Source organism: Pseudomonas sp. 1D4, assembly GCF_001728925.1.
GTDB classification, from domain to species: domain Bacteria; phylum Pseudomonadota; class Gammaproteobacteria; order Pseudomonadales; family Pseudomonadaceae; genus Metapseudomonas; species Metapseudomonas otitidis.
The window spans coordinates 1-56804 of sequence record NZ_LXJQ01000037.1; the positions used below are offsets into that span (position 1 = coordinate 1).

50 protein-coding genes and 4 pseudogenes (1 of these 54 running past the window's edge) are annotated in these 56804 nt (G+C 65.9%); 36 read left to right on the forward strand and 18 right to left on the reverse strand.

What is annotated here, in order from left to right; all coding sequences use genetic code 11:
• Positions 1-558, forward strand: a 558-nt coding sequence (locus A7D27_RS28520; protein ID WP_218188491.1) for a YceK/YidQ family lipoprotein, incomplete at its 5' end; no start/stop codon positions are given.
• A 97-nt stretch (positions 559-655) separates the two neighbouring features.
• Here the strand turns inward: A7D27_RS28520 and A7D27_RS27330 are convergent.
• From A7D27_RS27330 to A7D27_RS18095, 5 genes and pseudogenes are all read right to left on the reverse strand, one after another.
• A pseudogene (locus A7D27_RS27330) lies at positions 656-847 on the reverse strand (hypothetical protein); the annotation flags it as partial.
• A gap of 290 nt (positions 848-1137) precedes the next feature.
• On the reverse strand, positions 1138-2487 hold the full coding sequence (locus A7D27_RS18080) for an aminotransferase class III-fold pyridoxal phosphate-dependent enzyme (protein WP_069561215.1): 1350 nt from the start codon (positions 2485-2487) through the stop codon (positions 1138-1140).
• A gap of 11 nt (positions 2488-2498) precedes the next feature.
• Positions 2499-3920 carry an aldehyde dehydrogenase family protein gene (locus A7D27_RS18085; RefSeq protein WP_069561216.1) on the reverse strand — a complete coding sequence of 474 codons (1422 nt, stop codon included), beginning with the start codon at positions 3918-3920 and terminating at the stop codon, positions 2499-2501.
• 68 nt (positions 3921-3988) lie between these two features.
• Positions 3989-5443 (reverse strand): APC family permease, encoded by a 1455-nt coding sequence (locus A7D27_RS18090; protein ID WP_069561217.1) that lies wholly within the window; start codon positions 5441-5443, stop codon positions 3989-3991.
• 211 nt (positions 5444-5654) lie between these two features.
• A complete protein-coding gene (locus tag A7D27_RS18095; RefSeq protein ID WP_069561218.1) occupies positions 5655-6458 on the reverse strand; it encodes a helix-turn-helix domain-containing protein in 804 nt (267 codons plus the stop codon).
• Positions 6459-6542: 84 nt separating this feature from the next.
• Between A7D27_RS18095 and panB the strand changes: the two genes are divergently transcribed.
• Positions 6543-7373, forward strand: coding sequence for a 3-methyl-2-oxobutanoate hydroxymethyltransferase (gene panB / locus A7D27_RS18100; protein ID WP_069561219.1), 831 nt, complete (start codon positions 6543-6545; stop codon positions 7371-7373).
• 17 nt (positions 7374-7390) lie between these two features.
• Here the strand turns inward: panB and A7D27_RS18105 are convergent, their stop codons facing one another.
• From A7D27_RS18105 to A7D27_RS18115, 3 genes are all read right to left on the reverse strand, one after another.
• On the reverse strand, positions 7391-8401 hold the full coding sequence (locus A7D27_RS18105; RefSeq protein ID WP_069565645.1) for a two-component system response regulator: 1011 nt from the start codon (positions 8399-8401) through the stop codon (positions 7391-7393).
• Positions 8398-12099: a PAS domain S-box protein gene (locus tag A7D27_RS18110; RefSeq protein WP_069565646.1), complete on the reverse strand. Its 3702-nt coding sequence runs from the start codon at positions 12097-12099 to the stop codon at positions 8398-8400. The genes A7D27_RS18105 and A7D27_RS18110 overlap by 4 nt, the downstream gene beginning before the upstream one ends.
• A gap of 143 nt (positions 12100-12242) precedes the next feature.
• Positions 12243-12968, reverse strand: a complete 726-nt coding sequence (locus A7D27_RS18115; protein ID WP_069561222.1) for a dienelactone hydrolase family protein — start codon at positions 12966-12968, stop codon at positions 12243-12245.
• Positions 12969-13227: 259 nt separating this feature from the next.
• Between A7D27_RS18115 and A7D27_RS18120 the strand changes: the two genes are divergently transcribed.
• Both A7D27_RS18120 and A7D27_RS18125 read left to right on the forward strand, forming a co-directional pair.
• A complete protein-coding gene (locus tag A7D27_RS18120; RefSeq protein WP_069561223.1) occupies positions 13228-13830 on the forward strand; it encodes a hypothetical protein in 603 nt (200 codons plus the stop codon).
• On the forward strand, positions 13827-14414 hold the full coding sequence (locus A7D27_RS18125) for a hypothetical protein (RefSeq protein WP_069561224.1): 588 nt from the start codon (positions 13827-13829) through the stop codon (positions 14412-14414). Before A7D27_RS18120 ends, A7D27_RS18125 begins: the two co-directional genes overlap by 4 nt.
• Positions 14415-14482: 68 nt before the next feature.
• Here the strand turns inward: A7D27_RS18125 and htpG are convergent, their stop codons facing one another.
• The 4 genes from htpG to A7D27_RS18145 all read right to left on the reverse strand — a co-directional run bounded on the left by htpG (position 14483) and on the right by A7D27_RS18145 (position 18739).
• Positions 14483-16387 carry a molecular chaperone HtpG gene (htpG, locus tag A7D27_RS18130; RefSeq protein ID WP_069561285.1) on the reverse strand — a complete coding sequence of 635 codons (1905 nt, stop codon included), beginning with the start codon at positions 16385-16387 and terminating at the stop codon, positions 14483-14485.
• Between the two features lie 157 nt (positions 16388-16544).
• On the reverse strand, positions 16545-17786 hold the full coding sequence (locus A7D27_RS18135) for an MFS transporter (protein WP_069565647.1): 1242 nt from the start codon (positions 17784-17786) through the stop codon (positions 16545-16547).
• 48 nt (positions 17787-17834) lie between these two features.
• Positions 17835-18278: a PaaI family thioesterase gene (locus tag A7D27_RS18140; RefSeq protein WP_069561226.1), complete on the reverse strand. Its 444-nt coding sequence runs from the start codon at positions 18276-18278 to the stop codon at positions 17835-17837.
• Positions 18275-18739, reverse strand: a complete 465-nt coding sequence (locus A7D27_RS18145; RefSeq protein WP_069561227.1) for a PaaI family thioesterase — start codon at positions 18737-18739, stop codon at positions 18275-18277. The genes A7D27_RS18140 and A7D27_RS18145 overlap by 4 nt, the downstream gene beginning before the upstream one ends.
• 118 nt (positions 18740-18857) lie before the next feature.
• On the opposite strand from A7D27_RS18145, the gene A7D27_RS18150 reads away from it, so the two are divergent.
• Positions 18858-19076, forward strand: coding sequence for a hypothetical protein (locus A7D27_RS18150; RefSeq protein WP_069565648.1), 219 nt, complete (start codon positions 18858-18860; stop codon positions 19074-19076).
• Positions 19077-19165: 89 nt separating this feature from the next.
• On the opposite strand, the gene A7D27_RS18155 is transcribed toward A7D27_RS18150, so the two are convergent.
• From A7D27_RS18155 to A7D27_RS28790, 3 genes are all read right to left on the reverse strand, one after another.
• Entirely contained in the window at positions 19166-19555 is a 390-nt protein-coding gene (locus tag A7D27_RS18155) for an MAPEG family protein (protein WP_069565649.1), read from the reverse strand.
• A complete protein-coding gene (locus A7D27_RS18160) occupies positions 19552-20280 on the reverse strand; it encodes a DUF599 domain-containing protein (protein ID WP_069561230.1) in 729 nt (242 codons plus the stop codon). Before A7D27_RS18160 ends, A7D27_RS18155 begins: the two co-directional genes overlap by 4 nt.
• Positions 20281-20593: 313 nt before the next feature.
• A complete protein-coding gene (locus A7D27_RS28790; protein WP_240919494.1) occupies positions 20594-20872 on the reverse strand; it encodes a hypothetical protein in 279 nt (92 codons plus the stop codon).
• Positions 20873-20884: 12 nt separating this feature from the next.
• On the opposite strand from A7D27_RS28790, the gene A7D27_RS18165 reads away from it, so the two are divergent.
• The 6 genes from A7D27_RS18165 to A7D27_RS18190 all read left to right on the forward strand — a co-directional run bounded on the left by A7D27_RS18165 (position 20885) and on the right by A7D27_RS18190 (position 27042).
• Entirely contained in the window at positions 20885-21976 is a 1092-nt protein-coding gene (locus A7D27_RS18165) for an amino acid deaminase (protein ID WP_256557184.1), read from the forward strand.
• Between the two features lie 75 nt (positions 21977-22051).
• Positions 22052-23404: a gluconate:H+ symporter gene (locus tag A7D27_RS18170; RefSeq protein WP_069565651.1), complete on the forward strand. Its 1353-nt coding sequence runs from the start codon at positions 22052-22054 to the stop codon at positions 23402-23404.
• Positions 23404-24261, forward strand: a complete 858-nt coding sequence (locus tag A7D27_RS18175) for a MurR/RpiR family transcriptional regulator (protein WP_069561233.1) — start codon at positions 23404-23406, stop codon at positions 24259-24261. The genes A7D27_RS18170 and A7D27_RS18175 overlap by 1 nt, the downstream gene beginning before the upstream one ends.
• A 3-nt stretch (positions 24262-24264) precedes the next feature.
• Positions 24265-25719, forward strand: coding sequence for an amidohydrolase family protein (locus A7D27_RS18180; protein ID WP_069565652.1), 1455 nt, complete (start codon positions 24265-24267; stop codon positions 25717-25719).
• 11 nt (positions 25720-25730) lie between these two features.
• A complete protein-coding gene (locus A7D27_RS18185) occupies positions 25731-26123 on the forward strand; it encodes a RidA family protein (protein ID WP_139131141.1) in 393 nt (130 codons plus the stop codon).
• 4 nt (positions 26124-26127) lie between these two features.
• A complete protein-coding gene (locus A7D27_RS18190) occupies positions 26128-27042 on the forward strand; it encodes a sugar kinase (RefSeq protein WP_069565653.1) in 915 nt (304 codons plus the stop codon).
• 57 nt (positions 27043-27099) lie between these two features.
• Here the strand turns inward: A7D27_RS18190 and A7D27_RS18195 are convergent, their stop codons facing one another.
• Both A7D27_RS18195 and A7D27_RS18200 read right to left on the reverse strand, forming a co-directional pair.
• Positions 27100-29244 (reverse strand): 3-hydroxyacyl-CoA dehydrogenase NAD-binding domain-containing protein, encoded by a 2145-nt coding sequence (locus A7D27_RS18195; RefSeq protein ID WP_069565654.1) that lies wholly within the window; start codon positions 29242-29244, stop codon positions 27100-27102.
• Between the two features lie 15 nt (positions 29245-29259).
• The gene (locus A7D27_RS18200; protein ID WP_069565655.1) at positions 29260-30465 is read right to left on the reverse strand and encodes an acetyl-CoA C-acetyltransferase; all 1206 of its coding nucleotides are present in this window, start codon (positions 30463-30465) and stop codon (positions 29260-29262) included.
• A 662-nt stretch (positions 30466-31127) separates the two neighbouring features.
• On the opposite strand from A7D27_RS18200, the gene A7D27_RS18205 reads away from it, so the two are divergent.
• The 25 genes and pseudogenes from A7D27_RS18205 (at position 31128) to A7D27_RS18300 (ending at position 56305) form a co-directional block, all read left to right on the forward strand.
• Positions 31128-31487, forward strand: coding sequence for a rhodanese-like domain-containing protein (locus tag A7D27_RS18205; RefSeq protein WP_069565656.1), 360 nt, complete (start codon positions 31128-31130; stop codon positions 31485-31487).
• The gene (locus A7D27_RS18210) at positions 31487-32281 is read left to right on the forward strand and encodes a cytochrome c (RefSeq protein WP_069561239.1); all 795 of its coding nucleotides are present in this window, start codon (positions 31487-31489) and stop codon (positions 32279-32281) included. The genes A7D27_RS18205 and A7D27_RS18210 overlap by 1 nt, the downstream gene beginning before the upstream one ends.
• Before the next feature lie 90 nt (positions 32282-32371).
• Entirely contained in the window at positions 32372-32815 is a 444-nt protein-coding gene (locus tag A7D27_RS18215) for a hypothetical protein (protein ID WP_069565657.1), read from the forward strand.
• Between the two features lie 24 nt (positions 32816-32839).
• Complete coding sequence (locus A7D27_RS18220; protein ID WP_069565658.1) at positions 32840-35662, forward strand: DUF4132 domain-containing protein; 2823 nt, start codon at positions 32840-32842, stop codon at positions 35660-35662.
• The gene (locus tag A7D27_RS18225; protein ID WP_069565659.1) at positions 35659-35925 is read left to right on the forward strand and encodes a hypothetical protein; all 267 of its coding nucleotides are present in this window, start codon (positions 35659-35661) and stop codon (positions 35923-35925) included. The genes A7D27_RS18220 and A7D27_RS18225 overlap by 4 nt, the downstream gene beginning before the upstream one ends.
• Positions 35926-36232: 307 nt before the next feature.
• The gene (locus tag A7D27_RS18230; RefSeq protein WP_069565660.1) at positions 36233-37141 is read left to right on the forward strand and encodes a glutamate/aspartate ABC transporter substrate-binding protein; all 909 of its coding nucleotides are present in this window, start codon (positions 36233-36235) and stop codon (positions 37139-37141) included.
• Between the two features lie 162 nt (positions 37142-37303).
• Positions 37304-38050, forward strand: coding sequence for an amino acid ABC transporter permease (locus tag A7D27_RS18235; protein ID WP_069565661.1), 747 nt, complete (start codon positions 37304-37306; stop codon positions 38048-38050).
• Positions 38047-38715: an amino acid ABC transporter permease gene (locus A7D27_RS18240; protein WP_139131142.1), complete on the forward strand. Its 669-nt coding sequence runs from the start codon at positions 38047-38049 to the stop codon at positions 38713-38715. Before A7D27_RS18235 ends, A7D27_RS18240 begins: the two co-directional genes overlap by 4 nt.
• On the forward strand, positions 38712-39446 hold the full coding sequence (locus A7D27_RS18245) for an amino acid ABC transporter ATP-binding protein (protein ID WP_044412655.1): 735 nt from the start codon (positions 38712-38714) through the stop codon (positions 39444-39446). Before A7D27_RS18240 ends, A7D27_RS18245 begins: the two co-directional genes overlap by 4 nt.
• A gap of 64 nt (positions 39447-39510) precedes the next feature.
• Positions 39511-41184, forward strand: a complete 1674-nt coding sequence (ggt, locus tag A7D27_RS18250) for a gamma-glutamyltransferase (RefSeq protein WP_069565662.1) — start codon at positions 39511-39513, stop codon at positions 41182-41184.
• Positions 41185-41244: 60 nt separating this feature from the next.
• Positions 41245-43138: pseudogene (locus A7D27_RS18255) on the forward strand (ATP-binding protein).
• The gene (locus A7D27_RS18260) at positions 43135-44457 is read left to right on the forward strand and encodes a sigma-54 dependent transcriptional regulator (protein ID WP_069561248.1); all 1323 of its coding nucleotides are present in this window, start codon (positions 43135-43137) and stop codon (positions 44455-44457) included. Before A7D27_RS18255 ends, A7D27_RS18260 begins: the two are co-directional and overlap by 4 nt.
• Before the next feature lie 324 nt (positions 44458-44781).
• Positions 44782-45438 carry a hypothetical protein gene (locus A7D27_RS27995; protein ID WP_069565664.1) on the forward strand — a complete coding sequence of 219 codons (657 nt, stop codon included), beginning with the start codon at positions 44782-44784 and terminating at the stop codon, positions 45436-45438.
• Positions 45435-45836 carry a PAAR domain-containing protein gene (locus A7D27_RS18270; RefSeq protein ID WP_069565665.1) on the forward strand — a complete coding sequence of 134 codons (402 nt, stop codon included), beginning with the start codon at positions 45435-45437 and terminating at the stop codon, positions 45834-45836. Before A7D27_RS27995 ends, A7D27_RS18270 begins: the two co-directional genes overlap by 4 nt.
• A complete protein-coding gene (locus A7D27_RS18275; RefSeq protein ID WP_083265690.1) occupies positions 45833-46396 on the forward strand; it encodes a DUF4123 domain-containing protein in 564 nt (187 codons plus the stop codon). Before A7D27_RS18270 ends, A7D27_RS18275 begins: the two co-directional genes overlap by 4 nt.
• Positions 46389-46754, forward strand: coding sequence for a hypothetical protein (locus tag A7D27_RS18280; protein ID WP_069561251.1), 366 nt, complete (start codon positions 46389-46391; stop codon positions 46752-46754). Before A7D27_RS18275 ends, A7D27_RS18280 begins: the two co-directional genes overlap by 8 nt.
• A 181-nt stretch (positions 46755-46935) precedes the next feature.
• Complete coding sequence (locus tag A7D27_RS27335; RefSeq protein WP_170832304.1) at positions 46936-47595, forward strand: restriction endonuclease fold toxin 5 domain-containing protein; 660 nt, start codon at positions 46936-46938, stop codon at positions 47593-47595.
• Between the two features lie 26 nt (positions 47596-47621).
• Complete coding sequence (locus tag A7D27_RS18285; protein ID WP_069565666.1) at positions 47622-48341, forward strand: Imm52 family immunity protein; 720 nt, start codon at positions 47622-47624, stop codon at positions 48339-48341.
• Positions 48342-48870: 529 nt separating this feature from the next.
• Positions 48871-49596: an Imm52 family immunity protein gene (locus A7D27_RS27345; RefSeq protein WP_083265691.1), complete on the forward strand. Its 726-nt coding sequence runs from the start codon at positions 48871-48873 to the stop codon at positions 49594-49596.
• A gap of 219 nt (positions 49597-49815) precedes the next feature.
• Positions 49816-50163 (forward strand): annotated as a pseudogene (locus tag A7D27_RS27350) (Tox-REase-5 domain-containing protein); the annotation flags it as partial.
• A 13-nt stretch (positions 50164-50176) separates the two neighbouring features.
• Positions 50177-50944, forward strand: coding sequence for an Imm52 family immunity protein (locus A7D27_RS27355; RefSeq protein WP_083265692.1), 768 nt, complete (start codon positions 50177-50179; stop codon positions 50942-50944).
• A 200-nt stretch (positions 50945-51144) separates the two neighbouring features.
• A pseudogene (locus A7D27_RS29205) lies at positions 51145-51243 on the forward strand (hypothetical protein); the annotation flags it as partial.
• Between the two features lie 91 nt (positions 51244-51334).
• Positions 51335-52282: a hypothetical protein gene (locus A7D27_RS18290; protein ID WP_069565667.1), complete on the forward strand. Its 948-nt coding sequence runs from the start codon at positions 51335-51337 to the stop codon at positions 52280-52282.
• 106 nt (positions 52283-52388) lie between these two features.
• Complete coding sequence (locus A7D27_RS18295) at positions 52389-54047, forward strand: VRR-NUC domain-containing protein (RefSeq protein WP_069565668.1); 1659 nt, start codon at positions 52389-52391, stop codon at positions 54045-54047.
• A complete protein-coding gene (locus A7D27_RS18300) occupies positions 54044-56305 on the forward strand; it encodes an ATP-dependent DNA helicase (RefSeq protein WP_069565669.1) in 2262 nt (753 codons plus the stop codon). Before A7D27_RS18295 ends, A7D27_RS18300 begins: the two co-directional genes overlap by 4 nt.
• Before the next feature lie 16 nt (positions 56306-56321).
• Here the strand turns inward: A7D27_RS18300 and A7D27_RS18305 are convergent, their stop codons facing one another.
• Positions 56322-56804 carry the 3' portion of an AraC family transcriptional regulator gene (locus A7D27_RS18305; protein ID WP_069565674.1) on the reverse strand. It continues 558 nt past the right edge of the window, so only the last 483 of its 1041 coding nucleotides appear in the window; the start codon falls outside the window, past its right edge; its stop codon occupies positions 56322-56324.

Below are 56804 nucleotides of genomic sequence, written 5' to 3' on the forward strand. Positions count from 1 at the left end.
CAGAAGGATGAGCACTCGCACCTTGGGTTTCATGTGGCGCCGGTTCATGAGTGGCCTGATTGTCGCTCTCGCTGCATGGGCCCTTGGGGTGGAAGCCTACCCCCGCTTTCGCCTACGAAAAAGACCACAACCCACCGCTGGATGCCGAAGGCGAACGCTGGTTCCAGCGCGCCCGCGCCCTGGAGAAACAGGCGGGCATCCGGAACACCAGAACCTGTCCGCACCAGAACCTTGGAGCACCTATTGAGCCTTAATCCAAAACAGGTGAGCCCTTTTCAAATGAAGATACGTCGGCTTTCCCTAACACTTGTATTCAGCCTTTGCTCAGGCTGCGGCACCTTTGCCGCAGAAATCGCCAACGGCCCGTACTGTCCTTATCAAGGTGTGCTACTGGACATTCATGCGATGACCAGCTGGGAGGCGATCAAGGCCATGCGAGGGTTTGGTATTCCGCTTGGGTTGATCGATCTGCCTTTCTCCGCAGTGATGGACACCTTTGTCCTGCTCGAAAGCTCTGAACGTATAGACCCCGAACAATGTCCCCGGAGTTATCGCTAGAGGCGAGCCACAAGACCTTCCACTGGCCATTGCATAGCCTTCACCCTGCCGTTCTGCTTGGTTCCAGTGGCGGCCGGCAGCCTCTACTCCCACCGCCCTAGAATGGCACCGCCACCACCAGTTGGCTGTAGACATGGGTGCCATTGCCGCCCACCTGGTTGCCGCCGTTGCGGGCGCTTTTGTACGGCTGGTAGAGGACGATCAGCGGCGTGATGATCAGGCGCTCGGTGGCCGCCCATTCGACGTAGAGGTCCAGTTCGCGGGCGTCCAGGTCGAGGCTCCGGCGGTCGTGCAGGGTGCGGAAGTCGCCCAGCGTGCCGTCGTAGTTCTTGCGGCTGTTCATCCAGCTGAACACGGCGAGGACATCCGCGTTCAGGTGGGTGTCGTCGTCGGCGTAGGGCTCATGGGCGCTGGCCTGGCCGCCGAGCCCCAGGGCCAGGATGAACCCGCCGGTGATGGCCTTGTCAGTTTTTCGTTGCTGCATGACTGATGCTCCTCATCCGCGCTGGGAGGTTGTTGTCGGTCTTCTGGGCAGAGGAAGGCCCGCGCGGCGCTGGCCGCGCGGGCGGGGCCGCGTGGTCAGCGGTTCTGGGCGAGCGCTGCGTCGAGCGCGGCCGCGAGGGTGCCGGCTTCGTCCAGGGTCAGGGTCAGCGGCGGCGAGAGGATGATCTTGTTGCCCACCGGGCGTACCAGCACGCCTTCGGCACGGGCGCTCTCGGCAATGCGGGCGGCGTGCTCGGCAGCCGGGTCCAGGGGTTGCCGGGTGCGTTTGTCGGCCACCAGGTCGAGGGCGATCATCAGCCCCTTGCCACGCACCTCGCCCACCACGTCGTAGCGTTCGGCCAGGGGCAGCAGTTGCTCGATGAGCGCGGCCCCGACCCGTGCGGCGTTGCCGGGCAGGTCCTCGGCTTCGACGATGTCCAGCACCGCCAGGGCGGCGGCGCAGGCGGTGGGGTGCCCGCTGTAGGTGTAGCCGTGCATGACCACGTTGCTGAAGCCGTGGCCGTGCTCGATGGCGTCGCTGATGCGCTGGTTGAACAGCGTGGCGCCCAGGGGGATGTAGCCGGCGGAGATGCCCTTGGCCAGGCAGAGGATGTCGGGGGCGACGCCCCAGCCACGGCTGCCGAGCATGCAGCCGGAGCGGCCGAAGCCGGTGACCACCTCGTCGGCGATCAGCAGGATTTCATGGCGGTCGCAGACCTCGCGCAGGCGCTTCCAGTAGGTGGCCGGCGGCACGATCACGCCACCGGCGCCCTGCACCGGCTCGGCGATGAAGGCGGCGATGCTCTGGGCACCGAGCAGGGCGATCTGCTCGTCGAGCTGGCGGATGCAGTACTCCACCAGTTGCTCCGGGTCGCGGCAGTCCCAGGGGTTGCGGTAGAGCCAGGGGGTGTCCAGCAGGTGGCAGCCGCCCAGCAGCGGGCCGTGGTTATGGTGGTACACGCCGTTGCCCCCCACCGAGGTGCCACCGATATGCACGCCGTGGTAGCCGTTGCGCAGCGACAGGAAGCGCGTGCGACCGGGCTGGCCGGCGGCGATCCAGTACTGGCGGGCCATCTTCAGGGCGGTTTCCACGGCGTCCGAGCCGCCGGAGTTGAACAGCACCCGGGTCATGCGCTCCTGGGCGAACATCGCGGTGAGCCGGTCGGCCAGGTCGAAGACCCGGGGGTGGGCGATGCCGTCGAAGGTCTGGTAGTAGGCCAGTTCGTCCAGTTGCGCGGCGATGGCGGCCTTCACTTCGGCACGGTTATGCCCGACGTTGACGTTCCACAGCCCGCCGACGCCATCCAGCAGGCGGTTGCCGTCGATGTCGGTGATGTGGTTGCCATCCCCCCGGGCGATGACCAGGGTCTTGCCGCGATGGGCAGCGGCGGAGGCACTCATGGGGTGCCAGAACTTCTTCTCGGCGGTCTTGTAACGCTCGTACATGGTGCGGCTCCTCACTGGCTTTCTTGCTTGCGTACGTAGAGCAACTGCTGGGTGGTGAACTCCAGCAGGCCCTCCAATCCGAACTCGACGCCGAAGCCGGAAAGCTTGCAGCCGCCGAAGGGGGTGTTGGGCTGGATCTGGGCGTGGCAGTTGACCCAGGCCACGCCGCTTTCCAGGCGCTGGGCGAGTGCCTGAGCCTCACCGGCATCGGCGCCCCAGACGGAACCGCCCAGGCCCATGTCGCTGGCGTTGGCGCGGGCCAGGACGTCCTCGACATCGCGGTAGGCGATCAGCGGCAGCACGGGGCCGAACTGCTCCTCGTCCACCAGGCGCTGGCCGTCGGTGACGTCGGCAACCAGGGTCGGCGGGTAGAAGAAGCCCTCCCGCTCCAGCCGTGCGCCGCCACACAGCACGCGGCCGCCCCGGGCCTGGGCATCGGCCACCAGGTTCTCCACCAGCGCCAGTTGCTCGGCGTTCTGCACCGGGCCAAAGGTGACCTCGGCTTCCAGGCCGTCGCCGATCACCTGGCGCCCGGCCAGTTCGACCAGGGCCTGGGAGAACGCCTGGTACTGGGACTCATGGATGTAGAGGCGCTTCAGCGCGGCGCAGGTCTGCCCCATGTTGAGGAAGGCGGCCTGGAAGATGGCCTCGGCCACCGGCTCCACCGGCGTGCCGGGCAGGACGATGCCGGCATCATTGCCGCCCAGCTCCAGGGTCAGCCGCTTGAGGTTGCCGGCGGCGGCACGCATCACGCTCTGGCCGGTGGCGGTGGAGCCGGTGAAGACGATCTTGCGGATGCCCGGGTGGCTGGCGATGGCGCCGCCGAAGCCGCGCTCGCCGGTGACGATGTTGATCACGCCCCGGGGCACGTGGCGGGCGATGATTTCCACCAGCTTGAGGGTGCTCAGGGGCGTGAGGCTGGAGGGTTTGCTGACCACGCAGTTGCCGGCACGCAGGGCGGGCATGATGTGCCACACGGCGATCATGAACGGCCAGTTCCAGGGGGTGATGGAGGCCACCACGCCCAGCGGCTTGTGGTGCAGCTCGATGCGCTGGGTGGGGGTGTCCTCCACCAGCCGCACGGGGATCTCGCTCTCGGCGCTGTAGCGGGTCCAGGCGGCGCCGCCCATGATCTCCGACATCGCCAGGGCGAAGGGCTTGCCCTGCTCCTGCACCACCAGGGTGGCCAGGGCCTCGGCTTCGGCCTCGATGTCGTCGGCGATGCGCTGCAGGGCCGTGCAGCGGATGGCGTGGCTGCTGGCCCGCCATTGGCGGAAGGCCACCTGGGCCGCGTGCACGGCCTGGTCGACCTGGTCCAGGGAGCCGGCGGGACACTGCGCGAAGGCACGCCCGGTGGCGGGGTTGATCACCCCGAAGTGACCGTTTTCGCCTGCTACCCAGGCGCCGTCGATGAGCATTCGATAGTCGTGCATGACCGTCCTCCATTAACTTGCCACCGCTTGGGCCGGCGGCCACAGGGTTTGCGTTGGGAAAGGCGCCGCTACAGCGTGTGGCTGCCCAGGGCGTTGAAACGCTCGGGGGAGCGCTTGCGCAGCCGCGCAGCCATGGCGACGCCGAGCAACAGCGCTACCGGGATCACCGCACACAGCCCGTAGGACAGGAGCTTGCTGGAGCCGGTGAGCACGTCGAAGTGCAGCACCGCGATGCCCAGCACCCCCAGCAGGGCAATGCAGGAGAAGCCCGGGAGGATGCGGCTGCGCAGGATGCCCAGGCGCAGCTCGGGGTGGCGGCTGAAGTACACCAGCAGCGCCGCCGAGGTCAGTGCCATCAGCAGCACCAGGCAGAGGGTGGCGAGGCTGGAGAACCAGGCGAACAGCTGCAGGATCGGGTCGGCCCCCAGGGCAGCGAAGACCAGCACCACCACTGCCGCGATCAGGCTCTGCAGGGCCGACCCCATGTGCGGGCTCTGGTGCAGCCGGTGGGTGGTGCCGAGCTGGCGCGGCAGCAGGCCGTCGCGGCCGATGGCGAAGAAGTAGCGGGCGGCGGCGTTGTGGAAGGCCAGCAGGCCGGCATAGATGCTGACCATGAACAGCACGCGGATCAGTGAGGTCAGGCCCGGCCCGACGAAGTGGTCGGACATGCCGTAGATGAAGGTGGTCGGGTCCGGCAGGGCCAGCAGGGTCGGAACGATCTTGTCGACCCCGACGCCGATCACCAGGGACCAGATGGACAGCGCATAGAAGCAGCCGATCAGCAGGACGGAAGCGTAGGTGGCGATGGGGATGGTGCGCTGCGGGTCCTTGGCCTCTTCGCCGTAGATGGTGGTGGCCTCGAAGCCGATGAAGGCGGCGAAGCAGAACAGCAGGCCGATGGCGGGCGCGCCGCTGAGGACATGGGACGGCTCGAAGGAGGCGAAGTTGATGCCGCTGTCGCCGCCGCTGCGCAGGATCGCCACGTCGAGGGTGAGGATCGCCAGGTACTCGGCAATGACGATGACCGACAGCAGCCGTGCCGAGAGGTCGATGTTGCGGTAGCCGAGGATCGCGATGCTGAGCATGGCCAGCAGCGAGTACGCCCACCAGGGCAGGTCCAGCCCGAAGACGCTGGACAGGGTGCCGGCCGCGACGCCGCCGAACATGCCGTAGAGCCCCACCTGGAGGATGTTGTAGGCACACATGGCGAGGACGCCGGCGGCACCACCCGCCAGCCCGCCAAGCCCCCGGGAGGAGAAGGCATAGAAGCCGCCGGCGTTGGTCACATGGCGGGACATGGTGGTGTAGCCGACCGAGAACGCCAGCAGCACCAACAGCGCCAGGACCAGCAGCGCCGGCGTGCCCGGGCCGTTGCCCAGCATGATGCCGATGGGAAAGCCGCCGGCGATGACGCTCAGCGGGCTGGCGGCGGAGACCACGAAGAAGATGATGAAGCCGACGCCCAGTGCGCCGCGCCTCAGCTCGTTGGATGAGGAGCCGTTGACCAACATAGATACGCTCATTTTCTTGACCTTGTTGTATGAGGCAGCCGATGTGAGGTTGTCCGGGAACCGGATGGAGCTTGTTGTTGTGCAATCACAGGCAGGTTCGATCCTAGGGAGATCCCCCCGGGTGCGTTAACCCAAATCGGCAGCATCGGTCACCGTCGCGTGCAGGGGCGACGGCCAGGTCAGGCGGGGGGAGGCGCGCCGGTCGGGCGGCCTCCCGCGTCGGTCAGGCGGCCCCGCCCAGGCGCTTGGCCCAGGCGCCCGGGGTGCAGCCGTAATGGCGCTGGAACAGGGCGATGAAAGCGGAGGTGGAGTCGTAGCCCAGCTCGCCCGCCAGCGCGGTGACGCTGACGCCTTCGGCCAGGCGCGGCAGTGCGGCGAGCAGACGCAGACGTTGCCGCCATTCGCTGAAGGAGAGTCGCGTCTGGGCCTGAAACAGCCGTGCGAGGGTACGGCGGGTGGCGCCCACCTCCTGGGCCCAGGCCTCGATGCCACGCCCGTCGCCGGGGTCGGCGCGCAGGCTGTCGGTGATGCGCCTGAGGCGCGGGTCGGTGGGCAGCGGCAGCTTGAAGGGGGCCTCGGGCAAGGCGCGGATCTCGTCCACCAGCACCCGCAGCAGGCGCGCTTCGACGCCGTCCTCGGGGTAGTCCGGGGCGAAACCGGCAGCGCGCTCCATCAGCTCCCGCAGCAACGGGGTGACCTGCAGCACGGCACAGGGCCGCTGGAAGCCATCGAGGATGCTGGCGTCCAGGTAGAGGCTGCGGAACTCCAGGGTGCCTTCGCTGGAGGCGGTGTGGGCCAGGCCCGGCGGGACCCACAGGGCGCACTGTGGCGGCACCAGGTAGCTGTGGTCTTCGGTCAGCACCTGCATGAGCCCGGAGCGGGCGTAGGTGAACTGCACCCAGGGGTGGCTGTGCAGGGCGATGGGGTGGCCCCCAGGAATGTCGAACATGCGCGGGTACACCGGGCGCGGCAGGCGCGCGCAGGTGGGGATCGGCGGGATCACGGCATCTTGTCCCCGGTGCGGCATGGGCTGTCTCTTCTGCTCAAGTGGGAAGCGAAAGGCCGATGGTAGCCTGCCTCGCGTTTCCATTGCCCTACCCCGGAGTCCGTCATGAGCAGCCACACCCGCATTTCCCGCATCAGCGTCCCCGAACTCGCCCGGCGCAAGGGCCCCGGCAGCATCGTGTCGCTGACCGCCTACAGCACGCCGATGGCGCGCTGGGTGGACGCCCAGGCGGACCTGATCATCGTCGGCGACTCGCTGGGCATGGTGCTCTACGGCCTGCCCAGCACGCTGGGGGTGAGCCTGGAGATGATGATCGCCCACGGCCAGGCGGTGATGCGCGGCTCGGAACGGGCCTGCGTGGCGGTCGACCTGCCCTTCGGCAGCTACCAGGCCAGCCCGGAGCAGGCCTTCCACGCTGCGGCGCGGGTGCTGCAGGAAACCGGGGCGGCCGCGGTGAAGCTGGAGGCCGGCGAGGCACTGGCCGAAACGGTGGCCTTCCTGGTGCAGCGCGGCGTGCCGGTGCTGGCCCATGTGGGGCTGATGCCGCAGCAGGTGAACGTGCTGGGCGGCTTCAAGGCCCAGGGGCTGGATGCGGCCGGCGCCGAGCGGGTGCGCCGCGATGCCCTGGCGATGCAGGCAGCCGGTGCCTTCGCGGTGGTGCTGGAGGGCATCGCCGAGCCCCTGGCCCGGCAATTGAGCGAGGAACTGGCGATCCCCACCATCGGTATCGGCGCGTCACCGGCCTGCGACGGCCAGGTGCTGGTGACCGAGGATGCGCTGGGCCTGTTCGGTGACTACCAGCCGCGCTTCATCAAGCGCTATGCGGCGCTGGCGCCGAGCATCGAGCAGGCCCTGGCGGCCTATGCCGAGGATGTGCGCCAGGGGCGCTTCCCGGAGCTGAGGCATTGCTTTGGTGTGAAGACGATGGTGGGCTGAGGCCCCCTGGGGCGCGGTTACGCCATGTGCCCTTCTTCGGCCCAGCGCGCCTTGACCTCCAGCACGGCGGGCAGTTGCTGGATGAACAGCTCCACCAGGTCGGGGTCGAAGTGCTGGCCGCTCTGCTCGCGGAGGAAGGCCACCGCCTCCTCCACCGGCCAGGCCAGCTTGTAGGGGCGCTCGCTGGTGAGGGCGTCGAATACGTCGGCAATGGCGACGATGCGGCCCTCGATGGGGATGTCTTCGCCCGCCAGGCCGTTGGGGTAGCCACTGCCGTCCCACTTCTCGTGGTGGGTCAGGGCGATGCGCTGGGCCATGCGCAGCAACCCGGAAGGGTGCTCGCCGATGATGGTGGCGCCGATGCTGACGTGCTGGCGCATCACCGCCCACTCGTCCGCATCCAGCTTGCCGGGCTTGCGCAACACAGCGTCGGGGATGCCGATCTTGCCCACGTCGTGCATCGGCGCGGCGTTGAGCAGGTCGTCGCAATCGGCATCGCTCCAGCCCAGGGCGCGGGCGAGGATGCGCGAGTAGTGGCTCATGCGGATGACGTGCAGGCCGGTCTCGTTGTCCTTGTACTCGGCGGCGAGGCCGAGCCGCTGGACGATCTCCAGGCGGGTGCGCTTGAGCTCGTCCAGGCGCACCAGGGACAGGTGGGTGCGCACCCGCGCCTTGACGATGGCCGGGCTGACCGGCTTGGTGATGTAGTCGACGGCGCCGACCTCGAAGCCCTTGGCCTCGTCCTCGGTATCGGCCAGGGCGGTGACGAAGATCACCGGGATCTCGCAGGTGGCTGGGTCGTTCTTGAGCTGCTGGCACACCTCATGGCCGGTCATGCCCGGCATCATCACGTCCAGCAGGACCAGGGCGGGCCGCTCGCGGCCGGCCAGTTCCAGGGCCTTGGGCCCGTCCTTGGCGAACAGCAGGCGGTAGTCGTCCTGGAGAATGTGGCGCAGCACCTGCAGGTTGGTGGGCTCGTCATCCACCAGCAGCAGGCACTGGCGCGGGTCCGGCGAAGTCGGGCTCATGATGGGGATAGCTCTCCTGTCTCCAGCCACGCCTGCAGCTCGGTGAGCTGCTGGAGGGCCTGGTCGAAGTCGAAATCGTCAATGGCATGTTGCAGCGCCTGCAGGCGCGCCTGGGCGGCCTGCCCCTCCAGCCCATGGCGCAACAGGGCGTGGGCGTCGTCGTCCAACCCACCACGGGCCAGCTCGGCAGCCAGACGGCGACTGGCCTCCAGCAGGGCCTCCCGCGGGACCGGCGCGGACGCCGCCTCGGCCTGCTCCGGGAACACCGGGACCGCCGCACGGACACGGATCATGATAGCCGCCAGTTGTTGCAGCAGCGCCGCCAGGGCCTGCGGCTGGCCGCCGCTGCCAGCGTGCTCCAGCTCGGCGGCGCAGGCGGCCATCTCGTCCAGCCCGAGGTTGGCGGCAGCGCCGCGCAGACGGTGTGCATTGACCACCACGTCAGTGAAGTCACCCTGCCGCGCCGCCTCGCGCAGGTGCTCGAGGAGGCGCTCCTGCTCGTCGAGGAAGCGCACGATGGCGGTGGCCATCTGCACGGCACCGCCCCAAAGGTGCTGGCCCCGGACCCAGTCGAACAGCCTGTCCGGGTCCGCCTGTGACAGGCCCTTCGCGGGACCGGCGCTGCCCTCCCCGGCCTCCCCCCCCAGCAGCCGGCCCATTTCGCAGAGCAGCTCGGCCATCTCCAGGGGCTTGCCGGCAAAACCGTTCATGCCGGCGTCCAGGGCGTTCTGCCGGTCGCGGTCGAGCACGCTGGCGGTGAGGGCGATGATCGGCACAGGGCGCCGTCCGGCAGCCTGCTCCTGCTGACGAATCGCGCGACTGGCCTCCAGGCCGTCCATGCCGGGCATCTGCACGTCCATCAGGACCAGGTCGAAAGCCCGCTCGCCGAAAGCGGCGACCGCGGCCGCGCCGTCTTCCACGCCGTGCACGCTGTGCCCCAGGCGTTCGAGGTTGAGGGTGAGCAGCTCCAGGTTCTGCGCCACGTCGTCCGCTGCCAGGATGCGCAGCGGCGGCAAGGTGGGCGAACTCTGACGCAACGCATTGACATGAGCGCGCTCGCCGGCGGCCAGCGGCACTTCGACGGTGAACACACTGCCCGCGCCTTCCCGGCTCTCGACACGGATGCGCCCGCCCATCAGCTCCACCAGTTGGCGGGAGATGGTGGTGCCCAGCCCGGTGCCGCCAAAACGCCGGCTCATGGAGGCGTCAGCCTGGGCGAAGGGGTCGAAGATCTTCTCCAGTCGGTCGGCGGCGATGCCGATGCCGGTGTCATGAATGGCCAGGCGCAGGGCACCTGGGGTGCCGTCCACCACCAGGCGCACGCGGCCGCGCTCGGTGAACTTGACGGCATTGCCCAGCAGGTTGGTGATCACTTGCTGCAGGCGCAGCGGGTCGCCGCGGAAGTAGTCGCCCAGGTGCGCGGCATAGTCCAGTTCCAGGCTCAGGCCCTTGCGCTCGGCGCCCAGGCGCTGGGAGTCACAGACCTGCTCGCAGAGTTCGCGCAGGGAGAAATCGATGTCCTCCAGCTCGATGGCGCCCCGGTCGAGCTTGGCGGTATCGAGGATGTCGTTGAGCAACCCCAGCAGGGAGCGGGAGGAATGCTGCACGGTGCGCAGGTGACGGCGCTGGGTCTCGTCCAGGGGCGTGTCCAGCAGCAGTTCGGTGAAGCCGATGATGGCGTTCATCGGTGTGCGGATCTCGTGGCTCATGTTGGCCAGGAAGCTGCTGCGGGCGGCGGCGGCCTGCTCGGCGCGGTCGCGGGCGTTGCGCAGGTCCTGCTCCATCATCCGCCGCGGGGTCAGGTCGGTGGCCAGCTTGAGGATCTTGAAGGGGCGGCCGTCGGCATCGAGGATCGGGTTGTAGGTGGCCTGAATCCACACGTCGCGGCCGTCCTTGCCGAGGCGGCGGTACTCCCCGGAGCGGAAGTGACCCTGGCGCAGGTCCTCCCAGAACAGGCGATAGCGCTCGCTGGCCACCAGGGCTGCATCGCAGAAGATGCGGTGGTGCTGGCCGATCAGCTCCTCGCGGGTGTAGCCGAACAGGTCGAGGAAATTCTCGTTCACCTCCAGCACCTGGCCAGTGAGGTCGAACTCGATCAACGCCATGGCCTTGCTGATGGAGGTGACCTTGCCTTCGTACTCGGCATTGCGCAGTTTGGTCTCGGTCTGGTCCAGCAGCACGCCATCCACCCAGCGCGGGACGCCCTGGTCGTCGAGGTCGACGCTACCGCTCTCCCACACCCAGTGCTCATGGCCGTCACGGTCGAACAGGCGGTACTCCACCACGTAGCTGCGTCCCAGGCGGGCGGCGTCGTTCACCTCGTCCAGCACCCGCTCGCGGTCGTCCGGGTGGCACAACTCGATCAGCGAGCGCTCGCCACTCATGAAGGTCTCCGCCGGCCAGCCGGTGACGCGGCGCACGGCATCGCTGACAAAGCGGGTGCTGCAACGCTCGTCCATCAGGCAGCGGAAAGAGACACCGGGAATGTTGCGGATCAACGACCGGTATTGCTGCTCGCTGTCGCGCAGGGCCTGTTCCATGGCCTTGCGCTCACTGATGTCGGCGACGAACACCACGAACCAGGGATTACCGTCGCGCTGGGTCACGCCGAGGCTGACGCGGACGGGGATCTCGCGTCCGTCACGGGTGATACCCGACAGCTCCAACTCGCTACCGGAGAGCCGGGAGAGGCCGGTACGGCGGTACTGATCCAGTGCCTCGGTGAACTGGCGGGTATGCCGCTCGGGCATGAGCAGGCCCATGTGCTGCCCGATCAGCTCGTCCGGCCGCCAGCCGTACAGGCCGGAGACGGCATTGTTGACGGAACGGATGATGCCCTGGTGATCGATGGTGAAGATCACCTCGAAGGCGGCATCCAGCAGCGAATTGAGGTGGTCGCGGCCGGACTCCAGCTCACGGTACAGCTCGCGGTAGCGCAGCAGGCCGTTGACCGCTGCCACCAACAGGCTGAAGGCCACGGTGGCCATGGCCACCGCCATCGCCAGGTAGGCCGCCCCGACCACAGGGCGCGGGATGCTGAACTCCTCGACGCCGGTGAAGCGTGCCGCCGCCATACCGGTGTAGTGCATGCCGCTGATGGCCAGCCCCATCACCGTGCCACTGAGCAGGATGGCCCAAACGCCGCCAACACGCCCCCGCAGGCCGAAGCGCACCCACAGGGCGATGATCGCCAACACCACCGCAACCAGGATCGACAGCCCGAACATCAGCGGGTCGTAGCGCAGCAGCGGCGCCAACTGCATGGCGGCCATGCCGCTGTAGTGCATGGCGCCGATTCCGGCCCCCACCAGCACGCCGCCGGTGGCGAACTGCACCAGCGACACCCGGCGACGTGCCAGCAGGTTGAGCGCAATCCAGGAGGCGAACAGGCTGGGCAGCATCGAGAGCACGGTCAGGCCGGGGTCGTAGCGCACGGCTGCACACAACTGGAAGGCCAACATGCCGATGAAGTGCATGGCCCAGACACCGCCCCCCAGGGCCACAGCCCCCGTGACGAGGGCCAGTTGGCGGTACAGCGGGACGCGGCTGAGGCGAGCCATGCCGGCCAGTTGCAGGGCCATGGCGGAGGTGAAGATGGCGATGCAGACCGACAACAGCACCAGCCAGGGGTCGTGACTGCCGAAGACCAGCAGCGTGGGCTGGTCGTGGTCGAAGAAAAACCGGGAGAGATCGAACATCGGATGGGTCTCGGGGCAGCGACTGGCATGTCTGGAGTCAATGCCCTCTTGCCCATCCGGTCAAATGCCGGCAGGCGCAATCAGGGGGCGGGACTCCGGCAAAATGCCATCATCCCATTCCCTTGCCAAGCGCCGGCTGGCCGCTACAGGAAGACTTCATCCAGCAATGCGTCCATGGCGGCGAAGGCCCGCCGTGCCACCTTCGGGTTGTACTGCGCGACGCCGGGGCGATCCGCTTCGGGGTCGGTGAAGGAATGCACCGCCCCGCCGTAGCTGAGCAACTGCCAGTCAACCCCGGCGGCGCTCATTTCCTCGGCGAAGGCCGGCAGTTGCGTGCGCGGCACCAGCGGGTCGGAGGCGCCGTCCAGCACCAGCACGGCACCCTTGATGTGGCGGGCATCGGTGGGGTCGGAGGTGTCCAGCGCGCCATGGAAGGAGACGAAGGCCTTGAGCTCGGCCCCGGCACGGCCCAACTCCAGCGCGCAGGTGCCGCCGAAGCAGAAGCCGAAGGCCGCCAGGCGCTGGGGATCGATGGCCACCGCGTGTTGTGCAAGCAGGGCCTGCAACGCGGCCTGCATGCGGCGGCGCAGCAAGGCGCGATCCTCCTTCAGCGGCTGCATGGCAGCAGCCGCCGCCTCGGCATCCTTCGGCCGCACCTCGGCGCCATAGAGATCCGCCACCAGCACCACACGCCGCTCCTCGGCCACCTGGCGCGCCGTCTCCACGGCGGTCTCGGTGATGCCGAACCAGTTGGGCGCCATCACCAACCCGGGGCGCGGGTCCTGCACGCTGGGGTCGTAGACCAACTGGCCTTCGAAGGCCTGCCCGTCGAGTTCATAACGGATGGCATGGGCGCGGATCTGGGTCATGGATCACCTCTCTCGGGACGGATGGGTCGGGCAGCCACTCGGCGGGGCCTCATCGGCCGGCAGTGGAGCTTAGCGCTACCGCGCACCAAGCGCATGCGACCGTTTGGACAGGCTCCGCCGGCCATTCGTGCAGGGTTTCGCGTTTCGCTGTATGGGATCACGGTGCCCCGTTGCAGCGGCGCCATCATATCGGCATCATCTCGCCGCCGTTTTCCCGGCACCAAGAACACTCAACCATTTCCCTCACAAGGAGCGTGACATGAAGGGGCCTTTCGCCGCTGTCCTTCTCGCCCTGTCGATGCTGACCGGGTGCGCTACCGTGCCCCAGGGCACGGACTTCCCCACTCCCGACAAGACCGCCACCACCAGCCAGCAGAGCGTCGCCCTGGCCAGCGTGGAGGTCACCGACAAGACCTTTGTCAACTGGAATGCCGGAAAGACCCAGTCCACCGGCATGACCCTCAGCCTGGGCAACTACCTCAAGGCGAGCAATCGGTTCAGCAACGTGCGCATGCCCGGCCAGGCCATCACGGCCGATGACCAGGTGCTCTCGTTCAGCTTCGACACCTACAACGTCCACCGTCGGCCCTATGGCGGCTACTTCCCCTTCGCCATCGTGACCCTGACCGGCTACATCTGGTTCGGCGGCACGACCCACATCGACGAGTCCAACGTCAGCGGCCGCCTCCAGGTCAGCGATGCACAGGGCAAGCTGCTCTACAGCTACCAGACCCGCCAGCACGCCGAACACAGCGTCTCGCTCTACTCGATGGGCACCGTCAACGGCAGCCCGGAGCGCCGCAGCGCGCTCGACGACCTGCTCAACCAGTATCAATCCGACCTTGGGAAACACACGAAATGACCCGTCTCCTGCGAATCTCCGCCCTCTTCCTGGGCCTGGCCCTGCTCACCGGTTGCGCGGGCTTCCGCTCCGGCGAAACCGCTGACCTGGGCGCCTGGCCGGCGGCCAAGGAACAGAAGCCTTCGATGCGTTATGTCGTGGAAGGCCAGATCAGGATGAACGATGAGCAAAGCGCCGTTCCACCGGCTGCCGTCAAAGCGTGGTCAGACATCGTCGGCAAGGCCTACAAGGAATCGAACCTGTTCTCCTCGGTCAATGAAGGCTTCGGCGATGCGGACATCACGGCGGAAGTGAAGGTGACCAGTGACGGCCACGGGAGCATGGCACTGGCTTTCATCAGTGGCTTCACATTCGCCGTCATCCCGGCAACTGCAGAAGAGCATGTGATCACTGAAACCATCTACCGTGATCGCAGCGGGCAGGAACTGGCCAGGCTGTCCAAGCAGGATGGCGTCCGCACCTGGTTCCAGATTCTCCTGCTTCCGGGTGCTTTCATTGCCAACCCCTTTACCCAGCTGAATCAGGTTCACTACGACAACAACAAGGCCACCATCCTGGAGGCCAGCAAGCAAGGCATCTTCTGATCGCCAATGCCCCATGAAAAAGCCCGCTGACGCGGGCTTTTTCATGGCAGCGGTTACGACCGTTCGACTCAGGCGGAGAGTTCCACCAGCAGCTTGTTCAGGCGGCGCACGTAGGCGGCCGGGTCCTTCAGGCTGTCGCCGGCGGCCAGGGCGGCCTGGTCGAAGAGGATGTGGGACAGCTCGCCGAAGCGCTCTTCATCCTGCTCGTTGTCGAGCTTCTCGATCAGCGGGTGGCTGGGGTTGAACTCGAAGATGGGCTTGGAGTCCGGCACCTTCTGCCCGCTGGCTTCGAGGATCTGGCGCATCTGCAGGCCCAGGTCCTGTTCGCCGATGGCGAGGATCGCCGGGGAATCGGTCAGGCGGTGAGAGACACGCACCTCGGCCACCTGCTCACCCAGTGCGCCCTTCAGGCGCTCCACCAGCCCTTCCTTGGCCTTGGCGACTTCTTCCTGGGCCTTCTTGTCCTCTTCCGAGTCCAGCTTGCCGAGGTCCAGGTCGCCACGGGCGACGTCGACGAACTGCTTGCCGTCGAACTCGGTGAGGTAGCTCATCAGCCACTCGTCGATGCGGTCGGTGAGCAGCAGCACTTCGATGCCTTTCTTGCGGAAGACTTCCAGGTGCGGGCTGTTCTTCACCTGGGCGTAGGACTCGCCGGTGAGGTAGTAGACCTTGTCCTGGCCGTCCTTCAGGCGGCCGATGTAGTCGGCCAGGCCGACGCTCTGCTCGCCGCTCTCGTCGTGGGTGGAGGCGAAGCGCAGCAGGCCGGCGATCTTCTCCTTGTTGGCGAAGTCTTCCGCCGGGCCTTCCTTGAGGACCTGGCCGAAGTTCTTCCAGAAGCCCTTGTATTGCTCGGGTTCGTTCTTGGCCAGTTTCTCCAGCATGTCCAGCACGCGCTTGGTCAGTGCCGACTTCATGGAGTCGATCACCGGGCCGTTCTGGAGGATCTCGCGGGAGACGTTCAGGGACAGGTCGTTGGAGTCCACCACGCCCTTGATGAAGCGCAGGTACAGCGGCAGGAACTGCTCGGCCTGGTCCATGATGAACACGCGCTGGACGTAGAGTTTGAGGCCCTTCGGCGCTTCGCGGTGGTACAGGTCGAACGGTGCGCGGCCCGGTACGTAGAGCAGCGAGGTGTATTCCAGCTTGCCTTCGACCTTGTTGTGGCTCCAGGACAGCGGGTTCTCGAAGTCATGAGCGATGTGCTTGTAGAACTCCTGGTACTCCTCGTCCTTCACCTCGGTGCGCGGACGGGTCCACAGGGCGCTGGCGCGGTTGACGGTCTCCCACTCGGGCTCGGCCGGCTTGTCCTTCTCTTCGCCGTGGTGCTCCTTCGGCAGTTCGATGGGCAGGGCGATGTGGTCGGAGTACTTCTTGATGACGTTGCGCAGGCGCCAGCCATCGGCGAACTCTTCCTCACCGGCTTTCAGGTGCAGGACGATGCGGGTGCCGCGCTCGGCCTTCTCGACGTTGGCGATGTCGAACTCGCCCTCGCCGCGGGAGGACCAGTGCACACCCTCGGCGGCGGAGAGGCCGGCGCGGCGGGTGAACACGTCCACCTTGTCGGCGACGATGAAGGCGGAATAGAAGCCCACGCCGAACTGACCGATCAGGTGCGAATCCTTCTTCTGGTCGCCGGAGAGGTTCTTCAGGAAGTCGGCGGTGCCGGACTTGGCGATGGTGCCGAGGTGGGCGATGACTTCATCGCGGCTCATGCCGATGCCGTTGTCTTCGAGGGTGACGGTCTTGGCGTCCTTGTCGAAGCTCACGCGGATCTTCAGCTCGGCACCGCCTTCGAGCAGCTCGGGCTTGGCCAGGGCTTCGAAACGCAGCTTGTCGGCGGCGTCGGAGGCGTTGGAAATCAGCTCGCGGAGGAAGATTTCCTTGTTCGAATAGAGGGAATGGATCATCAGGTGAAGCAGCTGCTTCACCTCGGTCTGGAAGCCCAGGGTTTCTTTTTGAGTTTCCACACTCATGGTCATCTAGCTCCAAGGACGGTTGAAGCCGCAGGGGCGGCGGATGTCAGCCGAGATGGGGCCATGCTGTGGAATTTCAAGGGCTTTTTTCACACGACGCTACGAGCGGCGTCGCCAGGATGCGCGGGAGCGCACGCCTGGCGGGGTGGAAGCGGGTTCAGGGCTCCAGCAATTCGATCCGGGCGATTTCTTCGGGGCGCAGCACGAAGCTGGCGGAACCGGCACCGGAGACGTTGCGCTGGATGACCACCTGGCCATCGGGGTTGATCCCGGTGAAGCGCCCTTCCACCTGGCTGCCTCGGGCGGTCTGCACCCGTACCGTGAGGTTCTGGTAGCGGTTGGGGTTGGTCAGCAGGCGTTCCAGGGAAAAGCGCTGGCGGCGGTCCACCGGGCGGCTGGGGCGCGCCTCTTCGGGCTCGGCCTCGGCGGTGGCGGGCTTGGCCTCCACGGCGGGCAACGGCGGGAAGGCATCACCACGAATGGTCCAGCCACGCAGGTCGCTCTTGAGGAACTGCAGCGGCAGGCGCTGGGCCACGCCGTCGATGCGGGCCTCCACGTCCAGGTCCAGGTCACGGGACGGCAGGCTCACCGGGGGCAGATGGGTGACCTGCACCTCGCGGGTGGCGAAACGACGTTGCAGGTAGTCACGGGCGACGTAGGCCAGGGTGTCCTGGGAGTCGTGGCGCAGATCGACCTGGCCGTTGACGTAGCGCAGGCGGTCGGTGAACAGCTCCAGATCGCCGCTCAAGGTGGTGCGCAGTTGCGGCGGCAGCACCAGGTGGAAGCCGCCGGCCAGCGTATTGGGGCCGGTGCGCTTGAGGTCCAGGTGCAGGGTGTAGCCCTTGCTCAGGCGGCGGGCCTCCGGCAGCTCCTGCTCGGGGAGCAACCAGCTTATTTCCACTTCGGGCTTGCTGCCCGGATCGTCCGGGAGAATGTCCAGGCGCACGTCGCCCTCGGGCTGGCTGGGCAGGCGGATGCTCACCTCGCGGCGGGCGAAGAAGTCCTGCCCTTCGCGCAGGCTCAGCACACCTTCGATCAGCTCGGCCTGCTGGGGCATGAAAGGCTGGCCGTTGAGTTCGCCTCGCAGGTGGATGACCAGTTCGCCCGGGGCCTGCTTCTCCGGCTTGGCCCAGTCGAGGCTGAGCAGCGCGTGCAGGCGCTCGGGGTCGCGGTAGGCGAGCATGGTCAGGCCCACCACCAGTGGGATGATGCCCAGCGCAAGGAGCATCACGGCCTTGCGCGCAGTGCGCCAGTGCGCCGCGATGTAGGCCAGGGTGATCGGCGGCAGCAACAGGCTGCCGAAGCCCCACAGCAGGCTGGTACCGAAAGCCAGCATGACCAGCCAGACCAGGCTGAAGAGGATCGACAGCAGGCCGCCGAGGATCAGGAGTGCATCCATCCAGGATTCCTTGTTGCATGGACCGGGCACATCGCGCCCGGCCACGGGTCAGGGTTCGTCGACCTTGAAGTGGGCTCGAGCAGTGGCAATGGGCTCGGTCTGAGTGGTTTGCCAGGCGGTGATGGCGACGTTGGCGACACGCCGCCCCTGTCGCCAGACCTGGCAGTGGGCGTAGGTGTCACGATAGTGCCCGGCGCGCAGGTAATCTATCGAGAAGTCGATGATTTTGGGCAAATGTGGCGTGCCCATGAAGGTCAGCAGGTGCAGCATCGCCGCGTGTTCCATGAACCCCGCGATCACCCCGCCATGGATCGCCGGCAAGGTCGGGTTGCCAATGCTGTCCTTGCTGGCGGGCAGGCGAAAGACCATGTCGTCGCCCAGCCGCAGGCACTCGATACCCAGCAGACGCGCATAGGGGATGGCGCTCACCAGGGCGTCGTAATCGTTCTTCTCGTGGGCTTCGCGCACCAGGGCGCTCAGGTCCAGGCTCATGCCGCACCTCCAGCTTTGCCGGTCTTCCCGCCAATGGCCTTGCCCATGCGCATGAAGGCGCCGACCACGTGGGCGATAGGCTGCTCGGGGTCGTCCTGGTAGGCGTAGCCACGGGTGAAGATCACATTCGGTGTGACGCGGTAGCACTCGGCGAACCCGTAGACGTCCTTGTTCGGCTCGGCCGGGTGCATGTAGTCGATGCGCAGGTCCAGGGTCGGGCAGATCTCGAAGGACGGCAGCACGCATACGGTGGAAATGCCGCAGGTGGTGTCCATCAGGGTGGTGATGGCGCCGCCATGGATCACGCCGGTCTCCGGGTTGCCGATGATCTGCTCGCTGTACGGCAGGCAGAGGGTCAGGCCCTTGTGGTCGGCGCTGTGTACGCGCATCCCGAGGACCTGGCAGTGACGCAGCACAGCGAGGAATCGCTGGGCGTTGTCGAAGATCGGGTTTTCGCTCATCCGGTACTTCCCATGGCGTTGGCGGTAAGGCGCGCATGATACCGCCGTCGGTCAACCGCCGGGCAGCCCCGGCTGGCGGCCTCATGCCCTAGCGTCCGCCTTGTCCAGGAGGACCACCGTGCGCAAACACTTCGCCCTGCCCCTCTGTCTCGCCCTCACGCTGGCGCTCAGTGCCTGCGAACCCACCACCGAAGACCGCCTCGCCGCTGCCGAGGAGTCCGCCTCCCAGGCGCTGGACTTATTGCTCGCGGCCAGCCAGCCGTCCCAGGACGAGCCGGCATGCCCGGCCACCCGGGACGCCTACGCCGGGCGGCCGTCCGCCGCCCGTGGTGGGTGAGGTTGCGCATACTGGCTTGAAGGGCCAGGCGCTGCTCGGCTGGCAGCGCTCGGCAGAAATGCGCCCCGGCCTGACCGGGGCCATGGGGATCAGAGTGCCGGGCTGAGCATCAGCACCAGGCAGCACAGCAGGCTGACGAACCAGGCCAGGCTGCGCGGGGTCGACAGGTCGCGCCAGTAGCAGAACAGGAACACCAGCCGCGCCGCGATGAAGGTCAGCGCCAGGCCATCCACCAGCCAGCCACGGGTATCGGTGGTGTGGGCCATCAGCACCCCGGCGACGAACAGCGGGAACATCTCGATGCTGTTGATGTGCGCCGCCAGAGCCCGCGCCCCGAAACCGGTGAGGCGCGCCTGCTGAGCCCGGGGGTTGTGATTGTCGTAACCACTGCCCTCCTCCTTCATCGCCTTGCCCACGGGAATCCGTGCGATGTAGATCAGCAACGCGGCGAAGAACACACACCAGAACGGCAGACTCATTCCTCTTTCTCCTTGGGCGGCTCGGGTGCCCGGGTCGGGGTGTAGACCATCACGTCCAGAACAGCGGAATGGAACTCGCGGCGGTACAGCACCAGCACCACGCCCGCCGTCACGATCATGAAGAACCAGGGGTTGATGAACCAGGCCAGCATGGCCAGGCCGAAGTAGTAGCTGCGCAGGCCCAGGTTGAACTGGTTGGCCGCCAGGGAGATGACCCGTGCGGCGCGCACGGCGAAGTCCTTGCGCTCCTGATCACCCACGTTGCGCTCGCCGATCAGCGGGGCCGAACCCACCAGCACGGCGGCGAAGTTGTACTGGCGCATGCACCAACTGAAGGTGAAGAAGGAATAGACGAACACCACTGCGATGGACAGCAGCTTCACCTCGGAGATGCCGCGGGTGGCCGACTGCACGAACGGCAGGTCGGCGAGGACCGACACCGCGCGCTCGGTAGAGCCCAGCACGGTGAGCACGCCGGCGAGGATGATCAGGGTGCTGGAAGCGAAGAAGGAAGCATTGCGCTCCAGGTTGGCGATCACGCTGGCATCGGCGATGCGGTTGTCGCGCATCAGCAGCCGACGCATCCAGTCCTCGCGGTAGAGGTGCATGACCGAGGCGAGGCAGGGGGTGTCGCGACCCTTCCAGATGGCGTAGCGGGTGTAGCCGACCCAACAGATGATGAACCAGATGATTGCGATGACGTTGTGCAGAGCGTGGCTCGACATGGAGGCTCCTATGCAGAATGCCGCGCATTATAGCGGCCGACAGTCGCCCAGGTGCGTGCGGACAGCACGTTGCGCAGGCCTGCCGAACCACCGTCCCCACCCTCGCATCCGACCGGATGCCGGAAGACTCATGGAGAGTTCGAGAAGCGGATAGAACCGATCAGGACGGGTTGCGCCGTCCCATACCGGGACTGCAATCGACCACAGCGGCTGATGAATTCGATCCCGACCCAGCCAGCCTGAGCAAATCTCACCTCAGGAATCCGACACCCCCTTTCTGAAGCCCCGCCTCATCCCTGGATCTGCGACTGATTCACCTGGCTGACAGGAGTGCATCGGCCAACGCCTGCTCGCGGTTGCCGGCCAGTGGCGCCCTCCACAACGGATTGGTACTTCTTTTCACAAAGCCATGGAGGAACACGCGGTGGATGAAAATAAGTTTCAAGAGCGCCCCCTCGATCCCAACGGCAAAGGCCTGGGCCCGAGCCCTGCCAACAGCCGCATTGGCGATGTCCCGATGCTGGGCTGGGAGCTTCTCGCTGACGATGTCAGCTTGCCCGTAGCCGTCCTGCGCCAGGATCGTATCGAACACAACCTGGCCTGGATGAGCCGGTTCATCCAGGCCTATGGCGTGCAACTGGCCCCCCATGGCAAGACCACCATGAGCCCGGCGCTGTTCCACCGGCAACTGGAACACGGCGCCTGGGGCATCACCCTGGCCACCGCGCCCCAGGTCCAGGCCGCACGCAACCACGGCGTGCGCCGCGTGCTGATGGCCAACCAACTGGTGGGCAAGGCCAACATGGCGATCATCTCGCGCCTGCTCCAAGACCCTGATTTCGACTTTTTCTGCCTGGTGGAGTCGCCAACCAACGTCGAGGCACTGGGGCGCCATTTCAGCGAGGCCGGCCAGCGCCTGCGGGTGCTGCTGGAGTTCGGTACGCAGGGAGGGCGCACCGGCGTTCGGGATGCAGCCCAGGAAGCCGAGGTGCTGGCCGCCATCGCACGCTGGCCCCAGGCGATCAGCCTGGTGGGCTGCGAGGTCTACGAAGGCGTGCTGCAGGAGGAGCATCAGGTCCGCCAGTTGCTCGGCCATGTGCTGGAGCGCACCCGCCGACTGGCCAGCGAAGGCCGCTTCGGCGAACCCGAGGTGATTCTCTCCGGTGCCGGCTCCGCCTGGTTCGACGTGGTAGCGGAGACCTTCAGCGGCCAGGACATCGGCAGGCCGCTGCAGGTGGTGCTGCGCCCGGGCTGCTACCTGACGCATGACGCCGGCATCTACCGCGAGGCGGCCCGGCGCATCCACGCCAGCAATGCCGTGGCCCAGGAGATGGGCAGCAGCCTGCTCCCGGCATTGCAGCTCTGGGCCCATGTGCAGGCCCTGCCCGAACCGGGCCTGGCGATCGTGGGCCTGGGCAAGCGCGACGCCGCGTTCGATGCCGGCATGCCGCTGCCGGCGCTGCACCACCGCCCCGGCGAAGGAAACCAGCCGACAGCCGCGCCAGCGGCCTGGACACTCACACGGATGATGGACCAGCACGCCTTCATGGAAACGCCTCCCGACGCCGACCTGCGCGTGGGGGACATGCTGGCTTTCGACATCTCCCACCCCTGCCTGACCTTCGACAAGTGGCGCCAGCTTCTGCTGGTGGATGACGGCTACCGCGTCCGGGGCGCGGTGGAAACCTTCTTCTAGCCCCCATCCCACGAACGAGCCGCCCCGCCCCTGCGCGCGGGACGGTCGGCCTTTGCCTCGACCAAGGAGGACACGATGCCCGCCACCGCCGGCAGTCACCTGCTGCTCCACGCCCTCATCGCCATCATCGCCCTGGTGCTGCTGATCGCGCGCTACCGCCTCAACCCCTTCATCGTCATCACCCTGGTTTCCATGGGGCTCGCCCTCTCCGCCGGGATGCCTCCCCACGAGATCATGACCGCCTACGAGGCCGGCGTCGGCCGCACGCTCGGCCACATTGCGCTGGTGGTCGCCCTGGGCACCATGCTCGGCAAGATGATGGCCGAGTCCGGCGGTGCGGAACGCATTGCACAGACCCTGATCGCCTGCTTCGGCGAGCGCAATGCGCATTGGGCCATGGCGGCCATCGCCTTCCTGTGCGGCCTGCCGCTGTTCTTCGAAGTGGGCTTCGTGCTGCTGGTGCCCATCGCCTTCACGGTGGCCCGCCAGGTCGGCGTGTCGATCCTGATGACCGGCCTGCCCATGGTGGCCGGGCTGTCGGTGGTCCACGGGCTGGTCCCCCCCCACCCCGCTGCCATGCTGGCGGTGGGTGAATACTCGGCCCAGGTCGGGCGGACGGTCTTCTACGCCATCCTGGTGGGCGTACCCACTACGGCAATCGCCGGCCCGCTCTTCACCCGGCTGGTGGCACCGCGCATCCACCTGCCCGCCCACAACCCCATCGGCGAACAACTGCTCCGCGCCGAGGGCTCATCCGCTTCGCTGCCAGGCTTCGGCATCACCCTCGGCACCATCCTGCTACCGGTGGCGCTGATGCTGCTCGGAGGCTGGGCCGATGCGCTGAGCCCCCGGGGCAGCGGGCTCAACCAGGTTCTCTCGTTCGTCGGCAACTCGGTGGTCGCCCTGCTGATCGCCACCCTCTTCAGCTTCTGGAGCCTGGGGCTGGCGCGAGGTTTCAACCGCGACGCGATCCTCAAGTTCAGCACCGACTGCCTGGCACCCACCGCCGCCATCACCCTGCTGGTGGGGGCCGGTGGCGGCCTCAATCGCATCCTCATGGAGACCGGCATCACCACCGAGATCGTCGCCCTGTCCTCGCACTTCGAGCTGTCGCCCCTGCTGCTGGGGTGGCTGGTCGCCGCGCTCATGCGCATCGCCACCGGCTCGGCCACCGTGGCCATGACCACCGCCGCCGGCATCGTCGCCCCCATCGCCCTGGCCAGCGGCTACCCCCATCCGGAGCTGCTGGTACTGAGCACGGGTGCGGGCTCGCTGATCCTCTCCCACGTCAACGATGGCGGCTTCTGGCTGATCAAGGAGTACTTCAACCTGTCCGTGCTCCAGACCCTGCAGACCTGGACGGTGCTGGAAACACTGATCTCCCTGATCGCCCTGGCGCTCACCGGCGGCCTGGCGCTGGTGCTCTGATGGACATCCTGTACCTCATCCGCAGCCGCCGGGAAAAGCTCAGCGGCAACGCCGCCCGCATCGCTGAGGCAGTGCTGGACGACGTCGCCTTCGCCGCAGCGGCCAGCATCGACCAATTGGCCAACAAGGCCGGCGTGAGCAAGGCCGCCATGTCGCGCTTCGCCCGGCTGATGGATTGCGACGACCTGCGGGAACTGCGCCTCAAGCTGGCCCGGGCCTCGCGGGTCGGCCAGCGCTTCCTGGCGGGAGCGGCAACGCCGGTCTCGCCCTTCCACGGCCAGATGCTGGCGGACATCGAAACCAGCCTGCGCCGCCACCTCGACGGGCTCGACAGGGCACGCCTGGAGGCCGCCGTCGACCTGCTGGCCGGCGCGCGGCGCATCCATGCCTTCGGCATGGGTGGCTGCTCCACGGTGTTCTCCATGGAGGTGCAATACCGGCTGGTACGGCTGGGCTATCCGGTCTCCGCCTATCACGACCCGGTGATGATGCGCATGGTCGCCTCGACCTGCGCGGAGGGCGACGTGCTCATTGTCCTCTCCCTCACCGGCGCGCTCCCGGACATGCCGGACATCCTGCGCCTGGCGCGTGGCTATGGCGCCCGGATTCTCGCCATCACCCGCGAAGACGGGCCGCTGGCCCCACTGGCGGACGTGGTGCTCGGGCTGCACCTCGACGAAACCGACTTCATCCACAAACCGACGGCAGCCCGCTACGGGATGCTGCTGGTCATCGACCTGCTCGCCACGGAACTCGCCTTGCGCAACGTCGACGCCAGCCAGGAACTGCTGCGCCGGGCGAAGCTGGCACTGGACGAATACCGCCAGGACGGCGACCGACTACCACTGGGGGACTGAGGCATGACGCACTACGACACGCTGATCCGAAACGCACGGGTCATGGATGGCAGCGGCACGGAGGAATTCGTCGCCGATGTCGGGCTCAGCCAGGGACGCATCGCCCACATCGGCGAGACCGCCGGCGGCAGCACGGCCAACCGGGTGTTCGACGCCGAAGGGCTGATCCTGGCCCCGGGCTTCATCGACGCGCATACCCACGACGACATGGAAGTGATCAAGCGCCCCGCGATGCTGCCCAAGCTGGGCCAGGGCGTGACCACCGTGATCGTCGGCAACTGCGGCATCAGCGCCGCCCCCGTCAGGCTGTCCGGCGACCTGCCGGACCCGATGAACCTGCTGGGACCGGCCGAAGCGTTCCGCTATGGGCGCTTCGCCGACTACCGAGATGCGGTGGAGCAGGCGGCACCGTCCGTAAACGTCGCCGCCCTGGTGGGGCATACCGCCCTGCGCAACAACCACTTGGACCGCCTCGATCGCAGCGCCACCCAGTCCGAAATCCGGGCCATGCGAGCGGAGCTGGCGGCCTGCCTGACCGATGGTGCCATCGGCCTGAGCAGCGGGCTGGCCTATGCATCGGCCCGCGCTGCGGACATCGAAGAGGTGCGCCAACTGGCCGAGGAACTGGCCCTTCACGGCGGCCTGTACGCGACGCACCTGCGCGATGAGTTCGACGGCATTCTCGACGCGCTCGACGAAGCCTTCGCCATAGGCCGCCACGCCGACAGCCCGGTGGTGGTGTCCCACCTCAAGTGCGCAGGGGCCGGCAACTGGGGGCGCAGCGCCGAGGTGCTCGCCCACCTGGAAGACGCCAGCACGCGCCAACCCCTGGGCTGGGACTGCTACCCCTATACCGCCAGCGCCTCGACCCTCGACCTCGGCCAGGTCACTGATGCCTACGACATCCTGATCACCTGGTCGGAGCCCCATCCCCACATGGCGTGCCGCACCCTCGCCGATATCGCCGCCACCTGGGACCTGCCCCTGCTGGAGACGGCGCGACACCTGCAACCCGCCGGCGCGGTGTACCACTGCATGAGCGAGACGGACGTGCAACGCATCCTCGCGCACCCGCTGACCATGATCGGCTCGGACGGCCTGCCGGAAGACCCGCACCCGCACCCCCGTCTCTGGGGCACCTTCGCCCGGGTGCTTGGCCACTACGCCCAGGACATCGGCCTGTTCAGCCTCGAAGAAGCCGTGCGCAAGATGACCTCGCTTCCCGCCGGTCGCTTCGGGCTGGCGCAACGTGGCCTGATCCGCACTGGCCATTGGGCCGACCTGGTGCTCTTCGATCCACTGAGCATTTCAGACGTCGCCAGCTTCGCGGACCCGCTGCGCCCTGCAGCCGGCATTCATGCCGTATGGGTGAACGGCACCCTGGCCTACCGCCCAGGCGAAGCCTGCCCGAACAGGGCTGGTCGCTTCCTCACCCGCAACCCACTCGAACGGACCTGAAGGAGTTCCCCATGACCGAGTTGAAACGCTATGCCCGGGCCACCGGCAGTGCCACCCAGCCCATGCCATTCGCCCGCGCCGTGGAGGCCGACGGCTGGCTCCATGTATCGGGCCAGACGCCGCTGCTGGACGGTGTGCTGGTGGACGGCGGCATCGTCCCCCAGGCGCGCCAGTGCCTGCGCAACCTGGTGGCGATACTCGAAGAGGCCGGCTACGGGCCCGAGCACGTGGTGCGCTGCGGTGTCTGGCTGGACGACCCCCGGGACTTCACCGCCTTCAACGCCGTGTTCCTGGAGTTCTTTGGCGAACACCCGCCAGCGCGGGCCTGCGTGGTCTCCAGCATGGTGATCGACTGCCGCGTCGAGGTGGACTGCATCGCCTATCGCGCACCCGAGCGGGGGTGATCGCATGCGCATCGCCTGCCTTGGGGAGTGCATGGTGGAACTCGCCGGAACCCCGCTCAGGCGCGGCTTCGGCGGCGACACCCTGAACACCGCCCTCTACCTTGCCCGCCTGCTGGCCGGGACAACGCACCAGGTCGAATACCTCAGCGCCCTCGGTGACGACCCCCTCAGCGAGCAGATGCTCCACGCCTGGAAAGACGAAGGCATCGACACCCGCCGGGTGGCCAGGCTCCCAGGCCAACGCCCGGGGCTGTACCTGGTGGAAGTCGATGCGCTGGGCGAGCGCCGCTTCCACTACTGGCGCGGGGAAAGCGCCGCGCGCCGCTGGTTTTCCGGCGAGATCGCGCTGGAGGAGCGGCTCGCCCGGCCGCCCCTCGACATGCTCTACCTGTCCGGCATCAGCCTCGCGCTGTTTCCGCCGTCGCGGCGCGAGGCGCTGCTGGCGGCGCTGGCCGACTTCAGGACCAAGGGCGGCCGGATCGGCTTCGACAGCAACTACCGGGCGGGCCTCTGGAGCGTCGAAGAAGCACGGCCCGTGCACCAGCGGATGCTGTCCCTGACGGACATCGCCCTGCTGACGCTGGATGACGAATGCCGACTGCACGGTCCCCATGAGGCACAGGCCGCAGCGGATCGGGCGCTCCAACTGGGGTGTGCGGAAGTGGTGATCAAGCGCGGTGCCGCTGCCTGCCTGGTCGCAACCGCCGATCAGTGCATCGAGGTGCCCGCTCTCCCCGTCTCGCGCGTGGTGGACAGTTGCGCAGCCGGCGATGCCTTTGCTGCGGGCTACCTGGCCGGACGCATCCAGCGGCGACCGCCCGCCGTATCCGCCGAAGACGGGCACCGCCTTGCGGCTGCCGTGATCGGCCATCCCGGCGCGATCATCCCCCGCAGCGCCATGCCGACAGCCTCCGCCTGATCCCCAGGAACGACAAAGCCGGCGCGAGACCGGCTTTGTCGTGACGCCATCAGAGGATCAGAACCCCTCCCCCTTGGCCGCCTTCTCCAGCAGCAGCGCCGGCGGCTCGAAACGCTCGCCGTACTGCTCGGCCAGGTAGCGGGCACGGGCGACGAAGTCGTCCAGGCCGTACTGGTTGATGAACTGCAACGCCCCGCCGGTCCAGGCGGCGAAGCCGATGCCGAAGATCGAGCCGATGTTGGCGTCGGCGGTGGACAGCAGCACGCCCTCCTCCACGCAGCGCACGGTCTCGATGGCCTGGATGAACAGGATGCGGTCGCGCACGTCCTCCTGCGGGATCTGCCGGTCGGCCTTCTCGAAGCGCGCCTTCAGTTCCGGCCACAGGTGCTTCTTGCCGCCTGCCGGGTACTCGTAGAAGCCGCCGCCGGCCGCTTTGCCGGGGCGCTTGAACTCGTTGACCATCAGGTCGATCACGGCGAAGGCCGGGTGCTGCGGCATCGCTTTGCCTTCGGCCTTGAGGTCGGCGGCGGTCTGGTTGCGGATGTGAGTCATCAGGCTCATGGAGACCTCGTCGGAGATCGCCAGCGGGCCCACCGGCATGCCGGCCTTGCGGGTCTCGTTCTCGATCATCGCCGCCGACACGCCCTCGCCGAGCATGGCGATGCCTTCGTTGGTGAAGGTGCCGAACACCCGCGAGGTGAAGAAGCCGCGGCTGTCGTTGACCACGATGGGGGTCTTCCTGATCTGCAGCACGTAGTCGAAGCCACGGGCCAGGGTCTCGTCCGAGGTCTTCTCGCCCCGGATGATCTCCACCAGCGGCATCTTGTCGACCGGGCTGAAGAAGTGCAGGCCGATGAACTTCTCCGGCTTGGCCACGGCAGTGGCCAGCCCGGTGATGGGCAGCGTGGAGGTGTTGGAGGCGATCACCGCATCCGGCAGGGCAGCCGCCTCGGCGGCAGCGGTGACCTTGGCCTTCAGCTCGCGGTTCTCGAACACGGCCTCGATGATCAGGTCGCAGCCGTCGAAGTCGGCGTCATCCACGGTCGGCTTGATGCGGGCGAGGAAGGCGTCGCGCTTCTCCGCGCTCATGTGGCCACGGGCGACCTTCTTGTCCAGCAGGCCGGCGGAGTACGCCTTGCCCTTCTCGGCGGCTTCGATGGAGACGTCCTTGAGTACCACCTCGATGCCGGCGGCGGCGGAGACGTAGGCGATGCCCGCGCCCATCATGCCGGCGCCGAGCACGCCGACCTTTTTGGTTTCATAGCGGGCCGGGCCCTTGGGCCGGGAGCTGCCGGCGTTGATCTCGTTCAGTTGGAACCAGAAGGTGCCGATCATGTTCTTCGCCACCTGGCCGGTGGTCAGCTCGGTGAAATAGCGCGCCTCGATCAGTTGGGCGGTGTCGAAGTCCACCTGGGCGCCTTCGACGGCGGCGCACATGATCTTCTCCGGCGCCGGGAAGCAGCCTTTGGTCTTGTCCCGCAGCACGCTCGGGGCGATGGCCAGCATCTGCGCCACGGCCGGGGTGGACGGGGTGCCGCCGGGAATCTTGTAGCCCTTCACGTCCCAGGGCTGCACGGCCGTGGGGTTGGCGGCGATGAAGGCGCGGGCCTTGGCCAGCAGCTCGTCACGGTCCTTGGCGATGTCGTGGATCAGGCCGGCCTTGAGAGCCTGGTCCGGGCGCACCTTCTTGCCTTCGGCGAGGTACGGCAGCGCCTTCTCGATGCCCAGCAGGCGCACCATGCGCACCACGCCGCCGCCACCGGGGAGCAAGCCCAGGGTGACTTCCGGCAGGCCGAGCTGAACATGGCTCTCGTCGATGGCGATGCGGTGGTGGCAGGCCAGGCAGATTTCCCAGCCGCCGCCCAGGGCCGCGCCGTTGATGGCAGCGACCACGGGCTTGCCGAGGCTTTCCAGGCGGCGCAACTGGCCCTTGATCTTGAGGATCATCTGGTAGAAGCCGTTGGCATCGGCCTGGGTGACCTTGATCAGCTCATTGAGGTCGCCGCCGGCGAAGAAGGTCTTCTTGGCGGAGGTGACGATGACCCCGGCGATGGAGTCCTTCTCGGCTTCCAGGCGGTCCACGGTGGCGCCCATGGCCTCGCGGTACACCGCGTTCATGGTGTTGGCGCTCTGGCCGGGCATGTCGATGGTCAGGACGACGATGTTGTCCGGGCCTTTTTCGTAACGGATGGCGTCAGTCATTTTTATTCTCCGGCCTCAAACTCGCTCGATGATTGTCGCAATACCCATGCCGCCGCCGACACACAAGGTGGCGAGGCCGTAACGCAGATTGCGCTTCTCCAGCTCGTCGAGCAGGGTGCCGAGGATGGCGCAGCCGGTGGCCCCCAGGGGGTGACCCATGGCGATGGAGCCGCCGTTGACGTTGACCTTCTCCTCCGGCACGCCCATGTCCTTCATGAACTTCATCACCACCGAGGCGAAGGCTTCGTTGACCTCGAACAGGTCGATGTCGCCCACCGACAGCCCGGCCTTGGCCAGGGCCTTGCGGGTGGCCGGCGCCGGGCCGGTGAGCATGATGGTCGGGTCGGTGCTGGTCACCGCCGTGGCGACGATGCGTGCGCGGGGCTTGAGGCCCAGCTCCTTGCCCTTGGCGGCGGAGCCGATGAGCATCGCGGCGGCACCATCGACGATGCCGGAGCTGTTGCCCGGGGTGTGTACGTGGTGGATGCGCTCGACGTGGCTGTACTTGCGCAGCGCGGTGGCGTCGAAACCCATCTGGCCCATCATCTCGAAGCTCGGTTTGAGCGCGCCGAGGCCCTCGAGGGTGGATTCGCCGCGGATGAACTCGTCATGGTCCAGCAGCACGATGCCGTTCTGGTCGGTGACCGGCACCAGGGATTTGTTGAACGAGCCGTCGGCGCTGGCGCGGGCGGCCTTCTGCTGGGAGCGCAGGGCGAAGGCATCCACGTCCTGGCGGCTGAAGCCTTCCAGGGTGGCGATCAGGTCGGCACCGATGCCCTGGGGCACGAAGCTGGTGTGCAGGTTGGTTTCCGGGTCCATGGCCCAGGCGCCGCCGTCGGAACCCATGGGCACACGGGACATGGACTCCACGCCACCGGCCACCACCAGGTCCTCGAAGCCGGAGCGCACTTTCATCGCGGCGAGGTTCACGGCCTCCAGGCCCGACGCGCAGAAGCGGTTGATCTGCTGGCCCGAGACGGTCTCGTCCCAGTCGGCCACCAGCGCGGCGGTCTTGGCGATGTCGGCGCCCTGGTCACCCACCGGGGTCACGCAGCCGAGGACGATGTCGTCCACCTGGCTGGTGTCCAGCGTGTTGCGCACCTCCAGGGCCTTGAGCAGCCCGGCGATCAGGTTGACCGGCTTGACGCTGTGCAGCGCCCCGTCCTTCTTGCCTTTGCCGCGGGGCGTGCGCACCGCGTCGTAGATAAATGCTTCGGTCATGGCGTTCTCTCTTGTCGTTAGGCAGATGGGCCGGCCCGGGGTCGACCGCGGTGGGTCTACCTTAACGGCGACGCCCGCCGGCTCAATGACCGAACTGCTCAGCGCCATTGACCACGGCGCTCAGACGAACGGTCGGCTGACCCCGGGGTCAACGCGAGGCTCTGGCCCAAGGCTCACCCCTGCCGCTATGGCAAAGCTACGGGTAAAGGCCGGCGGCTTGATCCCAAGCGTTCTAAGCCGCCGGGCGGGCCGCACCTAGTGTTCAATGGGCAAGGGGCCGTTGCGGGGTCATGCCGGAGCGGTCGATCAGCAACGCCACGGGGTTTCCGCGCCGGGCCAGGCCGTAAGGGCCCGATGCCAAACCCCAACAAGAAGAAAGGCAGTTGGCCATGTTCAAACAGCCGAAGATGCGGCAGGCGAGCCTTATCGTCTTTGCCACCACGCTCCTCCTGATCCTTCCCAATCTGACTCGCCTGGTCGGTTGACCATCACCTGCCTGCGCTACGCCCCGCTCGACGCGGCGCGGCGCGGGCGGGCTCGCCGGCGCGCCGCCATCGGAGCGGCATCTCCCGCAGCGCTGGAGCCCCTATTCCAAAGCGGTCGAGCGGCCCTTTGAGAGTGTGCTAGGGTCCAACCGGTCACTGTTTGGAAGGAACTGAACCATGCGCTCTCTGATCACCCCGCTCGCCCTCTCCCTCAGCCTCCACGCAGTCGCCGGCGACGTCGACCAGGCCGCCGCCCTGGAGGCTCTGAAGCAGGAGGGCGCCGTGCTGATCGATGTGCGTACACCGGAGGAGATCCAGGAAGGCGCGCTCCCCGGTGCCCGCTACATCGGCTTCGAAGACATCGGCGAGCGCATCGCCGAGGTCGCGCCGGACACGTCCACCCCCATCATCCTGTACTGCCGCAGCGGCCGGCGCTCCGGCATCGCCCAGGACGACCTGCTCGCCCGGGGCTACACCAACGTGCAAAATGCCGGCGGCTACGCCCGGCTCAAGCCCTTGTTGGAGAATGCCCCCTGATGCGTCACCTGCTCCTTGCCCTGCTGCTCGCCACCGGCCTGGCCCAGGCCGCCGACCTGACCCTGGAACTGCCCGACGGTACCCGCACCCTGAGTACCGCCGAGCTGCTCGCCCACCCCCAGGCCCAGGAGGTGCGCATCCCCCATGACGTCGCCTACAAGCGCGCCATGACCTACCGGGCCGTGCCCCTGGCCGCCCTGCTGCCCGGTGTGGCGCCGGAGCAGCACCTGCAGGCCGTGGCGACCGACGGCTTCGCCGCCGAACTCAGCGCCGCCCCGCTGCTGGCCCGTGAGGGCGCCCGCGCCTGGCTGGCCGTGGAGGACCCGGCCAGGCCCTGGCCGGGCCTGGCCGAGGGCAAGCCCAGCGCCGGCCCCTTCTACCTGGTGTGGACCGCCCCCGAAGCCGGCGGCATCAGCCCCGAGCAATGGCCCTTCCAGGTGGCGAAGATCCGCGCCCTGGCCTCCGTCGCCGAGCGTTTCCCCGCGCTGCTGCCAGCCAAGAACGCCAGCGCCGACATCCAGGCCGGCTTAGCCCTGTTCCAGAAGAACTGCCTGGCCTGCCACCGCCTCAACGGCGCCGGGGACGCTCAGTTCGGCCCCGACCTGAACCTGCCCTACAACCCCACCGAGTACTTCGCTGAAGGCTTCCTGCAGCGCTACATCCGCGATCCGCAGAGCCTGCGCCGCTGGCCGGAAGCGCGTATGCCGGCCTTCCCCGCCCAGGTCATCGATGACGCGCAACTGGAGCAACTGGTCGCCTACCTGCGCCACATGAGCGGCCGCAAGACGCCGTGACCGCCGCCACGAACCCGCGCAGCCGGCCTTTCCTGCCGGCCGCGCCGGCGCTACGCTCGCCCACCTGAATCGCCGGCCTGGAGAGCCAGCATGAGCACCGAGCTGCACGTCGAGAGCCTGGTTCTGCGCGGGGCCCGCAACGAAGCCTTCACCCCCGACCTCAACCTGCACCTGGAGGACTCCCGGCTCACCCTGGGCGAGCTGATCCGCCGGGTGGTGCTGCACCAGGTGGCCGAACGGACGGTCGCCGGCTGGCTGGACCGCCTCCAGTCCAGCGCCCCTGCCGACTACCTCAGCGACGACGAGATCCGCCGCCAGGCCGCGCGAGGTGCCATCAAGCCGCACGCCGAGCGCCCCGACGCCCCCCGGATCGACGCCGAAGCCGAAGTTCAGCGCGCCCTGGCGGGCTTCCGCCAGCGCCGCTACCGCATCCTTCTCGACGGCCAGATGCTTAACGACCTCGACCATTCCCTCGACCTGCCCGCCCAGGCCCGGCTCACCTTCCTGCGCCTGGTGCCCCTGGTCGGCGGCTGACCCCCAACACGAACGGACGCCCCCATGCAGCACTACCAAGCCGATGCCCACCAGCAGGCCCGCATCGCCCTGCTCGACGCCTTCCTCGACCGCACCCTGGATGCCCTGCCCGAACGCGACGCGCTGCTGGCCGAAGACGGCCACCATCACCCGTTCTGGGATGAGGTGGACGGTCTGGCCCTGGCCGACGCCTTCCTCGCCGAAGCCGGCCCCGACGGCCAACAGGCCCTGGTGGACGCCCTGGTCTTCCCGCGCAGCTTGGGCCACGACGAAACCGAACACCGCTACACCCGCCAACGCCTGCTGCAGATCACCAGCCGCGCCGGTGTCGCCGCCTACCCGAGCGCCCACAGCTTCCAGGCCCTGGAGCGGCGCGTGCGGCACATGCTGGCCCACGCCTTCGAAGACAGCGACCACGCCCTCCACCCCGGCTACGTGGCCCGCCATTACTGGCACGATCCCGCCAACGCCTGGACCACCCCCAACCTGGCAGACTGCCTGGAGCTGCTGGCCGAACACCCCGTCGACAATGCCTGGCTGGACGTTGCCCAGTGGCTGCTCAGTGGCGACTGGGACCGCCGCAACCCCCTCGAAGACGCCTATCACCCACGGCTGGCCGGGAGCTACCAGGGCAGGGCCGAGGACGCCATCCGGCGCTTCGCCGTGGGCCTGGCCGACGCCGGCCGCCTGGATGCCGCCCTGCACGAGCACGCCGTGCGCACCTGGGCCAAGAGCCTGTGCACCCTGCCGCCGCTCGCAGCAGGCAGCAGCCCAGGCGAACAACGGCTGGACGCACTCAATGCCGACTTCGTCCAGCGCTCGTTGGCCCAACTGCCGGAAAGCGCCGAGCAGCTGCGCAGCCTGATCGGCGAGCGCGGCACCTCCACCGCCCACTGGCTGCTGGCCGGCGTGCGCGAGCTGACACGCCTCGGCCTGGAGCGGGGCACCCTCAACGACCACTACGACAACTCCCAGGGCCGGGCGCTGACTGCCCTGCTCGATGTCGGCCAGCTCGACTCGACCGAATCCGCTGCCCTGCCTGGGCAGCTCGCCGGTTTCCCCCGCACCAGCCTGCTCACCGCCCTGCCCTACAGCAGCGCGGCCAGTGAAGCCGTGCTGGACGCCCTTGGCTGGAGCGACCTGAAGCCCCTGCAGCGCCTTTACCTCGACCTGGCGCTGGCCGTCGACCACAGCGGGCGCCTGGTGGAAGACCTGCAGAGCAGCGACGACCCGGAGCTGGGCGTGGTGGACCGCGACGCCCTGCAAACCGCCCTGGACCAGGCCGACGCCGGGCATCTGGCGGACTACCTCGCCGCCCTGGAAGGCACCCCCTGGGCCTTCCCCAACACCCGCCTGCTGCTGGACGCCTTCCGCGGCCTGGAGCGCAAGGCCCTGGAGAAGAAGCTGCAACGCCACGCCCAGGCCGCCCTGCGCGCCTACGGCCTGCTGCCCACAAGCGGCACGGACGAAACCCTCGAGCGCTACCTGGCCCTCAAGCGCTACCACCGCGAAGTCGAGCGCTACGGTGCCGAACGCCAGGCCAACTCCCAGGCGGCCATCCAGGCCGGGCTGGAGAATCTCGCCCGCACCGCCGGCTACGGCGACGCCACCCGCCTGGAATGGGCGATGGAAGCGGAGATCGCCGAGCAGACCCCGGACCGCCTGCACCTGGACGGCTACGACCTGTGGCTGGAATTGCAGGGCCTCAACCCGGTCATGGTCGCCAGCAAGGGTGGCAAGCGCCTGAAGTACGTACCCGCCGGCCTGCGCAAGCACGACGGCCACGCGGAGCTGAAGGCCCTGCAGGGCCGCATGAAGGACCAGATCCGCCGCTTCCGCCTGACCCTGGAAACCATGATGGCCCGGGGCGAAGCCCTGGAGCCGGCGCAACTGCGCCAGCTGCTGCGCATGCCGGCGGCGCGCCTGCTGCTGGACCACCTGGTACTGCGCGATGGCGACGGCCGGCTGGGCTGGCTGGACGGCGACGCCTTCGCCCTGCGCCCGCTGGCAGGGCCGGCCCGTGCCATCGACGGCCCGCTGCTGATCGCCCACCCGTTGCACCTGTACCAGGCCGGCGCGCTCTCCGCCTGGCAGCAGGCCCTGGTGGCCCAGCGCCGGGTGCAGCCCTTCAAGCAGGTGTTCCGCGAGCTGTACCTGCTGACCCCGGCCGAACGGGAGAACGGCCTGAAGTCCATGCGCTTCGCCGGTCACGTGCTGCGCAGCGCCGTGGCCGCCCGCCTGCTGCGGGCCCGGGGCTGGACCACCCACGACGGCGAGGAGGTATTCCGCAACTGGGGCCAGGGCCTGTACGCCTTCGTCGACTTCCCCGATGCGCAGCGCTACCTGCCGCTGACCGAGACCATCACCCTGCAGGCCATCGAATTCGTCCGCGACCGCGCGCGCCTGCCCCTGGAAGAGGTCCCGCCGCTGGTGCTCTCCGAAACCCTGCGCGACGCCGACCTGATCGTCTCCGTGGCCTTCACTGATGAGACCAGCACCCACGCCGGCAGCGCCGAGGTCATCCAGCGCCGCGCCGAGCTGGTGCAGGCCCTGGTGAGCAACCTGGGGTTGGCCAACGTGCGCTGCGAGGGCCACCACGCCCACATCACCGGCAGCCGCGCGCGCTACCGGCTGCACCTGGGCAGCGGCGTCATCCATATCGAGCCGGGCAACTACCTGTGCATCGTCCCGGCCGGCAAGCCGGCGGATGACCTCTACCTGCCCTTCGCCGACAGCGATGCGCGCACCAGCGAGATCATCAGCAAGCTGTTCCTGCTGCTGGACGACGGGGCGATCGACGACCCGAGCATCCTCGAACAGATCCGCCGCAGCGAAGCGCCGGCATGAGCGCCACGCTGAACGAGCGGCTGGAACAGGTGGAGGACGCCGCCAGCTTCCTCGCCTTCGTCCGCGCCCTGCGTGAAGACCGCCTGCGCGCCGTCGCCACCCCGGAGACCGGCGCCTGGGCCCACGACACCATCGAGGACTTCCTCGACAGCGCCCTGGCCTGGGCCGACGCCAGCGACTTCGGCGCCCGCCAGGGCCTGGCAGACGCCAACCCCTGGCGCTGTGCTGCCACCTTTCTGCTGTGCGGCAGTCTTTACGAATAGCCGCCTTTCCAGACGCTATGCCCCTGAGATTGTTGCGATGCCGAGCTGGTTATCGAGTGCTGCGGATCTCTTTAAAACACCGCCCCCACGTTCGGATAACCGAACGCCTTTCCATCCAATGTCCGAACCACCGAACAAAGCCCCTCGAAGACCAACTACCCATAAAGATAAAAACCAATAAATTCAATTAGTTACAAACACATCTCAACACCATACAGATGGCACGCATCCTGCCATTACAGATCCCCGACGGCGCCGAAAACCGCATCGCGCCGATAAGAACAAACAAAGTCGAGGACTGAAACACATGCGTACCCTTCCCAAGGTTCTGGCCGCCGCCATCGCTGCGACCCTGATTTCCGCTCCCGCCATCGCCGACGAACTGACCGGCACCCTGAAGAAGATCAAGGACAGCGGCACCATCGTCCTCGGTCACCGCGACGCCTCCATCCCGTTCTCCTACCTCGGCACCGAGCCGGGCAAGCCCATCGGCTACTCCCATGACCTGCAACTGAAGGTCGTCGAAGCCGTGAAGAAGGAACTGGCCCTGCCGGACCTGAAGGTCCGCTACAACCTCGTCACCTCCCAGACCCGCATCCCACTGGTGCAGAACGGCACCGTGGACATCGAGTGCGGCTCCACCACCAACAACCTCGAGCGCCAGAAGCAGGTCGACTTCTCCGTCGGCATCTTCGAAGTCGGCACCCGCCTGCTGTCGAAGAAGACCGCCGGCATCAACGACTTCGCCGACCTCAAGGGCAAGAACGTGGTGACCACCGCCGGCACCACCTCCGAGCGCCTGCTCAAGTCCATGAATGCTGAAAAGCAGATGGGCATGAACATCATCTCCGCCAAGGACCATGGAGAGTCCTTCCTGATGCTCGAGTCCGGCCGCGCCGTCGCCTTCATGATGGACGACGCCCTGCTCTACGGTGAGATGGCCAAGGCCAAGAAACCCGACGACTGGGTCGTCACCGGCCAGCCGCAGTCCTACGAGATCTACGGCTGCATGGTTCGCAAGGGCGACGAAGCCTTCAAGAAAGTGGTCGACAAGGCCATCGCCGACGTCTACGCCTCCGGCGAGATCAACGGCATCTACGACACCTGGTTCACCCAGCCCATCCCGCCGAAGAGCCTGAACCTGAACTTCCCCATGAGCGACGAGCTGAAGAAGCTCATCGCCACCCCCACCGACAAGTCGGCCGAAGAGCTCTGACCTGTTGCGCCCGCCTCCCACAAGGAGGCGGACCGGGCGTGAGGGCGAACGGGCGTACCACGCCGCCTTCGTCCCGTCCCCCTGCCAGCGGCAGGGGGCGCCCCCTTCCGCTGCCGTCAACCGCAACCGCAGACCGACAAAGACCCTGAGGGGACCACCCTGATGAATTACAACTGGGACTGGGGCGTATTCTTCAAGTCCACCGGCATCGGCGATGAAATCTACCTGGACTGGTTCGTCACCGGCCTGGGCTGGACCATCGCCATCGCCCTGGTGGCCTGGATCGTCGCCTTGCTGCTGGGCTCGCTGCTCGGCGTGATGCGCACCGTGCCGAACCGCCTGGTGTCCGGCATTGCCACCACCTACGTGGAGATCTTCCGCAACGTACCGCTGCTGGTGCAGCTGTTCCTCTGGTACTTCCTGGTACCGGACCTTCTGCCCGAACCGCTGGAAATCTGGTTCAAGCAGGACCTCAACCCGGCCACCTCCGCCTACCTCAGCGTGGTCGTGTGCCTCGGCCTGTTCACCGCCGCCCGCGTCTGCGAGCAGGTGCGCACCGGCATCCAGGCCCTGCCCAAGGGCCAGCTCGGCGCCGCCCGCGCCCTGGGCTTCGGCCTGCCGGCCATCTACCGCTACGTGCTGCTGCCGCAAGCCTTCCGCATCATCATTCCGCCGCTGACCAGCGAGTTCCTCAACATCTTCAAGAACTCCTCGGTGGCCTCGCTGATCGGCCTGATGGAGCTGCTGGCGCAGACCAAGCAGACCGCCGAGTTCTCCGCCAACCTGTTCGAAGCCTTCACCCTGGCCACCCTCATCTACTTCACCCTGAACATGAGCCTGATGCTGCTCATGCGCCTGGTGGAGCGGAAGGTCGCCGTGCCCGGCCTGATCGCCGTAGGGGGTAAATGATGGATTTCTCCGCGATCATCCCCGCCCTCCCCGGCCTCGCCGACGGGCTGCTGATGACCCTGCAACTGATGGTGCTGGGCGTGCTGGGCGGCGTCGCCCTGGGCACCGTGCTGGCCCTGATGCGCCTGTCCCACAACCCGCTGCTGTCGAAGATCGCCGGGCTCTACGTGAACTACTTCCGCTCGATCCCGCTGCTGCTGGTGATCACCTGGTTCTACTTCGCGGTGCCCTTCATCCTGCGCTGGATCACCGGCGAGGACACCCCGATCGGCGCGTTCACCTCGTGCCTGGTGGCCTTCATGATGTTCGAGGCCGCCTACTTCTGCGAGATCGTCCGTGCCGGCATCCAGGCCATCCCCAAGGGCCAGATGGGCGCGGCCCAGGCCCTGGGCATGACCTACGGCCAGTGCATGCGGCTGATCATCCTGCCCCAGGCCTTCCGCAAGATGACCCCGCTGCTGCTGCAGCAGAGCATCATCCTGTTCCAGGACACCTCGCTGGTGTACACCGTCGGCCTGATGGACTTCCTCAATGCCGCCCGCTCCCGTGGCGACATCATCGGCCAGCCCCATGAGTTCCTCATCTTCGCCGGCCTGGTCTACTTCAGCATCAGCTTCATCGCCTCCCAGCTGGTCAAACTCCTGCAGAAAAGGTTAGCCGTATGATTTCCATCAAGAACGTCAACAAGTGGTACGGGGACTTCCAGGTGCTGACCGACTGCAGCACCGAGGTGAAGAAGGGCGAAGTGGTCGTGGTCTGCGGCCCGTCCGGCTCCGGCAAGTCCACCCTGATCAAGTGCGTCAACGCCCTGGAGCCCTTCCAGAAGGGCGACATCATCGTCGACGGCACCTCCATCGCCGACAAGAACACCGACCTGCCCAAGCTGCGCTCCCGCGTCGGCATGGTGTTCCAGCACTTCGAACTGTTCCCGCACCTGTCCATCACCGAGAACCTCACCATCGCCCAGGTCAAGGTCCTCGGCCGGGGCAAGGCCGAAGCGCTGGACAAGGGCCTCAAGCTGCTCGACCGCGTCGGCCTCAAGGCCCACGCCCACAAGCACCCCGGCCAGCTCTCCGGCGGCCAGCAGCAGCGCGTCGCCATCGCCCGCGCCCTGGCCATGGACCCGGTGGTGATGCTGTTCGACGAACCCACCTCCGCGCTGGACCCGGAGATGGTCAACGAAGTGCTCGACGTGATGGTCGAGCTGGCCCAGGAAGGCATGACCATGATGTGCGTGACCCACGAGATGGGCTTCGCCCGCAAGGTCGCCGACCGGGTCATCTTCATGGACCGCGGGCAGATCGTCGAAGACTGCGCCAAGGACGAGTTCTTCGGCGACGTCAGCCAGCGTTCCGACCGCGCCCAGCAGTTCCTCGCCAAGATCCTGCAACACTGACGCCCCACCGCCCCCGGCCTGCCGGGGGCCTTCCCCTCTTCACAACAACAACAGGGAACCCGTCATGCACTCGAAGCGCCTCAGCCCCCTCGCCCTCGGCCTGCTCCTGGCCGCCGCCCACGGCAGCGTCCTCGCCGTGCCCCTTGAACGCGGCGCCGTCGCCGCACCGGACAGCTACGGCGCCCAGGTTGCTGCCGACGTCCTCAAGGCCGGCGGCAACGCCGTGGACGCCGCCGTCGCCACCGCCTTCACCCTCGCCGTCACCTACCCCGAGGCCGGCAACATCGGCGGCGGCGGCTTCATGACGCTGTACATGGACGGCAAGCCCTACTTCCTCGACTACCGCGAGATCGCCCCCAAGGCCGCCAGCAAGACCATGTACCTGGACGACAAGGGCGAAGTGATCGAGAACCTCAGCCTGGTCGGCGCCCGTGCCGCCGGCGTACCGGGCACCGTGATGGGCCTGTGGGAGGCCCACCAGCGCTTCGGCAGCAAGCCCTGGAGCGAGCTGATCACCCCCGCCATCGGCTACGCCCGCAACGGCTTCAAGGTCGCCCAGCAGCAGTACCAGTACCGCGAGGACGCCCTCGCCCTGTTCAACGGCAAGACCAACTTCAACGACTACTTCGGCACCCTCAAGCCCGGCCAGACCTTCAAGCAGCCGGAGCTGGCCAGCACCCTCGAACGCATCGCCGCCAACGGCCCGGACGAGTTCTACAAGGGCAAGACCGCCCAGCTGCTGGTCGCCCAGATGAAACAGGACAACGGCCTGATCAGCGCCGAAGACCTGGCCGACTACCGCACCAAGTGGCGCGAGCCCATGCGCATCGACTGGCAGGGCAACACCCTCTACACCGCCCCGCTGCCCAGCTCCGGCGGCATCGCCCTGGCCCAGCTGATCGGCATCAAGGAAGCCCGCGCCGCCGACTTCAAGGGCGTCGAGCTGAACTCCGCGCGCTACATCCACCTGCTCGCCGAGATCGAGAAGCGCGTGTTCGCCGACCGCGCCGACTACCTGGGCGACCCGGACTTCTCCAAGGTGCCGGTGCAGCAACTGACCGACCCGGCCTACATCGCCCAGCGCGCCCGCGAAGTGAACCCCAGCGCCATCTCCGCCACCGAGAAGGTCCGCCCCGGCCTGGAACCGCACCAGACCACCCACTTCTCCATCGTCGATGCCCAGGGCAACGCCGTCAGCAACACCTACACCCTCAACTGGGACTTCGGCAGCGGCGTGGTGGTCAAGGGCGCCGGCTTCCTGCTCAACGACGAGATGGACGATTTCAGCGCCAAGCCCGGCGTGGCCAACGCCTTTGGCGTGGTCGGCAGCGACGCCAACGCCATCGAACCCGGCAAGCGCATGCTCTCCTCCATGAGCCCGAGCATCGTCACCCGCGACGGCAAGGTCAGCCTGGTGCTCGGCACCCCTGGCGGCTCGCGCATCTTCACCTCGATCTTCCAGGTGCTGAACAACGTCTACGACTTCAAGCTGCCCTTGGAGAAGGCCGTGGCCGCCCAGCGCGTGCATCACCAGTTGCTGCCCAAGGACACGATCTACTACGACGCCCACGCCCCGCTCACCGGCCCGGTGGCCGAGCAGCTCAAAGCCATGGGCTACACCCTGGAGGATCAGGGCTGGAACATGGGCGACATCCAGGCCATCCGCGTCGAGGGCAGTACCCTGGAAACCGCTTCCGACCCCCGCGGCCGTGGTGTCGGCCGGGTGGTGAAACACTGACCCAGGCAGCCCGCCGCCAACCGGGCGGCGGGCTGGCACGGCCCGGATGACTATGATGCAATGCCCCACCACCAGCCTCCGTGCCGTCCCGCCCGCCCTCACCGTGAAGCCGCGCCTGCTCCGCCACCTCTCCCTGACCCTCCTGCTGCTCCTGGCCATGCTGGGCGCCGGCTGGGTGGTCTATCACCTCAGCGAACAGGCCGGCATCCGCGCCCTGGCCAGCAACGGCGAACGCCAACTGGAACTCCACGCCCGCGCGGTGGAGAGCGAGATCAACCGCTACACCTACCTGCCCAGCCTGCTGGAGCTGGAGTCCAGCGTCAGCCACCTGCTGCTCAACCCCACGCCCTACCGGCGCAACCTGGTCAACGACTACCTCGAAGGGCTCAACCGCCGCAGCGGCAGCCGCGCCACCTTCCTGCTCGACACCGAAGGCCGCGTGCTGGCCACCAGCAACTGGCGCGATGCCGACAGCTTTCTCGGTGAAGACCTGGCCTTTCGCGCCTACTACCAGGACGCCATGAAGGGCCTGCCGGGCCGCTTCTACGGCATCGGCAGCACCACCGGCGAGGCCGGCTACTACCTGGCCCACGGCCTGCGCTACCAGCAGCGGATCATCGGCGTCGCCGTGGTCAAGGTGAAGCTGGAGGCCCTGCAGGAGCGCTGGGAAAAGGCCCGCCTGCACGCCTTCGTCAGCGACGAGAACGGCATCATCATCCTCTCCAGCGACCCGGCCCTGCGCATGAAGGCGGTCCGCCCGCTGTCCGCCGACGACCGGGAACGCCTGGCCCGCAGCCTGCAATACCACTGGTCAGCCCTCGACGAATGGCAGCCCAGCGCCCGCCAGGACCTGGGCGAAGGCCTGGAGATCATCAGCTTCCCCAACGGCGAAGGCACCGGCAGCGTCGCCTACCTCTCGCAGGCGCGCCTGCTCAACGACACCCGCTGGCACTTCACCCTGCTCTCGCCCCTGGCCGATCTGCGCCGCGAAGCGGTGATCCACGGCCTGCTCGCCGCCGCCGGGCTGGCCCTGCTGGCCTTCCTCGGCATCGCCTGGAACGAACGGCGCAAGGTCCTCGCCACCCGCCTCGCCGCCCGCGAAGCCCTGCTCGCCGCCAACAACGAACTGGAACGCAAGATCGGCGAGCGCACCCAGGACCTCATCGCCAGCAACCAGCGCCTGCTGGACGAGATCCGCGAGCGCAAGCAGACCGAAGAAAACCTGCGCAAGGCCCAGGACGGCCTGGTGCAGGCCGGCAAGCTGGCGGTCATCGGGCAGATGTCCACCAGCATCGCCCACGAACTCAACCAGCCCCTCGCCGCCCTGCGCACCCTCTCCGGCAACACCGTGCGCTTCCTCGCCCGGGGCGCCCTCGACGTGGCCAGCACCAACCTCACCGCCATCAACGAACTGGTGGACCGCATGGGCCGCATCACCGCCAGCCTGCGCGCCTTCGCCCGGCGCGCCGACGACCATGGCCAGGCCTCCCTCGGCAAGGCCGTGGACGCCGCCCTGTTCATCCTTCACACCCGCCTGGAGAAGAGCCCCATCAGCCTGCACCGCACCTGCGCCGAAGCCGAACTGGCCATCGACCAGACGCGCCTGGAGCAGATCCTGGTCAACCTCATCGCCAACGCCCTGGACGCCCTCGCCGGCCACGACGACGGCCAGATCTGGCTGGAAGGCCGCGACGAACAGGGCCGCTACCGGCTGGAAGTGCGTGACAACGGCCCCGGCATCGCCCCCGACGCCCGCGTGCACCTGTTCGAGCCCTTCTTCACCACCAAGCCCGGCGAGCACGGCCTCGGCCTGGGGCTGACCCTCTCCGCCAGCCTGGCCACCGCCGCCGGCGGCAGCCTCGGCGTGCGCCACCCGGAAGCCGGCGGCACCGCCTTCGAACTGCTCCTGCCCTACGCCGCTCACCGCGAGCCCGCGCCGAGGACCCCGACATGACCGAGCCCCTCACCGTCCTCATCGTCGAAGACGACCCCCATGTGCTGCTGGGCTGCCAGCAGGCGCTGATCCTCGAGGACATCCCCTGCATCGGCGTCGGCAGTGCCGAGGAAGCGCTGGCCCAGATCGGCGCCGACTTCGCCGGCATCGTCATCACCGACATCCGCCTGCCGGGCATCGACGGCCTGGAACTGCTCAGCCGCCTCAAGGCCCGCGACCGCAGCCTGCCGGTGGTGCTGATCACCGGCCACGGCGACATCAGCATGGCGGTCAACGCCATGCGCGACGGCGCCTACGACTTCATGGAGAAGCCCTTCTCCCCCGAACGCCTGGTGGAGGTCGCCCGCCGCGCCCTGGAGAAACGCAGCCTCGACCGCGAGGTCAGCGCCCTGCGTCGCCAACTGGCCGGGCGCCAGTCCCTGGAGCAGCGCATCATCGGCCGCTCCCCGGCGATCCAGGCCCTGCGCGAGCTGATCGCCAACGTCGCCGACACCGCCGCCAACGTGCTGATCGAAGGCGAGACCGGCACCGGCAAGGAGCTGGTCGCCCGCTGCCTGCACGACTCCAGCCGCCGCCGCGACCACGAGTTCGTCGCCCTCAACTGCGGCGGCCTGCCGGAGAACCTGTTCGACAGCGAGATATTCGGCCACGAGGCCCACGCCTTCACCGGCGCCGGCAAGCGCCGCATCGGCAAGATCGAGCACGCCAACAAGGGCACCCTGTTCCTCGACGAGATCGAGAGCATGCCCATCAACCTGCAGATCAAGTTCCTCCGCGTGCTGCAGGAGCAGACCCTGGAGCGCCTCGGCTCGAACCAGCCGATCCCGGTGGACTGCCGGGTGATCGCCGCCACCAAGACCGACCTGGACGACGCCGGCAAGGCCGGCACCTTCCGCAGCGACCTGTACTACCGCCTCAACGTGGTGACCCTGGAACTGCCGCCCCTGCGCGAGCGGCGCGAAGACATCCTCATGCTCTTCGAGCACTTCCTGCAGCTCGCCTCCCTGCGCTTCGACCGCCCCGCGCCGACCCTGGACAACGCCACCGCCTCCAGCCTCATGGCCCACGACTGGCCGGGCAACGTGCGCGAGCTGCGCAACGTCGCCGAGCGCTACGCCCTCGGCCTGCCGGCGCTGAAGAAGAGCGGCCAGGCCCCCGACGGCAACGCCCCGTCCTTCGCCGAGGCGGTGGAAGTCTTCGAGCGCAACCTCATCGGCCAGGCCCTGGAGCGCCACGCCGGCAACATCAGCCAGGCCGCCCTCAGCCTCGGCATGGCCAAGACCACCCTGTTCGACAAGGTCAAGAAATACGGCCTCTGAGCACCTTGCCCCGTAGCCCGGACTTCAGTCCGGGAACCCGGCCTCCCCCCCTGAATGCCGCGCGAAGCCCAGGCGCTGCAACGGCCGGAAGAGTCGAGGCTCGACCACGCCACCATCGAGCCCTACACCATGCTCAAGTCAATACTGGTGCGATGACTCCCAAGGAAAAACGCTTACCCCGTTTCAACCCCTGCCTTCTGAAATAGCGCACAGCAAAGCGGTCTCCCGCGACGGTGACAAGGCTGTGGCCGGCCTCACACACTCCAACCCCTGATTGAAAAGGGAACGTCGCTGCTGCCTCAGGAGCGCGTACAGGAGTCAGGGATGCATGGTCCAACCTTCACATCGTCTATACGGCTCTATGGCCTGTTCAGCGATGACCTGAATGATTCGGCTAACGATCTACTGGTCACCCACGACGACAGTGGCCACAGCGCAATTCGCGCGTTCGTCTCACGCCTGGACGCCGAAATTGTCTTAAACGCCTGCGGCGCGCAGGGCTATCACGCACGTTTGCTCTCACAGTGCTTTGACCCCAATGCCTACCTTCGGGCACATCAGGGCTGGTTGAGGCTGCACATCTGTTACGGATTCGCAGCACATCAATACAACCTGCTTGAAATGAATGAGTGGCTTGTACCCGTGGGGCGGCTCGCGCAAGTACATATCGGTAAGTGGACAGCCGCGCACTACCTGAGTTGGGGACAGGAACTCACCCAATTACTACAGACCTGCTATGAGCAAGCAGGGCTACGTAACTACAACGCCCAGCTCAATGAATGGGATGACGCCAGCGCATCAGAAATACGCTGGCAGGCAAACGAAGCCCTGAGGGCCATGCCACCTCGCCTTTCCGGCCACGAACCCCTCTCCCAGATCGCCTTGTTCGACGCCGTCGAATGCCGCTGGTGCTTTGCAAGTACCAACAACGACGCGCGCGCCTTACGCACCCAAACACCACCTCAAGGAACCTTGTCATGAGCGGAAAACCTGCCGCACGAGTGGGAGACCCTGCCGCCTGTCCAATACCAGGACACGGCGTCAACCCCATTGTCAGCGGCTCACCGGATGTCCTCTTCGATGGTATGAGCGCAGCCCGACAAACTGACAGCACCGCCTGTGGTGGTGCCTTGGTGGGCAATGTGATCCCCAATGTGCTGATCAACGGCTTGCCGGCGACCACCGTCGGAACGGTCGGGAACCACGGGAACGTCGTGATCGGCGGCTCCGGTACCGTCATCATCGGAATGACGGGCGGTGGTGCAGCGTTCACCCCACCCGTGATCAACACCCCGACCCTGTGCCTGCCGTGCTTGTTGCTGGCAGCAAAGCGCAACGCCGCCTTCGTCCCCCTGGCCAAATTGGGGGCCGCCCCATGAGCCCGGCCACGCAAAGCAGCAGCCAAACCCAGCGCATCTACGAGGCAATACGGCACTACCGGTTTCAGAATCCGCAGCTCCGGCATTTCGCCCTGATCGATGGCGCAACCTATACGACCCTGGGTAATCGGCTCGCTCAAGCAAAGGATGTCCATCAATGGCAGTGGCTGCTCGAAGGTACAGAGCTGGATGGCCTCAAGCAGGCCGGTCCAGCCTTGGTCGCCTTCGAGGACAGCGATGCGCAGGGCAGCCCACTGCTGGAGTGGTTGATACAGCGCGACATCGCCTCCCCACTGCTGTCCTGGCTGTGGAGCATGCAACCCTTCGAGCCCCTCGCCGAACACCTGCGCAAACACCTGTTCACACGTTTGCCGGACGGCCGAAGAGCCTTGCTCCGCTACTACGACCCGAAGGTCCGGCGTGCCCTGGATAGCGTACTCAGCAAAGACCAGCACGCCGAACTGATGGGCCCCATCGCTTACTGGCAGATCTGGCAGCCCCTGAGAAACGAATACCTGACCTTCGTCCCGCCCCAAACCGCAGAGGTGGCCGATGCTTGAACTCACACCCGAGCAACTCGAACACCTGGAAAAGGCACGCGAAGACGAAGTCATCGAAAAACTGCTGCTTGAAATCCGCAGGCATGACCCCGCCTGGCTCGAAGAGATGGGTGAACGGCCCGCCTACCTCTACCTCAGAGAACAGCGCGAAGATGCCTGGCGCCTTGGCATCCGAGACCCCGACCAGGTCGAACGGTTCCTGCGCTATAGCCTGTGGACACCTGATTTCCAGAAGAGCGCGCCGTTCATCAAGTGGATGCAGAGAGCCGTCGAAGACAGCCCCGAACAGCGTTTTCGTGACTACGACAGCGTTATGCAGTTCCTGCGTGCCTTGGACCAATGGCCTACTGACCAGTAACAACAGGGAATGACCGAACATGAGCAACCCCTTCAAACCCTCTGCTGGAACAGGGAATGCTGGCAAATTGGCATTTCGTGGTCCTCCTGTTCTCCCCAGGAGTGGCGGCCCCCGAGTGCCGATAGAGGCACTGGAGGTCCCCCCCAGTAGGCTGCCGATACCGCCACCCAGACCAGCCCCCATGCCTGCACCCTCTACCCAGCCTGCCCCCAGACCGATGCCGCAACCGCAGGTGCAGCCCAAAACACAACAACACACCGATGCGCCCCCCATGACCCGCACACAAACCCGAGAAAAAGAGGAGGTCTGCAAATCGGACGATCAAGATTGCCTCGAATGCCCGCCCGAACAGGGCATGATGGCCATCGCCAATGACGGCAAAGGGCACACCATGTCTGACCTGTCAGCGCGCTATCAGCATTGGGTCACCAACTTCCCCTATCCCCATGAATGGTTATGGAGCGGAACCTGGTGGGATGGTTTCGATAAAAGTCGCTGCACCTTGCTGGAGGCGAAGGCGAATTATGCGTTTATGTTTATTCCGATACTCAATGAACCTCGCCTATGGTCTGGCATTGAAGAAAAACTGTTGACACCAGCCAAAAATCAATCAAAAAAAGCGCAGCCCACTCCGCCTGTTTGGGTGGAGTGGCATTTTCTACAGAAAAATGTATATGAGTACTGCACCGAAAAGTTCATGGAGTTAGGCTTGGTAAATATTAAAACTTTTTGGAACCCCATGCCCGGAAGCAAGGATCATCAGGAGTATGAAGAACTGAGACAAGAAGAAGAAAAACAATGGAATGAGTATATAAAAAATAATCCAGACCTTATTGCATAAGCACGCGCAAAGTTCGGGAGACACACATGTTTGATTATAGGCGCTTTGTTTTCGTTCTTCGCTTTAATAAAGCAAAAATTGTCAGCATTCCTCGCACCACGCAGATTGAAAGGAGCTTTGAATTTTTGCGAGCGCTTGGCGATATATCTCCCATTATGAGCAATTGGTATTTAAAGGGCGACAGCCTTCAAGACGCCCTTACAAAAAACGTCATTCTGAACCCCACCTTTTTGATAGAAAAAATTCAAGACAATTTTGACCCGGAGTATCCTGATGAATTGGATTTTGCCGTCTGGAATGGCGAAGAAGACGTCCTCAAAGGCGGGCTGGCCTTTAGCTACAGCGCACACAACCTAAATAGCATATCAGCCATGCGCTTTGAGGGTGCAGGCTCATTACTTGCCACATTACCGAACGCCTATTCGGTTTTATTAAAAATAATCACCTTAGCGGTGAATATATGGCCTGAGATTGACTGGGCAACCATCACCCCCGCCACATATTATCGATCTGGCAGGGTATTTAAGGACCGCCAAACCATCGGCTGGATTGGCTATTGCCCACACACCTTAACGAAAGAAATGCTCCCTGAAGCAGAAGCGCTTATCCCTATTCCTGAGCACGGCACCATCGTAGTGTCCTGCCCGGAGGTAATGGACGAGAAAAATAAAGCTCACTACGAGCGGGTTGGGGACATTGATACAAAACTAGTCGAATTAGGTTACTTGCCAATGTTTAACACATGAAAGCCTCCACTCAAATTCAGCGCAGAAACCGACTAATCTTCTGAAATAGCCCGCCACTATGCTGACGGCACAGGCCAAACCATACTTGGGCTGTCAGCGCCTTATCAGCCTTGACTAACAGCCCCCACCCCCGTGCGGAAATTGGTGGGATAGCTTCGATAAAGCCGCTGTACATTACTGAAGGCGAAGCGAACTATATATTTATGCTGATCTCAATTATCAACACGCCAAAAATATGGTTTATTTCTTCTGTGAATAACGAATTAATTTTAAAGACATACTCATATGCGAATAAAGCCATCCCAGCACCTACAGTAAGTATTGAGTGGCATTTTTTGCAGGAGGTCGTATATGAGTATTGCTCTTCAAAATATGAAAAATCTGGATACACTAATCTCTCCGCATATTGAAACCCAATGCCTGGGACTCCTGAAAAACAAAAATATGACGAGATCAGGGAGAAAGAGAGGCGTGAAATGGAAGAGTACTATCGGAATAATCCTGGTCTTTTTGTTTAGCAGAGGCATGCATGAGTGATTATTACGCTTCAGAAGAGTTCATAAGAAAAGCCAAAACATTCAGGAAATTCACATTTCACATGCGATTTAATAAGAATAAAATTGAATCACTCTCTCTAGACGAGCACATTTTACGCACCATTGGCTTCCTCAAGGCCATAGGTAGTTTAAGCCCGATTTTGAAGAGCTGGTTTCTGTGTGGTAATTCGCCAGAGGCGGCGAGGCATTTCAGCGTGATGGATAACCCTGAACCCCTGCGCAAAGAAATAACGAATTGGGCAGATGCCCAGGACAGCCCTCTAGCTTCGGCAACACAATACAGTGTGTGGAACGGCGAAGAGGATATCTTTAAGGGCGGGCTTGCCTTTAGCTACTTTGCACACGCTATCCCCCAAATGCCTGCCTACATGGAATTCGAAGAGGCTGGGGCCTTGGTAGCGGCTCTGCCTGACTCTCCAAGAGTGATTATAGATATCCTCAAAACTGCTGCAGAATACTGGCCCGAACTAGAGTGGGGTGTCGCTGCCCCTACGGCGTACTATCTTAAATTACGAACATTCAAAGACAGACTGACAGCGGGATGGATTTGCTACTGCCCATATCTGCTAAAAAAAGACATATTCCCTGAAGCAGAAGAACTTATCCTTATTCCTGAACGCGGCACCATCGTAGTGTCCTGCCCGGGTGTAATGGACGAAAAAAAACAAGGCTCACTACGAGCGGGTCGGGGACATTGATACAAAGCTGGTCGAACTGGGCTATTTGCCAATGTTTAATACTTAAAGCCTCTGATCGAATCCAGCGCAGCGCTCGCCTACTGTTCTGAAATAGCCCACCACTCATGCTGACGGCAAAGGCCACGCTACACCTGCACTGTCAGCGCGTCTAAATTTCCCTTTCCCCATGAATGGTTATGGAGCGGAACCTGGTGGGATGGTTTCGATAAAAGCCGCTGCACTTTGCTGGAGGCGAAGGCGAACTATGCGTTTATGTTTATGCCTATTTTGAACACACCGAAGCTTTGGTTTGAGTCAGCAGTAGAAAAAGAGTTAATCGAAAACGCATTCCGTCATGCCGAAAAAGCTGTCCCGGCACCACCAGTAAAGATCGAATGGCATTTCTTGCAACGAGTGGTCTATGAATATTGCTCAGCAGTTTATCAAGAAGCAGGAAAGGAAAATCTGTTTGCTTTTTGGAATCCAATGCCCGGAGGGGAAGATGCTCGGGAGTATGAAAAAATAAGAAAAGAAGAACAAAGAGAGACAGACGAATACTATCGAACTCACCCATACTTAATGACTTAAGACAGGCACCACAATGAGCGAATACAACAACGAAGAATACACCAATAAAGCAAGGGCATTTAAAAGCTTTTTCTTTATAATGCTTTTCAATAAAGAAAAAATTTTACACGTATCGCACGACGAGCAGCTAGCAAGAAGCTTGATATTTCTTGAGCGCATTGGAAACCTTCACCCCGCATTAAAAAACTGGTATCGCGGCGGCAACTCTCCCCAAGAGGGGTTACGCTTTAATGTCGTAGAGAACCCAGAGCACTTACGTGAAGAAGCAAGCACATGGCACGATAAAGATGAACATGCCAATCCTCAAAGAACCAAATATGTGCTCTGGAATGGCCAAATCGCCCCCTTTAAAGGGGGGCTATCGATATCATACGATGGGCATGGTGCAAGCATAAATAAATCATCAATAAAATTTAAAGACCCCGGCTATTTGCTTTTATCTTTTCCTGGGGCCAGAGAAATATTGATAGGTATCATGAGGGCGGCGGTGGAGGTATGGCCAGAAATTGACTGGGGCGTTATTGCGCCATGGAACCATTACCTCAAGCACAGAGTATTCATGGACCGCCAAACTATTGGCTGGATTGGCTATTGCCCGCATACCTTAACAAAAGAAACAATTCCTGAAGCAGAAAAACTTATCCCTGTTCCTGAACGCGGCACCATCGTAGTGTCCTGTCCTGATGTCATGGACGAAAAAAACAAGGCTCACTACGAGCGGGTCGGGGACATTGATACAAAACTAGTCGAGTTGGGTTACTTACCAATGTTTAATACTTAAAAGCCTTCGATCTAATTCAGCGCAGAGATCGCCCGCCGCTCTGGTATAGCCTGCCACTCATTCTGGCGGCCATACCTGCGCAATCAGCACGTTATCGGTATTGGGTAGCCAATTTCCCTTATCCCCACGAATGGCTGTGGAGGAATCTGGTAGGACTTTTCAATAGATCCCGCTGCTACTTTCTGGACGAAAAGGCTGATGTGGAAGTCTTCGGGCGCAACCTCATCGGCCAGGCCGCCCTCAGCCTCGGCATGGCCAAGACCACCCTGTTCGACAAGGTCAAGAAGTACGGCCTCTGAATCCGCCGGGCGGGTCGGGTGTGAACCCGATGGCGGCAGGGCCGAACCGTTTTGTGGTCCAATGCCGCCCCTCGACAGACAAGGACGCACGATGACCGCACGGATACTCGCCCTGCCCCTGCTCGCCACCACGCTCCTGCTGGGTGGCTGTGACAGTGATTTCGCCACCCTCACCTTCGAGCGCTCGGTGCGCAAGGCCCCGTTCGGCGACGAGCTCCTGCCGGTCTACCGCGAGCAGCTGGAGGCGCTGATGCAGGCACAAGGCATCGACCCGACCCGCATCACCCCACGCATCAAGAACAGCCTGGGCACGGAGCTGGTGCTCAGCGAACCGATCTTCGGCGGCCTGGAACCGGCCCAGAAGACCGCCCTGCAGGCCGCCCTCAAGGCCATCGTCGATGCCCGCCAAGCACCGCTGGACATGCACCTGACCCTGCACCCCGACGACATGCCCCCGAGCCTCCCCCGCGCACGGGAAAAAGCCCTCGAACTACCCCGCGAGTACGACGCCCACTTCACCCTCGACGCGGTGTCCCTCAGCGTGGCGTTCGGCATGACCGACCTGCTCAAAGCAGTCCTGAAGGGCTCGCTGAACATGCAGAGCGAGGTGATGTGCAACGTCACCGCGCAGTTCGAACCCGCCCTGCCCTTCATCGGCATGAAGGTGCCGGAAGAGGAAGGCCCCTACCGCACCCTGATGGTGAAGGACCTCGCCAGCGCTTACTCCTACGACGAGATCCCGGTGGAACTGCGTTTCGCCGACCCGGACCTGCAGGCCCTGGTGAGCCAGCAGAAGGTGCAGGTCACCTCGGCCATTACCGACCGCTCGACCCCCTTCCGCAACAAACGCGGCCTGAAGCAGTTCGAGTTCATCATCGGCCCCGTCGGCACCGTCAATCACGAGAACGCCAAGGTGGATTTCCATTCCCACACCGACCTGGCGGTGAAATGCGAGCACCTGGCCGGCGCCCTTGGCCGCCCCTTCAGCTACAAGCTGGGCGACTCGCTGGATCGGCTGGCTTCGGTGGTCTTCTACTGAGGCACGGCGGGGTGGCGGCACGGGCCACCCCACTGATCGAAATCCGGTTGGGCGCCAGCGCGGATAGCTGTATAAACAGCCAGCCATTCGCCCACCCTGTTCCGCCATGCCCAGCGCCCTCGACGACCCGTTCTATTACCTGAACAACTTCCGCACCGTGCTCGACTGGATCGGCTCGCGCTACGACGACCTGCTGCTGGACGAGGAGCGCGCTTTCCTCGCCGCCTTCGCCGGGCTGCCGCGCGAAGCCCAGGCGCTGCTGGTGCGCATGGTGATGCGCAAGGGCGAGCGCTTCCGCGAGAGCAAGCTGGTGTACGCCGAGATCGGCCCCACCCGCGAAGCGGCGCGCCCGCTGCTGGCGCTGGGCTGGGTGGATGCAGCGCCCGCGCTGGACCTGGAGCAGCTCTTCGCCCTGCTGCGCAAACCGGAGATCGCCACCTGCTTCGGCGCCGAGTTGGGCCGGGGTGACGCACGCAAGGCCGAGCAACTGGCGCGGCTGCAACCCCTGTACCCCGAGCTGCGCCCCTTCGACGCCTGGTGCCCGGCGCTGGACGACCGCGTCTACGCGCTGCGCCTGATGCCCCTGTGCGACCGGCTGCGGCTGATGTTCTTCGGCAACCTGACCCAGGACTGGTCCGAGTTCGTGCTCGCCGACCTGGGCATCCACCAGTACGAGCAGGTGGCGCTGGAAGCCGATGCCCGCGGCTTCCGCCACCGCGATGACGTGGACCTGTACCTGCACCTGCACCAGTGCCGCGAGCGGCTGGAAGCCGGCGACGCCTGCCCGGCCACGCTGCTGGCGGACATCCCCCCGGCCAACGACAACCTCTGGCTGCAAAGCCGGCGCGCGCGGCTGCTGTTCCAGCTCGGCCAGCACTGCGAACGCCTTGGCGAGCTGGACCTGGCCCTGGCCGTCTACCGCGACTGCCCCTGGCCCGGCGCACGCATCCGCCAGTTGCGGGTGCTGGAGCGTCTGGAAGCCTTCGAGCAGGCCCACGCGCTCGCCCTGGCCCTGGCCGACGCCCCCGGCGACGAGGAAGAGCGCCAGCACCTGGCGCGCATCCTCCCGCGCCTGCAGCGCAAGCTCGGCCTGCCCCGCGCCGGCGCCCGCAAGCCGGCACCGGTCCAGCGGCTGGACCTGCACCTGCCGCGCCCCGAGCCATTCGTCTCGGTGGAGCACAGCGTGCTGGCTCACCTCAGCGACGACGACGGGCCGGTGCACTACGTCGAGAACACGCTGATCAACTCGCTGTTCGGCCTGCTGTGCTGGGAGGCCATCTTCCACCCGCTGCCCGGGGCCTTCTTCCACCCCTTCCATGCCGGCCCGGCCGACCTGCTGGCCCCGGACTTCCACGCCCGCCGCGCCGAGCACTTCGCCGCCTGCCTGGCCCGGCTGGACGACGGCAGCTGGCGTGACGCCATGCGCCACACCTACCGCACCAAGCACGGCCTGCAATCGCCCTTCGTCTACTGGGGCGTGCTGGACGAAACCCTGCTGGAGCAGGCCCTGCATTGCCTGCCAGCCGACCACCTGAAGCACTGGTTCCGCCGCCTGCTGCAGAACATCAAGGCCAACCGCGCCGGGCTGCCGGACCTGATCCGCTTCTGGCCCGGCCAGGGGCGCTACCAGATGATCGAAGTGAAGGGACCCGGCGACCGCCTGCAGGACAACCAGTTGCGCTGGCTGGACTTCTGCGCCGAGCACGGCATGCCGGTGAGCGTGTGCTACGTGCAATGGGCCGACACCGAGGCCCTCCCGGCATGACCTACCGCGTGGCGGTGCGGGCCCTGTGCGAGTTCACCGCCAAGCGCGGCGACCTCGACCTGCGCTTCACCCCCTCCCCCACAGCCCAGGAAGGCATCGCCGGCCATGTCCTGGTGGCGGCCCGGCGGGGCGACGGCTACCAGCGCGAAGTGCCCCTGGCCGGCGCGTTCGGCCCGCTGCAGGTGCGCGGTCGCGCCGACGGCTACGACCCGGCAGGCAACCGTCTGGAAGAGGTGAAGACCCACCGCGGTGACCTGGCCCGCCAGCCCGACAATCACCGTCACCTGCACTGGGCCCAGGTGCGCGTCTACGGCTGGCTGCTGTGCGCCGAACGCGGGCTGGACGAGGTGGAGCTGGCACTGGTCTACCTCGATGTCGCCAGCCAGAAGGAGACCCTCTTCACCACCCGCGCCAGCGCCGCCGAACTGCGGGCCTTCTTCGAGGCCCAGTGCCAGGCCTTCCTCGCCTGGGCCGAGCAGGAGCTGGCCCACCAGGCCCGGCGGGACGGTGCCCTGCAGGCCCTGCGCTTTCCCCATGCCAGCTTCCGCCCCGGCCAGCGGGAACTGGCCGAGGCGGTGTACAAGGCCGCCAGCACCGGCTGCTGCCTGATGGCCCAGGCGCCCACCGGCATCGGCAAGACCCTGGCCACCCTGTTCCCCCAGCTCAAGGCCCTGGGCGGCGGGCGCCTGGAGCGCCTGTTCTTCCTCGCCGCCAAGACACCCGGCCGGCAACTGGCCCTGCACAGCCTGGCGACCCTGCGCGACAGCGTGGACGGGTGGCCCGTGCGGGTGCTGGAGCTGACCGCCCGCGACAAGGCCTGCGAACACCCCGGCAGCGCCTGCCACGGCGACGCCTGCCCCCTGGCACGGGGTTTCTACGACCGCCTGCCGGCTGCCCGCGAGGCGGCTGCGGAACGGCGCTGGCTGGACCGCGCCGCCCTGCGCGAGGTGGCCCTGGCCCACGGCGTCTGTCCCTATTACCTGGGCCAGGAGATGGCGCGCTGGAGCGACGTCGTGGTGGGGGATTACAACTACTACTTCGACCTCGGCGCCCTGCTCTTCGGCCTTGCCCAGCTCAACCAGTGGCAGGTGGGCGTGCTGGTGGACGAAGCCCACAACCTGGTGGAGCGCGCCCGCGCCATGTACAGCGCCGAGTTGCGCCAGGGCACGCTGAAAGCCCTGGTCCGCAGCGTGCCCGGCCCGCTGAAGAAGCCCCTGGAGCGGGTGCAGCGCTGCTGGAGCGAGCTGAACAAGGCCCAGTTGACGGATTACCAGGCCTACGACGAACCGCCGCAGAAGCTGCTGGGCGCGCTGCAGAACGCGGTCACCGCCATCACCGACCACCTGGCGGACCAGCCCGGCGCGCCGCTGGACCCGGCGCTGATGACGTTCTACTTCGATGCCCTGCACTTCACCCGCATGGCCGAACTCTTCGACACCCACTCGCTGTTCGACCTGAACGCCTGCGGCAGCGGCCGCAACCGCCACTCCACCCTGTGCCTGCGCAACCTGGTGCCGGCTCCCTTCATCGGCCCGCGCCTGGAGGCCAGTCGTTCCACCGTGCTGTTCTCCGCCACCCTCAACCCGCGCCGCTACTACAGCGACCTGCTGGGGGTGCCGGGCAACACGCCGTGGCTGGAGGTGCAATCGCCCTTCACCGCCGAGCAGTTGCAGGTGCGGGTGGCCCAGCGCCTCTCCACCCGTTACCAGCACCGGGCGCAATCCCTGGAGCCCATCGTCGAACTGATGGCCGACCAGTTCTACCAGCGCCCCGGCCATTACCTGGCGTTCTTCAGCAGCTACCAGTACCTCGAACAGGTGGCCACGCTGTTCGCCGAGCGCCACCCCTTCATCCCGGCCTGGAGCCAGTCGCGGAGCATGGGTGAGGCCGAGCGCCTGGCTTTTCTCGAACGCTTCACCGAGGGCGGGCGCGGCATCGGCTTCGCCGTGCTCGGCGGGGCCTTCGGCGAAGGCATCGACCTGCCCGGCGAGCGCCTCATCGGCGCCTTCATCGCCACCCTCGGCCTGCCCCAGGTGAACCCGGTGAACGAGCAGTTGAAGCAGCGCATGGCCGCGATCTTCCAGGCCGGCTACGACTACACCTACCTCTATCCGGGCCTGCAGAAAGTGGTGCAGGCCGCCGGCCGGGTGATCCGCACCCAGGGCGACCGGGGCGTGGTGCACCTGATGGACGAACGCTTCGCCCAACCCGAGATCCGCCGGCTGCTGCCCAGTTGGTGGCGGGTGGAGATGGGTTGAGCGCCGGGCCACTGCGTCACTGCGCGGCCATCACCTCGTCGCGGCTGGCCGAGGGGCTCTGCCCGGTCCAGCGCTTGAAGGCCCGGCGAAAGCCGCGCACGTCGCTGTAGCCGAGCGCTTCGGCGATGCGCTCGATGGGCATTTCGGGGTTGCTCAACAGGCTCATGGCCCGCGCCCGGCGCACCTGTTCCAGCAGGGTTTCGAAGGTGATGCCGTGCTCGCTCAGGCGTCGGCGCAGGGTCCGGCTGCTCATGTTCAGCCCGTGGGCCACGGTGTCGATGGGGCTGCCCTGGGGCAGGTCGCGGGCGATGGCGCGCTCCACGGTCTGCAGCAGGCTGGCCTTCTGCTGCACCTGGGCGCTTTCCAGTTCCAGCAATTGCAGGGCCTGGCGCAGGGCCACCGGCTGGTGGCCGGGCAGCGTCCTGTCCAGCCAGTGGCTGGCGAACACCATGCGGTTGTGCAGGCAGCCGAAGTGCAGGTTCGGCCCCAGCAGGCGCTG

Coding starts and splice junctions, on each gene's coding strand:
- A7D27_RS18080 (WP_069561215.1), bottom strand. CDS start 2,487: ATGTACGAGCGTTACAAGACCGCCGAGAAGAAGTTCTGGCACCCCATG.
- A7D27_RS18085 (WP_069561216.1), bottom strand. CDS start 3,920: ATGCACGACTATCGAATGCTCATCGACGGCGCCTGGGTAGCAGGCGAA.
- A7D27_RS18090 (WP_069561217.1), bottom strand. CDS start 5,443: ATGAGCGTATCTATGTTGGTCAACGGCTCCTCATCCAACGAGCTGAGG.
- A7D27_RS18095 (WP_069561218.1), bottom strand. CDS start 6,458: ATGCCGCACCGGGGACAAGATGCCGTGATCCCGCCGATCCCCACCTGC.
- panB (WP_069561219.1), top strand. CDS start 6,543: ATGAGCAGCCACACCCGCATTTCCCGCATCAGCGTCCCCGAACTCGCC.
- A7D27_RS18105 (WP_069565645.1), bottom strand. CDS start 8,401: ATGAGCCCGACTTCGCCGGACCCGCGCCAGTGCCTGCTGCTGGTGGAT.
- A7D27_RS18110 (WP_069565646.1), bottom strand. CDS start 12,099: ATGTTCGATCTCTCCCGGTTTTTCTTCGACCACGACCAGCCCACGCTG.
- A7D27_RS18115 (WP_069561222.1), bottom strand. CDS start 12,968: ATGACCCAGATCCGCGCCCATGCCATCCGTTATGAACTCGACGGGCAG.
- A7D27_RS18120 (WP_069561223.1), top strand. CDS start 13,228: ATGAAGGGGCCTTTCGCCGCTGTCCTTCTCGCCCTGTCGATGCTGACC.
- A7D27_RS18125 (WP_069561224.1), top strand. CDS start 13,827: ATGACCCGTCTCCTGCGAATCTCCGCCCTCTTCCTGGGCCTGGCCCTG.
- htpG (WP_069561285.1), bottom strand. CDS start 16,387: ATGAGTGTGGAAACTCAAAAAGAAACCCTGGGCTTCCAGACCGAGGTG.
- A7D27_RS18135 (WP_069565647.1), bottom strand. CDS start 17,786: ATGGATGCACTCCTGATCCTCGGCGGCCTGCTGTCGATCCTCTTCAGC.
- A7D27_RS18140 (WP_069561226.1), bottom strand. CDS start 18,278: ATGAGCCTGGACCTGAGCGCCCTGGTGCGCGAAGCCCACGAGAAGAAC.
- A7D27_RS18145 (WP_069561227.1), bottom strand. CDS start 18,739: ATGAGCGAAAACCCGATCTTCGACAACGCCCAGCGATTCCTCGCTGTG.
- A7D27_RS18155 (WP_069565649.1), bottom strand. CDS start 19,555: ATGAGTCTGCCGTTCTGGTGTGTGTTCTTCGCCGCGTTGCTGATCTAC.
- A7D27_RS18160 (WP_069561230.1), bottom strand. CDS start 20,280: ATGTCGAGCCACGCTCTGCACAACGTCATCGCAATCATCTGGTTCATC.
- A7D27_RS18165 (WP_256557184.1), top strand. CDS start 20,885: ATGAGCCGGTTCATCCAGGCCTATGGCGTGCAACTGGCCCCCCATGGC.
- A7D27_RS18170 (WP_069565651.1), top strand. CDS start 22,052: ATGCCCGCCACCGCCGGCAGTCACCTGCTGCTCCACGCCCTCATCGCC.
- A7D27_RS18175 (WP_069561233.1), top strand. CDS start 23,404: ATGGACATCCTGTACCTCATCCGCAGCCGCCGGGAAAAGCTCAGCGGC.
- A7D27_RS18180 (WP_069565652.1), top strand. CDS start 24,265: ATGACGCACTACGACACGCTGATCCGAAACGCACGGGTCATGGATGGC.
- A7D27_RS18185 (WP_139131141.1), top strand. CDS start 25,731: ATGACCGAGTTGAAACGCTATGCCCGGGCCACCGGCAGTGCCACCCAG.
- A7D27_RS18190 (WP_069565653.1), top strand. CDS start 26,128: ATGCGCATCGCCTGCCTTGGGGAGTGCATGGTGGAACTCGCCGGAACC.
- A7D27_RS18195 (WP_069565654.1), bottom strand. CDS start 29,244: ATGACTGACGCCATCCGTTACGAAAAAGGCCCGGACAACATCGTCGTC.
- A7D27_RS18200 (WP_069565655.1), bottom strand. CDS start 30,465: ATGACCGAAGCATTTATCTACGACGCGGTGCGCACGCCCCGCGGCAAA.
- A7D27_RS18205 (WP_069565656.1), top strand. CDS start 31,128: ATGCGCTCTCTGATCACCCCGCTCGCCCTCTCCCTCAGCCTCCACGCA.
- A7D27_RS18210 (WP_069561239.1), top strand. CDS start 31,487: ATGCGTCACCTGCTCCTTGCCCTGCTGCTCGCCACCGGCCTGGCCCAG.
- A7D27_RS18215 (WP_069565657.1), top strand. CDS start 32,372: ATGAGCACCGAGCTGCACGTCGAGAGCCTGGTTCTGCGCGGGGCCCGC.
- A7D27_RS18220 (WP_069565658.1), top strand. CDS start 32,840: ATGCAGCACTACCAAGCCGATGCCCACCAGCAGGCCCGCATCGCCCTG.
- A7D27_RS18225 (WP_069565659.1), top strand. CDS start 35,659: ATGAGCGCCACGCTGAACGAGCGGCTGGAACAGGTGGAGGACGCCGCC.
- A7D27_RS18230 (WP_069565660.1), top strand. CDS start 36,233: ATGCGTACCCTTCCCAAGGTTCTGGCCGCCGCCATCGCTGCGACCCTG.
- A7D27_RS18235 (WP_069565661.1), top strand. CDS start 37,304: ATGAATTACAACTGGGACTGGGGCGTATTCTTCAAGTCCACCGGCATC.
- A7D27_RS18240 (WP_139131142.1), top strand. CDS start 38,047: ATGATGGATTTCTCCGCGATCATCCCCGCCCTCCCCGGCCTCGCCGAC.
- A7D27_RS18245 (WP_044412655.1), top strand. CDS start 38,712: ATGATTTCCATCAAGAACGTCAACAAGTGGTACGGGGACTTCCAGGTG.
- ggt (WP_069565662.1), top strand. CDS start 39,511: ATGCACTCGAAGCGCCTCAGCCCCCTCGCCCTCGGCCTGCTCCTGGCC.
- A7D27_RS18260 (WP_069561248.1), top strand. CDS start 43,135: ATGACCGAGCCCCTCACCGTCCTCATCGTCGAAGACGACCCCCATGTG.
- A7D27_RS27995 (WP_069565664.1), top strand. CDS start 44,782: ATGCATGGTCCAACCTTCACATCGTCTATACGGCTCTATGGCCTGTTC.
- A7D27_RS18270 (WP_069565665.1), top strand. CDS start 45,435: ATGAGCGGAAAACCTGCCGCACGAGTGGGAGACCCTGCCGCCTGTCCA.
- A7D27_RS18275 (WP_083265690.1), top strand. CDS start 45,833: ATGAGCCCGGCCACGCAAAGCAGCAGCCAAACCCAGCGCATCTACGAG.
- A7D27_RS18280 (WP_069561251.1), top strand. CDS start 46,389: ATGCTTGAACTCACACCCGAGCAACTCGAACACCTGGAAAAGGCACGC.
- A7D27_RS27335 (WP_170832304.1), top strand. CDS start 46,936: ATGCCTGCACCCTCTACCCAGCCTGCCCCCAGACCGATGCCGCAACCG.
- A7D27_RS18285 (WP_069565666.1), top strand. CDS start 47,622: ATGTTTGATTATAGGCGCTTTGTTTTCGTTCTTCGCTTTAATAAAGCA.
- A7D27_RS27345 (WP_083265691.1), top strand. CDS start 48,871: ATGAGTGATTATTACGCTTCAGAAGAGTTCATAAGAAAAGCCAAAACA.
- A7D27_RS27355 (WP_083265692.1), top strand. CDS start 50,177: ATGAGCGAATACAACAACGAAGAATACACCAATAAAGCAAGGGCATTT.
- A7D27_RS18290 (WP_069565667.1), top strand. CDS start 51,335: ATGACCGCACGGATACTCGCCCTGCCCCTGCTCGCCACCACGCTCCTG.
- A7D27_RS18295 (WP_069565668.1), top strand. CDS start 52,389: ATGCCCAGCGCCCTCGACGACCCGTTCTATTACCTGAACAACTTCCGC.
- A7D27_RS18300 (WP_069565669.1), top strand. CDS start 54,044: ATGACCTACCGCGTGGCGGTGCGGGCCCTGTGCGAGTTCACCGCCAAG.